The following is a 56964-nucleotide window of genomic DNA, read 5'->3' as shown; positions in this document are numbered from 1 at the left end:
ACCGACCGGCCGCCGCGCTCCGCCTGGTCGGCGCGGATCCGGCGCATCGCCTCGGTCAGCGCGGCGCCGTGGCCGCGCTCGGGCAGCTCCCACCGGCCCCGGACCACCTCGGGCTCGAGGTAGGGGATGCCGTAGATCGCGGTGCCGTCGTCGAGGAGCACCGGCCGGCCGACCGCCTCCGGGTCGGTGCGCAGGTGCACACCGGCGGCGTCCATCAGGTCGGCCCCGAAGCCCAGCCGCCGCGCGGAGTCGTGGTTGCCGCTGATCACGACGACACGGACCTTCTCGGCCGTCAGCCGCCCCAGCGCCTCGTTGCACAGCGCGACCGCGTCGACGGGCGGCAGCGCCCGGTCGTACAGGTCGCCGGAGACCAGCACGCAGTCGACCCGCTCGGAGCGCACCGTCTCGACGAGGTGGTCGATGAACGCCGCCTGCGCGCCGAGCATGTCCTCGCGGTGAAAGAACCGGCCGAGGTGCCAGTCGGACGTGTGCAGGAGCCGAGGCATGCCCGGCAAGCTAACAGGCCCCACCGACAACACCCACCGCACACGCCGCATGACACCACTTTGGTGACACAAGTCCGTTATGCGGCGATACGCAAGCGTCTGACCGATCCGGCAACGCGCGACCGGCCACGCCGGTCCGCCCTGCCACTGGTGCGCGCGTTCGAGCGGGACCACCGTCGCCGGCTCGCTCTCAGGCCCTCGGCGAACACGCTCGCCGAGGGCCTGAGGCTCTCGCTGGAGACCGCCGCCTAACCCCGAATTCGGGGAAGCGGCGGCCGGCCGTCGTTACGCGGCCTTCCTCATGTCGGACTTGGCGAGCAGTTGGGCTCGCTCCTCGGAGGTGGCGAGCCGCTCCCACTGCTCCGAGTTCTCCACGAGTCGGTGGGGCGGGACGATGGGGCGGTGGACGAGACGGTGTACGACTCGACGGAACTTTGGCATGGGGTATCCACTGGCACATCAGAATTGACCGAAGGGACCCCTATTATCGCACGTCACACGGGTTTTAGTCGTCACAGGGGGCCCGTGTCGGACGATCCTCTGCGAGGCGGTCAGCGCGGGTTGGGCGTGACCAGCCCGGTCTCGTAGGCGACCATCACGAGCTGGGCGCGGTCGCGGGCGGCGAGTTTGGCGAGCAGGTTCCCGATGTGCGTCTTCACCGTCGCCGGGCTGAGGTGCAGATGCTCGGCGATCTCGCCGTTGGACAGGCCGCGCGCGATCAGCGCGAGCACCTCGCGCTCCCGTCCGGTCAGGCCCTCCAGTTCGCGGGCGGGCTGCCGGGCGGGCAGCGGCCGCCGGGCGAACTCCGCGATGAGCCGCCGCGTCACGGCGGGCGCGAGCAGCGCGTCGCCGGAGGCGATGACCCGGATTCCCGCGAGCAGGTCGGCGGGAGGGGTGTTCTTCAGCAGGAAGCCGCTGGCCCCCGCGCGCAGCGCGGAGTGGACGTACTCGTCCAGGTCGAACGTCGTGAGGATGAGCACCCGGACGCCGGGCGGCCCGTCCGGGCCGCAGATCCGCCGGGTCGCCTCGATACCGTCCATCTCCGGCATGCGGACGTCCATCAGCACGACGTCCGGCCGCTCGCGAAAGGCGAACTCGACGGCCTCCGCGCCGGTTCCCGCCTCCCCGACCGCCGTCAGGTCCGCGGCGGTGTCGACGAGGACGCGGAAGCTGCCGCGCAGCAGGGCCTGGTCGTCGGCGACCAGGACGCGGACGGGCTCGGTCACGAATCCTCCGGAGCATGGCGGGACCGGTCATCGCCGACCGGGACAGGGGCGGTCACGAATCCTCCGGGGCGTGGCGGGGCAGGCGGGCCGACACCTCGAACCCGCCTTCGGGACGCGGCCCGGCCGTCAGCGTGCCGCCGTGCATGTGGGCGCGTTCCCGCATCCCGATGATGCCGTGTCCGGGCGTCCCGGGGAGCAGGCGGTCCCCCGGCCCGTCATCGGTCACCCGGATCCGCACCTCGTCCTTGTCGCCCTCCACCATGATCCGGCAGTGGGCCGGGGCCGCGTGCCGGACGACATTGGTCACCGCCTCCTGCACGATCCGGTACACCGAGCGGCCCATCCCTTCGGGCAGCCCGTCCACGCCGCGGACGGTCAGGTCGAGGCGGACGCCCGCCGTCGCGGCGCGTTCGCGGAGCTCGGGCAGCCCGGCGAGGCCGGGCGCGGGCCGTAGCTCGGGGGACGCCTCGTCGGAGCGGAGCATGCCGAGCATGTGGCGCATCTCGACGAGTGCGTCGCGGCTCGTGGTCTCGATGACGTCCAGGGCGTCGCGTACCTCCGCGTCCTCGTCCCCGGGCGTACGGGACCGCAGGACGTAGCCGGCGACCCCCGCCTTGACGCCGATCAGGCTGAGGGTGTGGGACACGACGTCGTGCAGCTCCCGCGCGATCCGCAGGCGCTCCTCGGTCACGGCGCGTTCGGCGAGCTGCACGGCCGCCCGCGCGGCGTACGCGCGGCGTTCGCGCACGGCCCGGCCGATCGTCCAGGCCCCGCCCAGCACCGGCGGACCAGTGAGGATCAGGTCGGTGATCCCGGCGTCGTCGCGGGTCCCGGCCATCGTCCCCACGAGCACGCCGAACACGCTGATCCCCGCGATGACCAGGGTCGGCTCCTTCGGATGCCGGGGCGCCTTCAGCGCCACCATGTACAGCGCGAACGCGGGGAGGAAAAGGGCGTTCCACCCGATCCCGAGGAACATCGCCGCCACAGACGCCGCGAACACGATCCCGAAGACGGGCAGCGGCCACAGGCGCCGTACCGCGACCGGCAGCCCAAGCGCCCCGGCGAGCAGGCAGGTCGCCCATGTCGGCAGGTCCACCGGTCGCGCGAGGGCCACGACGAGCAGGACCAGCGTCGATCCGGCTGCGGCCGCGGCGTCGAGGACGATCAGCCGACTGCGGCTGAGCCGCCGTGGGAAGACCGGAGGTGGATCGAGGTCGGGCACGGCCCGAACCGTACCGGCCCGTGCCCGCGCCCGCCTCCGACCGGGGGATGAGGGACCCCGGTCGGAGGCGGGCGCGCGCCGGGACACGGCCTACGCGCCACGGAGGAGGCCGTGATTCGGCCGCCGCTCCGAAGCGCCGGAGGGCCGCCGTACGGCAGCGTCGAGACCGTGATCGAAGTGCAGAACCTCACCAAGAGATATGGCGACACGGTCGCGGTCGACCGGCTGTCCTTCGCGGTCCGCCCGGGTCAGGTGACCGGCTTCCTCGGACCGAACGGCGCCGGGAAGTCCACCACGATGCGGATGATGCTGGGCCTCGATCGCCCGGCCGCGGGCCGGGTTCTCATCGACGGGCGGCCCTACGATCGGCTGACCGAACCGCTGCGGCGGGTCGGGGCGTTGCTCGAGGCCACGGCCGTGCACCGCGGCCGCCGGGCACAGGACCACCTGTGGTGGCTGGCGCGAAGCAACCGGATCCCGAAGACGCGGGTTCGGGAGGTGCTGGCGTTGGTCGGGCTGGAGAGCGTCGCCCGGAAGCGGACCAAGGGGTTCTCCCTCGGCATGTCCCAGCGACTCGGCATCGCCACGACGCTCCTCGGCGACCCGCCTGTGCTCCTCTTCGACGAACCGCTCAACGGGCTGGACCCCGAGGGCATCGTGTGGATCCGGAACCTGATGAAGAAGCTGGCCGCCGAGGGCAGAACGGTCTTCGTCTCGAGTCATCTCATGAGCGAGATGGCGCTGACCGCGGACCACCTTGTGGTGATCGGCCGCGGCCGGTTGCTCGCCGACACCACCGTGGCCCAGTTCGTCGCCGCCCACACCCGCTCGTTCGTACGGGTCCGGACACCCGAGCCGGAGCGAATGTGGAATGCGCTCGCCGCGGCCGGCATCACCGTGACGCAGGCCGCGGACGGCACGCTCGAGGCGGACGGCACCGAGGCCGCGACGATCGGTGAGATCGCCGCCGCCAGGGGATTGATCGTGCACGAGGTCGCGACGCAGACCGCCTCGCTGGAAGAGGCGTTCATGCGGCTCACCGGGGATGTCGTCGACTACCGGGCCGGATACGGGGCTGGAGGTCCGCAGCGATGAACACGGTTTCCGCGCGAGCGGCCCTCGGTGCCGAATTCATCAAGATCCGCACCGTTCGATCCACGGCCTGGACCCTCGCGCTGACCCTCATTCTCAGCGTGGGACTCGGCATCCTTTTCTGTCTGACCCTGCGCTACGGCTTCGACCGAATGGACCCGCGGGCACGCGCCAACTTCGACCCCGTCACGACCGGCTTCTACAGTCTGACGCTCGGCCAGATCTCGCTCGTCGTCTTCGGCGTACTGTGCGTCAGCACCGAGTACACGAGCGGCACGATCCGCGCCTCCCTGGCGGCGGTGCCGCACCGGGGCATGTTCTACGCCGCCAAGGTGCTGACCGCGACGATGGTGGCCTTGGCGTTCTCCCTGTTCACCGTCCTGCTGACGTTCTTCACGGCACAAGCCGCACTCGGCGCGCACGGCACCACTCTCAGCGAGCCGGGAGTACTGCGCGCGGTCGTGTTCGCGTGCGTCTATCTGACGCTGCTCTGCGCCTTCGCGATCGGCGTGGCCACCATGCTGCGGAGTACGGCACTCTCGCTGGGGATCATGATCCCGTTGCTCTTCCTCGATTCCCAAGGGCTCGGCAACATCCCGAAGGTCCGGACGGTCGCACAATTCCTTCCCGATCAAGTGGGGCAGGTGATGATGCAGGTGGTGAAGCCGGAGAAGTCGTTCATCTCGCATCGCCCCTTCGGGCCGTGGACCGCGCTGGGCATCCTCGTGATCTGGGCCACGGCCGCCTGTGTCGGTGGGTACCTTCTCCTACGCCGCCGCGACGCCTGACTTCAGAGGGGGGGCTGGACGTACCGTGACCGAGGCCACGGTGGACAGGAGCGGAACGGATGGAGAAGATACCAAGCAAGCACTCGGTCAAGGACCCTCCCGCCTCCGGAGGCACGGCATGCGTGAACACGATCGGCTCTACATCGGCGGCGAGTGGGTCGCGCCCGCCGGCACCGGCACCATCGACGTCGTCTCCCCCCACACCGAAGAGGTGATCGGCCGGGTCCCGGACGCGACCCCGGCGGACATGGACCGGGCCGTCGCGGCGGCGCGGGAGGCGTTCGACCACGGCCCCTGGCCGCGTATGGCGCCGGCCGAGCGCGCCGCCGTCGTCGCGCGCCTGACCGAGCTGTACGCCGAGCGCCTCGGCGACCTCTCCGAGCTGATCACCGCCGAGATGGGCTCCCCCATCACGTTCTCCCAGCTCGGTCAGACCGGACAGGCGCACGCCGTCTACGGCTACTTCGCCGAGTTCGGCAAGGGCTTCGCCTGGGAGGAGGAGCGGGCGGGCATGATGGGGCCGGTCACGGTCCGCCGCGAGCCGGTCGGGGTGGTCGCCGCGATCGTGCCGTGGAACGTCCCGCAGTTCATCATCGCGCTCAAGCTCGCTCCCGCGCTGATCGCCGGCTGCACCATCGTGATCAAGCCGGCGCCCGAGACGCCGCTGGACGGGTACGTCCTCGGCGAGCTGCTGAACGAGGCGGGCGTGCCCGAGGGCGTGGTCAGCATCGTCGCCGCCGGGCGGGAGACCGGGGAGCATCTCGTCCGCCACCCCGACGTCGACAAGGTCGCCTTCACCGGGTCGACGGCGGCCGGGCGCCGGATCGGCGCGATCTGCGGCGAACAGCTGAAGCGCTGCACGCTCGAGCTCGGCGGCAAGTCGGCGGCGATCATCCTCGACGACGCCGACCTCGCCGGGACGATGGGCTGGCTCAAGATGGCGTCGCTGATGAACAACGGTCAGGCGTGCGTCGCCCAGACCCGCATCCTCGCGTCCCGCACCCGCTACGACGAGGTCGTCGACGCGCTCGCCGAGGCCGTAGGCGGGATGAAGGTGGGCGACCCGGCCGACCCGGCGACCGAGATCGGCCCGCTCGTCGCCAAACGCCAGCAGGAACGGGTCGAGGGCTACATCCGGACCGGCCAGGAGGAGGGCGCCAAGGTCGCGCTCGGCGGTTCCGGGCGGCCGTACGACCGCGGCTGGTACGTCACGCCCACCGTCTTCGCGGGCGTCACCAACGACATGCGGATCGCTCGCGAGGAGATCTTCGGCCCCGTCCTGACGGTCATCCCGTACGAGGACGAGGCGGACGCGGTGCGGATCGCCAACGACAGCGAGTACGGCCTGGCGGGCACGGTCTGGACGGCCGACAACGACCGCGGGCTGGAGATCGCCCGGCAGGTCCGCACCGGCACGTACGGCGTCAACATGTACATGATCGAGGCGTCGTCCCCGTTCGGCGGCTACAAGGGCAGCGGCGTCGGCCGCGAGCTCGGCCCTGAGGGCCTGGCCGCCTACCTGGAGTACAAGTCCATCGCCCGCATGGGTTGACGAGGACATCGACGGCCCGCCGTGCGCGGTCCTCGCCCGGCGTGACCGGGCGAGGACCGTGCGCACCGCGCCGGAACCCGCGCTCACCCGAACGTGCCGCGCAGGAACGCGGTCAGTCGCGGGGCGACCTGCGGAGCGAAGGGCCGGTTGGGGTCCGGATAGTCGGTGGCGGGGTTCGGCGTGCCGGTCACGACCTTGAACACGTGGTCGGCGTCGGGGATCTCGGCCCGCTCGGCCCTGTGATCGCCGGCGAGACCGGCCATGAGGCGGCGGACCTCGGAGGCGTCGACCTGGACGTCCTTCGTCCCCCGCAGCACGAGGACCGGGAGGCCAGGTGCCAGGCGCCGTGCCAGGACGAATGGATCCTGCCGGTCGGCCTGGGCCAGGAAGGCCGTGTTCACCGGCGTGAACAGCGACGCCAACGCCGGATCCGCGAAATGGGACGGCGGCTTCCCGGTCGTCCTGATGGTGCCGATCACGGCCCGCAGATCGCGGATGTAGGCCGCCGCGGTCGCCGCCGGCAAGCGGCCCGCCGACTGCGCCGCACGGTACTGCTCGGTGAGCTGCCGAAATGGCGGTCGACGGCATAGGGCGTTCCTTCGAGAGTCGATGGAGGGATGAACTGAGTGCAGGACCGCCGTCGGCAAGCGTGACCGCGCGGCGGGACGGTCACCGGGCGAGTGCGCCGACGAGGGGGCCGACGGCGATCAGAACGAGAGTCGCCCCGAGCATCACCCACGACAGGGGCCGCGCCATGTTGAGCGTCCATCCGACGCCGAACCGCTTCGGCACGAACAGCGCCGGGTCGTCGCGGTTGTAGTAGACGAGCCCCCACCGGTAAAAGCGGTCGTCGTCCTGGTTGACCGGCGCCGGACGGCGGCCGGCGCCGGGGAGGCCGGTACGGGCGGGGCCGAGGCGGAGGCGGCTGCCGCCCTGGCCCGTGCGGACGACGACGGCCAGCATCACCGCCACGCCGAGCGCCGTCGCCGTGGGAACCCCCACCGCGACGACCGGCGCGGCTTCGACCAGGTGCCAGATCGGCAGGGCGACGAGGAGGAACGTCAGGTTCAGGCAGGCGCCCATAACCAGCATCGCGCGGGCCATCGCGGAGACGAACCGCCGATGCCGGGTCGCCGCCTGCGGGTCCTCGGCGTCGAGCCGGGCCCGGCTCCGCAGCACCGCCCACGCGAGCACCGCCACCAGCGCGGTCACGAGGACCTGGGTGACCACCGGGGCGAACACCGTCCCGATCGACTTGTCCGCGAAGTGGTCCGGGTGCCCGGACATCGTGACGTGCGTCGGCAGCCGATGGGGCATCCGCGGGTACTCGACGATTCCGATCACGGGCGTGGCGGCGGCGAGCAGGAGTGAGGGGACGGCCCAGCGCCATGGGTAGCGTTCGGGATCGGTCCGGAGCGAGGTGTCGACGACCGTCACCTGCCGCCGGCCGGCGAACCAGCCTTCGGAGGTCTTGGCCTCCCTGATCGCACGGTGGGCCGCCAGATACAGGACCAGCCCGACCGCGAGGAGGGCGCCGACGGCGATCGGTCCGGCCAGCGGGGCGCGCAGCAGGACGACGGCCACCGCCGCGGCGGCGGTGGCACCCGCTGTACCGACCCGGTAGCGGCGCCGCCAGGCGTCGATGACCGGCGCGTGCGCGCGGTCGAGCGGCACGCGGACCCCGAAGGGCAGGGTGGGCGGGACGAGCGACGGGATCAGCCAGTGCACGACCCCGATGAGAAGGACGGGAAAGAGCGTGACGCCGGTCATCGCTACCTCTCAGGCGTCGGCCGGACGGACGATCCGGCGGGGAATCCGTCGAGAATCCGCTGCACGCGGTGTGTGACGTCGCTCGGGTCGAGCCCCTTGGCGACCGCCTCGGCGAGGAGGGTGCGGGCCCGCTCCTCCCATTCGTCCGCCACGCCGGCCGGGGGCGGGCCGGTGAAGGCGTCGCGGATGACGACCGCCCCGGTGCGCCGGGCGAGGCGGATCAGCCCCTCGCGGCGCAGCAGGTCGTACGCCTTGTTGACGGTGTGCATGTTGATGCCCAGGTCCGCCGCGAGCTGCCGCGTCGCGGGCAGTGAGTCCCCGACGTGGAGGCGCCCGTCCGCGATCGCCTCCACGATGCGGTCGCGTAGCTGCTGGTAGAGCGGCACATCGCCGTCCACCTCGAGAGTCAAGATCACCGTGTCTCCAGCCAAGACTCTTTGTTCTAGAAAAACTATAACAAAGAACCGACGGCACAGGGACGAGGAGCCGTCAACGTTCCGATCGTGAGCCCGGCCCGCGGCCCTCAGGGACCCGCGCGCCCGCCCCGGCTACAGCACGTGCGGGCCCATCGGCCGGACCGCGAACCGCGTGCGGTAACGGTTCCGTCGCACGGCGACGACGATGATCGTGGCCACCCCGCCGAAGATGCCGACCATGAAGAACCCGATCGCCGACAGGATCCCGATGACGAACCGGGACGGCCGCGGGGCCTGGCCGACCGCGTACAGCCCGCCGACTCCGTCGCACGTCACCCGGTACTCGCCGGCGGCCGGAACGTGGACGAGCCTCACCACCCGCCAGCTCTCGCCGTTGCTCGACGTCGTGAACCGGTAACCCGGACTGGTGACGGACACGGTCTGGCCCGAGGCGGAGGCCACCCGGCAGTTCACACCGCTGTACGACTCTTCGGGCACGTAGATGGCGGCGTCCGGCTTCAGGGACACGGTGACGGTCTCACCGGCACCGAACCTCTTGTCGCGGGATCCCGCGCCGGTGGTGATGCCGAACACCAGCATCACCGCGCCGAGCGCGACGCCGAGGACGATGCAGAGCGCCGCGACGACGAACCACACCCGCCGTGGCCGCACCTCGGCCGGATCGATGACATTCGGGGTCCCCGGGTACATGGACTCGCTCCGATCGGGTCGACGGACCGCCATTACACCTGACGGTGGCGGAACGTCACAGGCTCCGGACAAACCCTCACCGAAGGGCGCGAAGGCACAGGACGACGATCGCCTCGACGCACTCCCCCGGCGTACGCCCGGCGGGCGGGTCCAGCACCGCGCCGTGCACCTGCGCGTCGATGGCCTGGACGAGCAGTAGCGCGGTCAGGGCCTCGTCCGGTCCGCCCACGCCCAGTCGGCGCAGGTGGAACTCCACCTCCGCGGCGAGGGTGAGCTGCAGTTCGCGGAGCCGGCGGGCGGCCTCCGGCGGCCGGGGCGCCTGGTCGTAGAGCAGCCGGTGCATGTGCGGGTCGATCTCGTGCAGGTCGGCGAGCGCGCCGACCATCGTGCGCACCGTCTCCTCCATCGGCGGAGCGGTCTCCCGGAGGCCGGCGAACACGGCCAGCAGGTGGTCGGCGAGCTGGTGGACGTGCCGCTCGCCGAGGGCGTACAGGAGGGCGTCCTTGTTCGGGAAGTACTGGTACAGCGAGCCGATGGACACCCCGGCCCGCTCGGCGATCTTGTTCGTGGTCGCTCCGGAGTAGCCGAGGCGCTCGAAAACCTGAGCAGCGGCGTCGAGGATCGCCGTGTAGGTCTCCTGGGACCGCAGCTGGCGCGGTCTTTTCCGTGGCGTCTGGATGAGGGGTCCAATGCGAGTTGTCAGATACTGAGGATTGCTCACATTCTAGAGGTCATGTTCACCTTTCCCGCCGACCCTCAGGCGACCTTCGACGAGCGCGCCCCGCAGTTCGCCGCGTGGGGCATCCCCCGCGACCTGATCGCGCGGGCACGCGCCGACATCCACGACATGTGGGGCACCGGGCCCGGCGGCTGGGTGCCCGTTTGGGCCTCCCACGCCGAGCGCGCCGAACGCGACGGCGCATGGCTGCGCGCCGCGCTGCTCTGGGGCGCCGCGCGCTTCCCCACGCTCGCCACCGAGGAGCGGCAGGCGGCGCTGGAGCGCCAGATCGCGGCCTACCGCCGGGTGCGGTTCCCGGTCCGTTTCGAGCGTCGGGTCCTCGAGGTCCCGTACGGTGACGGCGCCACCCCGGTCCCCGTCCACCTCTTCGAACGCAACCACGGCAGGCGGCGCGGCGTCCTGGTGCTGTCCGGCGGCGTCGACATGTGGAAGGTCGAGCTGCACCGGCTGGCCGTCGCGACCGCCCGCGCGACGGGGCTGCTCGTCGCCGCACTCGACATTCCCGGCACCGGCGAGTCCCGCCTCCCACTCGACCGGGACGGCGACCGCGTCCTCGCCGGGGTGGTCGCGGCGCTCCGCGAGACGTACGCGGCGCCGATCGGCTACCTCGGCCTGAGCTTCGGCGGGCACTGGGCCGCCAAGCTGGCCATGCTCGGCGACGTCGATGCCGCGGTCGACATCGGCGGCCCGACCGGACTCGCCGACGAACCCGTCGACGTTCTGAACCTCCCGTACGGCATGGCGGGCATCGTCGGGAACGCCATGGGCCTCGGCGCGCTGCCCGCCCCGGACGAGGTGCCGAAGCTGCTGGAGCGTTTCTCCCTGCGCCACCTCGCCGAGCGGCCCGGCACGACACCGCTGCTCGCCGCCAACGGCGCCCACGACCAGTACATCCCGCGCGGCGACACCACTGGCCTCGCCCGCCGGCCCCACACGACGGTGTGGATCGTCCGCGACGCCACGCACTGCGCGCCCGAGCGCTTTTGGCCGCTGGTCATCGGCGCCTGGGGCTGGCTGCTCGCCCGGCTGGCGCCGGAGCGCCCGGCCGTACGGCTCGCCGAGCCCCTCCTCGCGGCCCCGGTGCGCCGGCTGCTGGCGGCCTGAGTTCGCACCCGACGCTCCGACCGGCGGCCTGAACCGCGCACCGACCCCCGCCGATCTGAACCCGCAGCCGATGCGCGGGCCTCCGGCGACCTGAACCCACATCCCGCGCACCGCCAGCCGCCGACCTGGACCCACACCCGATGTGCCGGCCGGCCGAGCCCGCGGCGGATTCCCGCCCGGGCCCGCCGACCCGTACGATCCCGGTCATGACGATTCGGTGGGGAATCCTCGGGACCGGTGGCATCGCGCGGACGTTCACCGAGGACCTGCTCCTGCTCGGCCACAAGGTGGCGGCGGTCGGCTCGCGTGCCCCGCACACCGCCGAAGCGTTCGCCGACCGCTACGGGATCGCGAACGCGTACGGGTCGTACGCCGAGCTCGCGGCCGACGAGCAGGTCGACGTCGTGTACGTCGCGACGCCGCACAGCGGCCACTACGACGCGGCCCGGGTCTGCCTGGAGGCCGGACGCGGGGTGCTGGTGGAGAAGCCGTTCACCACCAATGCGGCGGACGCGGAGGCGCTCGTCGCCCTCGCGCGGGACCGCGGCCTGTTCGCCATGGAGGCGATGTGGACGCGGTTCAATCCGATCGTCACCCGGCTGCGCGCGCTGGTCGCCGAGGGCGCCATCGGCGAGCCGAAGGCGGTGTACGCCGACTTCTCCTTCGCCGCGGAGTACGACCCGGAGCACCGGCTCTGGGCGCCCGAGCTCGCCGGTGGCGCACTGCTCGACCTGGGCATCTACCCGGTGTCCTTCGCGTGGATGCTGCTCGGCGAGCCCGACAGCGTGCAGGCGGTCACGACGAGCGCCCCGACCGGCGTCGACGCCAACACCGGCATCCTGCTCGGCTACACCTCGGGCGCGTTGGCGTTGCTGCACTGCGGCCTGCTCACCGACTCACCGCAGACCGCGACGGTCGTCGGCACGACCGGCCGCGTCGAGGTCGCCGCACCGTTCTGGGCGACGTCGGCCATGACCCTGCACCGGCCGGGCGCGGAGCCGGAGACGTTCACCATCGACCTGCCCGGCCACGGCTACGGCTACCAGGCCGAGGAGGTCGCCCGCTGCCTCGAGGCCGGCCTCACCGAGTCACCCGTCATGCCCCTCGACGAGACCGTCGCCATCGTCCGCGCCCTCGACCAGATCGCCGCCAGCTTCACGCGCTGATGTGAGATCCGGGAATGAATTGGCATTTCCGCGTGATCATGAGCACTGAATGAGCAAATCCGGATTCAGTGAGCGGCGGAACCGGATCGTCTCGCGCGGCATCTGAGTGAGGTGATAGGACCGCGTACGCGGCCGGCAGCCATCGGCGTGCTGCTCTCGATAACGCTTGCCGGCTGCGGGACTCATGGATCCGCACGCGTTCCCGTCCCGACGGCGCAGCGGTTGCTCGGTGCCGCGCTCGTCGTCGATCCCGGCTCCGGTGACGTCGTGGCATTCGGCGGTCAAGAACGTACGGGCCGGCAGATCAAACCATCAGCGGCGATGTGGCGGTGGACCGGTCAGCAGTGGGAACGGGCTGCCGTGAGTCGGTCGGCACCGGCCCGGTCACAGACGCTGATGACCAGCGACCCGCACCGTCACCGGTTGCTGCTCTTCGGCGGCCAGACGCAAACCACGACTGCGCCGGAGTGCTCGACACCGTTGCGGCCGGGGCGGGCGTGCACCGGCACGGCGAGCCCGGTCCAGACGCTGTCGGACACCTGGGCGTTCAACAACAGGGTGTGGCGGCGGCTCGCCTCCGGCGGCGCCGTGCCCCAGTCCGGTCGGCTGCTGTCCTACGACCCGGACCTGGAGACGGTCGTACTGGTCGGCCAAACCCTCGTCAACACGCCCCGGGGTGTTCCCGGGACCTGGAGGTGGACGCCCCACCGCTGGACGCTGCTGTCGCCAACGGGCCCGACCACCGCAGACACCATGGGCTACGACCCGATCTCGCACCGGCTGCTCGCCTTCGGCGGACAGGAGCCATTCACACCAGGACCGGGCATGGGTGTAGCCAGCACTCCCGGATATGCCCGAACCTGGGCGTTCACCGGCAGGCGCTGGTCGGAGTTCCACCCGCTCACCCTGCCGGACCGCGCGCCCGGCGTGCTCACCGCGAGCCCGGACGGACACCGGTTGCTGCTCATCAATACCCACGGCCACGTCTGGACCTGGACAGGTCGCGACTGGCAGCCCCACCCCACACGTGGCGCCCCCACCGGCGGGAACCGGTCCTGGATCGGCGCCACCCCCAGCGCCGCGACCGACCTGGTCCGCCACCAGATCGTGCTCCTCATCGCGGGCGGCAACACCGACGACGAAACCTGGACCCTGCAGGGCGACCGCTGGACCCGCTACCCCACACCCTGACGAAGATCGACTGTTCGACCCGGGGTGTCCGGCGTGCGGGCCGCCGGTCCTGACCGCGGCTGTGCTCTGGGCTGCTTGAGGACGGTCAGCCGGTGGTGAGTGCGGTGTCGTCGAGGACGAAGGAGGTCTGCTTCAGCAGGCGGCCTGATCCGGCCACGGGGCGGTGGCCCGGTGACGTGTTCATCGGTCGCCCCGATCGCTAGCGCGGCATTCATCGACCGTCGCAACGATTGTCAGCGTCCCGTCCGCGCTTGTTGGGATTGTCTTTCGGTGCTGATCGCGGTGAGGATCTTCCGGGTCAGTGTGGCTGCGTGATAGGTAACGATGATCGCGATGGCGAGTGCGGCGGCCGGGTCGCGCCAGTACCAGCCTGCGGTGAGCCAGATGATCGTTCCGGCGATTGTGACCCCGGCGGCGGCCGCGGCGTCCGCGGCGGTGTCGAGAAGAACTGCTTTGAGGTTGAGGTCTTCCTTCTCATCGCCTGTGCCGTCGTCGTCTTGGTCGTCATCGTCTTGGTCGTCATCGTCTTGGTCGTCATCGTCGTCGAGGTCGCCGCCGAGGATGAGGGCGCCGGTCAGCATGGTGACGGCGGCGATGCCGCTGATGATCAGCACGGGCAGGCCGTGGACGTCGGGGACACCGCCGGCCAGGCGGGCGATCGCGGTGATGATGATGGCGATGTTGAGGATGAGCAGCCAGCCGGTGTTGATCAGGGCGGCGATGTTGGTGGCGTTGGGGTATCCGCGGGGGCGCCGGGGTGTGGCCGGTTTGCCGGCGAGGTGGAGGGCTAGCAGGGAGACGCCGATGGCGGAGGCGTCGGCGAGGTAGTCCACCCCGGTGGCCAGTACTCCGAGGGAGTGAGCGGCCAGCCCGATCACGACCAGGGCGGCGATCAGCAGCAGGTTGAGCAGCAACACGATCACCAGCCGGGGACGGCTTCGCTGTGGCACCGTCTCACTCCGCCTTGGTCGGGGTGGTGTCGGCGTGGAAGGCCAGTTGCTCGAAGCGGGCGAAGGCGGCCTTGCACTCCTCGACCGCGGCGCGGGCGGCGGCGCCGCCGGGGGCGTCGAAGTAGTCGCGGGCGATGATCGCCGCGAGCCATTTCTCGAAGCGTTGCAGGTCGACTTCGGATTCCTCGACCTCGGTGTAGGTGGCGCGGTCGCGAGACCGGATGCCGCAGGTGCTCCCAGGACCGCGTCTAGGACGCGCAGTCATCAGCGACGGTTTCCTGATCGACGGCCCGTGACCTGTCCTGATGAGGCCAACGTCTTCCCGGCGCATCAGGTCTTCCGGTAGAAGCTTGTCCGTTGATCGGGGGCAACGCAATCAAGGGTCAAGGAGATCCTGCATGAATCTGCGCGCATCCGTATCAGCGACAGGAGCGGTCCTGTTGTTCGCCGCCTTGGCGAGTACGCCTTCGGCCACCGCCAGCACCCAACCGGTCCACTTGGTCTCCTCTGGGGATCCGTTCGCGAAGTGCACCATCGGGGCGAGTGCGAAAGGCGTCAACTATCCCGCCGCCGAGGTGGAACCCTGGGTCGCGGTGGATCCGCAGCACCCCCACCGGGTGATCGGCGTGTTCCAGCAGGACCGCTGGTCCGATGGCGGCGCCAAGGGTCTGGTGGCCACGCACAGCAGCGACGGCAGGCACTTCACCGAAAGCCCGCTCCCGTTCAGCGCGTGTGCCCCGGGCGGTGCGAACTACCAGCGCGCCTCCGACGCCTGGGTCAGCTTCGGCCCCGATGGCGTCGCCTACGCCAGCGGCCTGACCTTCGACGCGACGACCCCGCGTAACGGCGTGGCCGCCGCCACCTCCTACGACGGCGGGAAGACCTGGAAGAATCTGTCCCAGCTCATCGCCGACACCGATCCGGCCATCGTCGACGACAAGAACTCCGTCACGGCCGACCCGGTTCACCCCGGCGTCGCGTACCAGGTCTGGGACCGAATCGACCAGGTCACCTCCGGTCCCGGCGCCCATTACGACGGCCCCTCCTACATCGCGATCACTCACGATCACGGGAAGACCTGGACCCCGGCGCACCCGTTCGTCGACACCGGCGTGATCCCCAACTCCCAGACCATCGGCAACGTCATCGTCGTGGATGCCCGAAAAGACGTCCTGTACGACTTCTTCGAGTGGCAGACCTACACCGACGTGAACGCCACCACACCCAGTGACCTGCATTTCGCGGTCGTGAAATCCACCGATCAGGGACGTACCTGGAGTAAGCCGATCAAGATCGCTGACGACAGTTCGATCGCCGAGGTCGATCCCAACGCCCCGGCCGATCCCAAGAAGGCACTGCGTGCCGGGGCCAACCTGGTGAGCGCGGCCATCGACCCGACGACCGGGGAACTGTACGCGACCTACGAAGGAACCGACTTCACCGCCGGGAAGTACAACGACGTCCAACTCGTGCACTCCACCGACGGTGGCGCGAAATGGTCAGCGCCCGTCCGGATCAACCAGGCCCCGAACGCCCCGGCGTTCACTCCGTCCATCGCGGTCGACCGCCGTGGCACGGTCGCCATCACCTACTACGACCTGCGCTACCTCCAGCCAGGAAACACCACCACCCTGCCCACCGCGATGTGGTACGCGACCTTCCCGCGTGGCGGCGAAAGGTTCCCCTCCGAACGTCGCGTCTCCCGGGTCTTCGACTGGCTGCAGGCCCCCTTCGCCGGCTGGGGCCACTTCCTCGGCGACTATGAGGGCATCGCCGTCAGCGGGGGCGAGTTCAGGCCGATCCTCATTGAGGCGAACAGCGCAGCCCCGGACAACAGCACCGACGCGTTCAGCGGACCCTTCACCTCCAACGTGATCTCCAACCGTCCGCAAACGGCGCAGGCCCTACCGCAGATCACATCCCCGCGGCACCTCAACGCCCATCGATTCCAGCACTGACAGAGATGATGTCGGTGAGCACCTCCCGGCGGGGCTCGGCGCCGGTGCCGCCGTTCCGACCGAATGCTCGCCGAGCCGCGGATCCTACCGCTGAACAACTCGCCGCCCTCGCCCTCGGCCTGTTCCTCATTACCGACAGGCTCCTCGCTGAACCGGACAACCCGAAGGGCCGCTTTCGGAAGAAGATCACGAGCAATGCAGGGAACGCACGGCCGGGCAGGCACGTCTAAGAGGCCGCAGCCCAGGCTGCGCGTCCGCGCCCCTTGAGAAACGCCGACCCGGAGGACAGTGCAGCATGCACCGGCCGAGCCCCACGCGAATGACGGCCGCGCTGTCCGTCCTCGACCGCGGCGGCCCCGGCCTACGCCGGGCCAGCCGGTCACGCCGCTAGGTCCGCCTGCCGTGGACGGCATCGCGCAGACCATCGCCGCGGCGGCAGGGCTGTTCGCCGGGACCAACATCGACGACATCATCGTGCTCGCGGTGCTGTTCCTGGCCGGCCGCGCGAGTGGGACACCCCGGCCATGGCAGATCTGGGCTGGGCAGACTGCCGGGTTCACCGTCTTGGTGGCCGTCTCGGTGCTCGCCGCGCTCGGCCTGTCCATCGTCCCCGGCGCGTGGGTGGGTCTGCTCGGCCTGCTCCCGCTGGCCTTGGGCGTGTGGGGCCTGACCAAGGCCGCGCGCGCCCACCAGTCCGGCGCGCAGGTCTCGGCGGCCCCGGCCGGCGGTCTGGTGTCGGTTGCGATTCTCACCATCGTCAACGGCGCCGACAACCTGGCCGTCTACCCGCCGGTCTTCCGCGCCATCGGCACCGGCCCCACCGCCGTCACCATCGTCGTGTTCTTCGCCGGCGTCGCCGCCTATTGCCTGATCGGCTCGGGACTCGGCTCCCACAAGAAGGCCATCGAGATGATCGAGCGGTGGGGACACTGGATCGTCCCCGCCGTGTTCGTCGTCATCGGCGTCATCATCCTGCTCGGATCCGGCGCCCTCACCGAAATCTTCTGAACGCGCCCCCTCTGTTGTCAGTTGACGCAAGGGATGCCGCCTCCGGCGACAGCGCCGCCTTGGGCTCCTTCGGTGGGGATGGCCGCGGGCCGGGTAGGAGCTGGATGGTTGTTGCCGGCCGGCATGCTGGGCATCGTTGCGTCTTTGCCGAGGTCGATCTCGATATGGCCGGCAGCGACCGTGGTGCCTGGGGCGGCCGTCACGCCGAAATAGCCGGCGATCTTGGTGGCTGCGGCCTGGGCGCCGGTTCCGTAACGGACGATGGTGTGGTTACGGGCCTTGATGCTGCGGACGTCGCCTTTGGTGTAGCCCAGGCCGGAGAGCCGGTCGGCGATGCGGGCGGCCAGGCCCGTCTTACCGCCCCCGTTGTGTACGTCCACGGTCAGGGGCACGGTGGGGGTTCCGGTAGTGCCGGTGCTCGCCGGTTTGGGCCTGTCAGGGGAGAACGCCGACCATACGATCGTCTTGACCTTGACCGGGTCGATGATGTTGACATCCTGGCCGTGGACGAGTCCGTAGCGTTCGATCGGCAGGGTGTGGAACTCGACGTTCCCACCGGTCAGGTTCTGTGCCTGCTGGGCGAAGCCGACGACGTCCCAGCCGGCGTCGAGGACGACGTCCTTCTTGGCGACGTTCAGGAGACTGCCCATCTTCCCCAGGTCGCCGAACACGCCCTCCTTGCGGAGCTGGTGGGTCGCCGATGACAGGAACGCCTGCTGGCGATGGGTGCGGTCCAGGTCGCCGTTGGTCAATCCGTGGCGCTGGCGGACGAATGCCAGAGCCTGGGATCCGTTCAGGTGCTGACGTCCGGCGGGGAAGTCCGCACCGGAGAAGGAATCGTTCACCGGGTGTTTCAGACAGACCTCCACGCCGCCGAGCGCGGTGGCCAGATCGTAGAAGCCCGCCAGGTTGATCTCGGCGAAGTGGTCGATCGGCACGCCGGTGAGCTTGCGTACCGTCGCGATGGTGGCCTTGCGGCCGGCCTCGCGTCCCTGGTGCTCCAGTGCGCTGCCGTGTACGCCCTGCTTGGACAGTGCGATCTCCCGGAAGTACTTGGTGACGCCGTAGGCTTCCTTGATCTTGCCTTGCTGCTGCGTGCCGATCGCGTCGGTGTAGGTGACGAAGTCGTCGCGCGGGATGGAGAACGCGGTGGCCCGGCTGCCGTCGTTCGGGACGTGGAGCAGGATCAGCGTGTTGGTGTTGTATCCGCCGACGCCGTTGTCAACGCCCCGTTTGCTCCCCGCGTGCAGCTGACTCAGGATGGCCTCGGGTAGATCGTTGCCGTTCTGGTCCTTGCGGCTGTCCAGCCCGATCAGCAGGATGTTGACCGCGCCGCCCTTGGACTTCGGGCCCTGGATCGCGTGGGAGGTTCCCAGGCCGTGCAGACGGCCGAGAACGAAATACCCCACCCCGCTGGCCACCAGCACGAGCACCGAGGCAATGCACGTCAAGGCGTAGCAGACGATCCCCACCGGGCCGAGACGGCGCCGGACCGTCCGCCGCCTGACCGCTCCATCGCGATACCCCTCGGCCGCCCGGGCACGGGCGGGCGACCGCCGTCGCGCCCCGGCGGCCGAGCGCGAGAGCCCCTTCTGGCCGTAACTCACATTCCCTCCCCGAAACACCTGCAGATCATGAGCAACCCGTTTCCCCGCCCTACGCCGATTCCCTGGGCCAGGACGGCCCGGGATGGGGTCGGCGGTCGTGTCACAACCGGCGATTCACCGACCGAACAATGACGATCACGATCACCAGCAGGGTCGCCGCCACCATCGCCACGAAGCCCTTGGCGACCCAGGCCGCAGCAGCGCCCGCCAGCCGTGACGCGGAGCCGGCCGCGCCGTGATCGGCGATGACACCCGCGGCCACCGCCATGACGGCGAACACCAACGGCGGCATCGGGATGACCAGCCACACCCGCCGGGAACTGATCAACATTCCGGCCAGCACAGCACCGACGACCACGCTGACGTCCAGGATCAGACCTGGACCGCCGCGGGCCAGGCCATCGACGAGAGCTCCGATGGCCGCAACCGCGACCAGGACGCCGATGCCGCCCAGACCCGTCAGCTGCATGCGGCCTGCCGGCGATCGCCCGCCCTGACGATCCGCGACCGAACGCCGCCCCGCTTCATCCGCCAACGCCGGCCGCCGTATCGCCGTAGGGGCGGGACGGCGCGGCAGGCCGCCAAGTCGCGAAAGTGCGATCTACGCCGGCGGTCCGCAGGGCCGACGTGGTCCTTTGGCCTTCGACATGCCACGAAACGAACCCGCCGCACCCGTGCGCACCGATCTGCACAGGGCGAACAGGTAGATAGCCGCTCATGCCGACAGCGTCCTTCCTAGGGCCGCGGGCTCGATCCTCCCCGTGTTGGACGGCGCTCGCCCGCTGAGTGTTCTGTCTATGCCGACACTTGTACAAGTCAGCAACTGTTGGGAGCATACGGCACGAGCCCGCAGTCTCGGATCATCGTCGGCCGACGAGTGTGAGTGCACCCGCACCGCGATCACGCAACGACGACCGGCGGACGGGGTGCGGGTTCCCCGGGCCCCTCAGCGCTCGGGATCCGGCAGGCACCGAACGGCAGCACGAAGACCAGGGAGATGATCGGCCAGTGCCAGGGTGCGAGTTCGCCCATCGGCGTGCTCCTCAACCGCAACGGCGGCCGGCTCACCGCCCGCGCCGTCGATCAACCGACGGGCTTGCCCGGTGACAACCGGCCGTTCGGCCCGGCCGGGTCGACACATGTCCTCGTCCGCAGTCGCCGGCCTGGCCGGAGTAGGTTCAACCGCCCCAGCGACTTTCGCACACTCAAGCAACCGTGCAAACTTTCCCCGGTGTTTCGTCGTCCCACGTTTCAGGGTGCGGCCAATGACCCGGTCCAGGGGGATATGTGAGTACTGCCAGTCAGACGACCGATGTACCGCAACACCCGGTCACGGTCTCCGATGAGAAGGTCGGGTTCAACAGTGCCATCGCGGCCGCGCTGACATGGTGTGTGGGTTCGATGCCCGCCCTGTACGTCGTGCTGATCATCGTCACTGGGTGGATGGCCCTGGCGACCTGGGGCCCGCTGCACCGGGTCGACCCCTACCCGTTCGGGTTCCTGCTGTTCCTGAACAACGTGGTACAGCTCGTCCTCTGCTCGGTGATCTTGGTCGGTCAGCGTGTGCTGGGTATGGCCGCCGACCGCCGGGCGGTACAGACGTATGAGAACGCCGAAGCGATCTTCGAGAGGGTCGCGGACCTGCAGGCACACCTGGACCGGCAGGACCGCGCGCTCAGCCGTGGGGTCAGCCTGCTGGAGTCGAGTCCGCATCCGTGGATCGACCGGCACCGAGTGCAGCCGCCGCCCCAGGCCATCGACCAAGCCGTGGGCATCAATGGCCGAATCGCCGCCTGGCTGACGCAACGGCTGGGCAGTATGTGGGCCTTCTACATTTCCGCCGGAACACAGGTGATCTGGATCGCTCTGGACGTGCTCGGTATCCAGCGGTTCGATCCGTACCCGTTCGCCTTCATGGCGTTCTTGTCCACCCTGGCCCAGCTCATCTTCATGGTGGTCATCATGGTCGGCCAAGACGTCCTGAGCCGGGCCGCCGACCGCCGTTCCGAGCAGACCTTCCTCGACGCGGAAGCCATCCTGCACGAATGCCGCCGGATGAAGGCGCGCCTGACGGCCCAAGACCGCGTCATCGACAGCCTCGCCGACTACACCACCGCCCAGGTCACCGAGCACCTGGCGCAGACCATCCATAAAAGCCGGCTGCAGTCCGCCACCGACACCGGTGAGGCGCCGGCCGGCCGGCCCGCGTTGCATCCCTGGAACGAATTGCTGGAGGAGATCAAGGAGGCCAACCGGCTCCAGGCACGGCAGATCGGTGAGCGGCTGGCCGCGATCGGTTACCTGATGGTCCCGGCCGTCGACCCGGCGCTGGCCATCGCCTTCGACGAGGAAGAGGCAGAGTCGCTGGCCCAGCTGGAGCACCAGCAATGGCTGGGCGAGCAAAGGAGGCAGAGGCCGGCGGACCCGCCCGAGCCAGACGATGGCACGCGTCCCGACCTGGTGCCCTGGGAACGGCTTTCGGACGAGGCGCGGGCACAGGCCGTGGATGAGGCACGGCGCATTCCGGTCCTGCTGGCCGATGTGGGCTTCCAGGTCCTCCGGAACGGCAAGGGCACTTCCGACGGCCCGGGCGAACTGGACTTCACCCCCGAGGAATGGGCCACCCTGGAGCAGGCACTCATGGCCTCAGGTGTGCTGGTGTCGCTCGCCGAAGGCGTCGTCGACTCCGAGGAGATCTTCGCGCTGGTCACGATGCTGCGGGAGGCCAGCATCACTCATCCGAGGCGATTCATCCGCGAGCTGGCAGCGGCGTCCGACTTCGACACCAGGCTACAAGCGGGCACCGTGTATGCCGACTACGAGGGGCCTGCGTTGCAGGCCATCCGCTCGGCCAGCACCATCGTCGCCCGGACGGCACCCGCGGAACTGGACGACTTCCGTGCGTTCCTGGTGGAGATCGCTACTACGGTCGCCGACGCGAACAACGAAGGTGGCTTCTTCGGCCTGGGCGCCCGGCCCCGCACGCCCAACGAGGCCGCAGCGATCGAAGCCGTCAAAGAGGCGACAGAACTCGATCCTTCGGGTCAGGGCCGGCCCGGATCCACGTGGACCTCGGCGTCCTGTGAGAGTTCTTCGTAGCGGACGCGATTGCCGTTATCCGTTCCCGGCGACGCCGAGGGCCGTTGAGCCTTCGCCTCGCGCACTGGCCGGGATCTCAGGTGGCTTCGGGGTCATAGGGCGGACGTTCGCCGTAGGAAAGAAGAGGTTCGGCGCTGGGTGGATCATCTCCAAGAGCATCGTCAAGGTCGTCAAGCAGATGCCTTTGGACGAAACGGCGCGGGTTGAGATCGGAAAGGTCCAGGTCGGCGTATTCGGGCCCGAGCCCGGCCTTGATCTCGCTCGTGGCGTCGGTGGCCATCCGGCGGAGTTGCCGCAGGGTCTGCGCGGCTTGGCGGGTGACGCGCGGCAGCTGGTCCGGGCCGAAGATGATTATTGCCAGTACCAGAAGCAGCGCGACTTTTTCGAACCCGAGGTCGAACACGGTCGGGACCCTTTCTCCGTGAACCAACGCCTCGACACTGACCGCATCGGCGCCGTGTGGTGGCGCGAGCACCCGACCGGATCGCGACTACCAGGGCGGTCCGTGGTCAGCGTGTCAGTCTCCTTGACGCGCCGCGTCGGGGGTCTTCAGTTCCTGCGGCCTCGGGGCCTGCTGCTCCAGGCCGGCGGCCTCCTGCCGAAGGCGCGCAGCCTCCTCACGCATCTGCTGGACGGACATCGTCACTTCAGCCGAGTCGTCGCCATCGGTCATCAAGCCTTTGGTCTCGGATTTGAAGATTCGCATCGATCGCCCGAGCGAACGCGCGGCCTGTGGCAGCTTGGCTGATCCGAACAAGACGACGAACACCGCGATGACGATCAACCAATGCCATACCGAGAATTCACCCATCGCCCTCTCCTCGATCGGCGCCGACTCCTCGCCGTCCGCGAGGCCTCCAACCATCTTTATCTTATAGTTGCACAATCGTACAAGCATCATCCGGATGGCTCAGCCTCGGGCCGACCCCGGAGGGCCGGCCACGCGCGGTAGATCACGGCCACGGTCGGCACGGCGACCGCTGCTCCGGGAATCCCGCCGAGTACGGCACCCACCGTGATCGCGATGATGATCGCGAGGGGATGCAGGCGCACCCACCGGCCGACCACGAGCGGCTGCAGGACGTGTCCCTCGAGCTGCTGTTCGACGATCAGGATGCCGAGGAAGATGAGGGCCGCGATGCCGCCCTTCGCACTCAGGACGACGAGCACCGCGAGGGCCCCGGCGACGATGATGCCGACGATCGGGATGAAACTGCCGAAGAAGACGACCACGGCGAGCGGTGCGATCAGCGGCACCCCCATGATCATCAAAGTGACGGCGATGACGATCGAGTGGATGGCGGCGACCATCACGGTGCCGTGAACGTACTGCGACAGTGTCTGCCAGGCTGCGCGCCCGGCCTGGTCGGTGCGTTCGCGATAGCGACCGAACCCGCTGATCAGCCAGTTCCAGATGCCTGCGCCGTCTTTGAGGAGGAAGAAGGTCACGAACAGCAGGAAGATCAAAGCTGCGATCATCTCGCCGGCGACCGTGGCCCCGGTGAAGGCCGCGTTGGCCACCTTGCCGCGTTCCTGCTGCAGTTGCTTGAGCATGCTGTCCGCAGCCGATTCCAGCTGTGAGTTCTTCAGGTGCAGTGGCCCGTTGACGAGCCAGTGCTGCACGTCATTGACCGTGTGCCTCACCTGGTTGATCAGGTGGGGGAACTCATCGTTGGCCTGGATGCCGACGAAGGTGCCTACTCCGCCGAGCACGCCGAGGGCGAGAAGCATGGTCAGCCAGGTGGCGGCCAGCGGCGGCATCCGTCTCCGGAGGCGGGCCGTGATCGGGTTGAGCAGAGCGCACAGGAACAGCGCGATGGCGAACGGCAGGACCACCAGGCGCAGCGTGTCGAGGATTCGCATCAGGCCGTACACGACGACGCCGATGACGATCAGCCGCCAGCACCATGCGGCCGCGGAGGCCAACGCGGACGGCACCTTCGGCGCCTCACTGCTCACATCGTCCCCTTCAAATGGCGGGCGTACAGCCTGGCAACGTTCGTACTGGTCAGGTGAACAAGCGATCGTCTCCGCACGGGCGTCAAGGTCCAGGAGCGCTTCCGCGAACCCGCTCAGCCGCGGGGGCCGCGGCCGTACCGCTTGGACAGGATGGGATCGGTCTCCCACCAGGGCCGCATCATCTCCGGGCCCGGATCCGGCTCACCGGCCGGTCGAGCGGCATGTTGCGCGGCGAGTTCGGCGTCGAGGCGCCGGTCGATCTCGACTTGTTCCCGCCGGTCCTGGCGGAACATCCGCACGCCGAGCGCTGCGAGGAAGGGCAGACCGGCGATGTCGCCCAGTACCCACAGCGCGCCGCCGCCCCAGAGCTGGTCCTGCCGTGGCGACGGGCCCCACGCACGGTGCAGGCCGACGTAGTACGACTCTGCGATCAACCGGTGCCCGAACATCAAGATGATCCCAAGCGCGCCGTCGAAGATCACCTCGGCGAACGTGATGAACATGCTGACGAGATGGGGGTACTCGCGGCCGACGGGGTCGAGTTGCAGGCGCGGCCAGAAGTACAGCAGTCCGAAGGCGACCAATGTGACGGGGAGGAGCGCGTTTAGCACGCCGCTGCGGAGGGTCGACTCGTACCAGGGCGTGAAGTAGAGCAGCCAGGGCGGGGCGATGAGCATCATGGTGGAGACGGCAGGGAACATCAACGCCCGGGACACACGGCCGCGCAGCGCCGTGCGCAGCCGTTCCCGCCGCCGTGGCGGCAGCGCCTCGACCAGCAGTGTCACCGGTGCACCCAGCGCGAGGAAGAGCGGTACCACGGTGAGTTCCAGCGCCACCTGCGCCGCGCGGGCGGTGAAAAGGACCCGCTCGTACGCACCGATGAACGAGCAGACGCAGATCGCCCACAGGGCCAGGCCGCTCAGGAACCACATCGTCCGGCCGATGGGCCATTCTCCGACGCGACGCACACGCCGTACCCCCATCAGGTACGCCGCTGCGGCCGCAACGATCAAGGTCACGCTCAGTGGCGCGAAGATCCACGTCGTGAACACACGAGCCCAGGTCAAAGGCTCAACGGCCATCTCCTTCTCCATTGCCGAGGCGCGCCGGGCCGGCCCAGGTCGAGATTGGGCGCGATACGGCGGCGCGAAAGTTGTAGATTTGCGCAAGCGTACAGCCATCTGGTCGGCGGCTCGTCGCCGGGTGAGGGTTTCACCGATGATGTGTGCTGTACAGTTGCGCAAATCTTCAAGCATCGCGATTCAAATGCGATAACGCATTCCCCGAGCCGCATCCTCCAGCGTCGATGACCAGGAAGGCCCCGTCGCTTGCCCCGGAGAATCCTTGCCGTCGCCGCAATACTGATCTCGGCGCTCATGCTCGCGCCCTCGGCCGAGGCGGACACCACCAGACCATCGAATGTCGTCATGATCGGCGTTCCAGGGCTGCGGTGGGCCGACCTGTCACCGACCGGGAGCCCGGTGCTGTGGAGGATGGCCCACGAGGGCTCGATGGCGTCGCTGTCGGTCCGTACGGTCGGAGCGTGGACCTGCCCGATCGATGGCTGGCTGACGCTGTCGGCCGGAACACGCGCGGCCTATCCGCGGATCCCTTGTGGGCAGAACCCTGGCGATCCGGTACGCCGGGGTGACATCTGGTACGCGCCGATGGCCGCCAATGCCCGGCAGATCAACCTGAAGTCGTATTTCCGCGCGGCCGCCGGCTCCCTGGGTGACGCGGTGCACCGAGCCGGGGCCGGCATCGCCGCGATCGGCCCGGGCGGCGCGCTGGCTGCCGCCGACTCGACCGGCGGGCTCGACGCGTACGCACCCGCTCCCGAGACCTTCCACGATTGGGACCGTTACCGGGTCACCATCGTCGACCTGGAAGATGTGGTGCGGCCCTACCTTGGAGCCGGGGTGAGCCCGCACCGGCCCGCCCGTGTCGGCGTGGCGCAGCGGGCCGCGGCGGTCCGCCAAGCGGACGCCGAGATCGGCCGGGTGCTCGCGGCCGTTCCTCCGGGCGGCAACGTGGTCGTCGCCGGTCTGTCCGATGAGTCCGATGCCCCGCACCTGCGCGCCGTTATCGCGCGTGGACCCGCGTTCGCTCCCGGGCATTACCTCCGGTCGGCCTCGACCCGGCGCGATGGTTTGACGATCCTGCCCGACCTCACCGCCACGGTGTTGACGGCGGCGGGGCTGAGTGTCCCGGCTCAGGTGGTGGGTGATCCGTGGAGCCACGGCGGGGCCTATGGCGAGGTGAGCGGTGCGGCCGAGGCGATGCGCGGATACGACCGTGCGGCGCAGGTCGTACGAGGGACGGTGTCCGGATTCTTCGTCGCGTTCGTCGTCTGCCAGTTGCTGGTGTACGCGCTGGCCGCGGTCGGGCTTCGCGGGTCGGGCGGCGACCGGCGGCGCCGGGTGCTGACTTTCGCCCGTACGCTGGCGCTCGCCGGCGCGGCGGTCCCGGCCTCGACCTATCTGGTCAACCTGGTGCCCTGGTGGAGGGCGTCCCGGCCGGAGCCGTTGCTGTTCGCCGGCGTCCTCGCCGGTGCCGCGGCGCTGACGGCCATCGCGCTCGGCGGGCCGTGGCGCCGTGAGGTCATGACGCCCGGCACGATCGTGGCCGGGATCACCGCCCTGGTCGCCGGGGTCGATCTGCTGCGGGGCAGCCCGCTGCAGATGAACAGCCTGATGGGGTACTCGCCGCTGGTCGGTGGGCGCTACTACGGGCTCGGCAACATCGCGTTCGCGACATTCGCCACCGGCACCCTGTTCTTCGCCGCGGGGATCGCGCATCTGCTGTTGCGCCGCGATCGGCGCGGCTGGGCGGCGGTGGCGGTCATCGCACTCGGCGCCGCCGCGGACGTGCTGTCCGGGTCCCCAGGCCTTGGCGCCAAATTCGGCGGCACGGTCGCGCTGGTGCCCGGTACGGCGGTGACCGCGCTCATCGTGGCCGGAAAGCGGGTCACGCCGCTGCGGGTGCTCGGCTTCGCACTCCTCGGCGTGGCCACCATCGCCACCATCTGCTGGCTGGACTACCTGCGACCGGCCGGGCAGCGCACCCATCTCGGCAGGTTCGCGGGGCAGGTCATGTCCGGCGACGCCCTGCCCGTGATCGCCCGTAAGCTGCACGCGATGCTCCACACCGTGGGCAACATCCCGCTGACCTTGCTGACCGCCGCCGGGGTGCTGTTCCTCTTCGTCGTGCTCCTGCGTACGAACGGCCGTGGAGGAGGCGGGCCGCTGACGGCCGCCTACGAGCGCGCGCCGGCGCTGCGGGCAGGACTCACCGGCACTCTGGTCACCTCGATGAGCGGCTTTGCGATCGAGGACTCCGGGATCGCCGTGCCGGCGATCGCGCTCACTCTGGCCGTGCCGCTCGCGTTCGCCGCCAGCGCCCGTGCCCTGGCCGACCGCCCCGCCGACGGTCCGGGGACCGGAGCACGCGACAAGACCGATGACGCGATTCAGCTGCTGTGAACTTTTGCGACGTCGTGCGAGCCGAGTGACGTGGCCTTGTTCCATCGGGCCTTGGCCGCGCTGATCAGCACGCAGTAGAGCACCAGGACCAGGAGCAGCAGCAGGACGCAGGCCGCGGGCAGGGCGGCCATCTGCAGCACGGGTGCGAGGGGAGAGTAAGGAAGCGCCACGGCGATCGCCGTGAGGGCGAGAGTACCCAGCAGTACGGGCAGCGCGGCGTGGTCGCGGAGCGACGGCAGCCGGGGGCTGCGCAGCAGGTGGACCGCCGCGGCCTGGGTGAGCAGGTTCTCGACGAACCACCCGGTGTGGAACAGCGCCTGGGCAGCCGGTGTGGGATGGCTGCCGGTGGTGTGCAGCAGGATCGCGAAGGCGGTCAGGTCGGCGAGCGTGTTCATCGGCCCGAGCAGCAGAACGAACCGGGTGAGCCGGGCCGGCTCGAAGCTGCGCGGGCGCCGCAGCGTACGCGGGTCGACATGGTCGAAGGCGAGTGGAAGCAGGCACAGGTCGAAGCAGAGGTTCTGCACCAGGATCTGCATCGGCAGCATCGGCAGGAACGGCAGGATGACACTGGCCGCCAGCATCGACAGCACGTTGCCGAAGTTCGAGGAGATGGCGATCTCCAAATACTTCGTGATGTTCGCGAACGTGCGCCGCCCGTCGGTGACCGCCTCCGCCACGGCATCGAGGTTCTCCCTCAGCAGCACGACGTCGGCGGACTCGCGCGCGATGTCGACGGCGCTCTCGACGGTGATCCCGACGTCCGCGTCGCGTAGTGCCATCGCGTCGTTGACGCCGTCGCCGAGGAACCCCACTGTGTGGCCGGCTGCCCGGAGCGCACGGACGATATGGGCCTTCTGCTCCGGGTCGACGCGCGCGAACACCGTGGTCTGCCCGGCGAGCTCGCGCAACTCGGCGTCATCGCAGCCGGCGATGTCCTCGCCGAGCACGATGCGGCCCGGATCGATACCCGCGTCGCGGCAGATCCGCGCCGCGACCAGCGGGTGGTCTCCGGTGAGGACCTTCACGGTGACGCCACGGTCAGCCAACGCCGCGATGGCCGCCGCAGCGGAGGGGCGTGGCTGGTCACGGAAGCCGACGAACCCCACCAGAGTCAGGTCCTGCTCATCCGAGGGGCGGTAACCACCGATTCGTACCGGCTGGTCGGCCACGGCCACGGCGAGCACCCGGACACCGTCAGCGGCGTGCCGGTCGGTGAGCTCACGCAGCCGGTCGCGGTCCGCATCGGTCAGCGGCGTGTCGCCGTGCCGGGTCCGCAACCGGGTACAGCACTCCAGGACCTGCTCGAGCGCGCCCTTGGTGATCAGTGTCTCGGTGCCCAGCCCGGTCCGTACGACGACGCTGCCGCGCCGACGGGCGGGATCGAAGGGGATCACATCGACCCCGGTCCAGCCGTCGAGGGGGACATCCCGTTGCTCGGCGTGGGTCAGCAGTGCCTCGTCGAGTTCGTTGACGAGGATCGCTTCGTCGTCCTGAGCCGCCCACGCGCTGTTGATGGCCGCCCAGCGCAGCACCTCCGGATCCGGGTGGCCCTCGGCGTCGAGATGGCAGTCGACCGTGATCCGGTCGTGGGTGAGGGTGCCGGTCTTGTCCACGCACAGCACGTCGACCGCACCGAGGTTGTGCAGCGCCGGCGGCCGTTTGATGATCACCTTCCGGCGGGCGCTCACCTTGGCGCCCCTCGCCAGCGCTGTACTGACCATCACCGGCAGCATCTCCGGCGTCAAACCGACCGCGACGGAGATCGCGAACCACAGCGCCGCGAACCGCAGACCGTGCACGGCCGAATTCACCACGAACACCAGCGGCGCGCACACGAGCATCAAACCGATCAGCGCGCGTGACACGCCCTTCACACCGCGGTCGAACGCGGTCTCGGCGCGCCGCGCCGGCAGCCGGGCATGCATCACGCCGAAGTAGGTCGACGCGCCGGTCGCGACCACGACAGCCGTTCCGGTGCCGGTGGCGACCGTGCTGCCCATGAAACACAGCCAGGGGCAGTCGAAGGCGCCCAGATCACCCGCCGGTCCGGGACCTGACGTGGCCGCCTGGTCAGTGGCGATGTGCTTGGCGGCCGGCAGGGATTCGCCGGTCAGCACGGCCTGGTCTACCGACAGCCCCGCCGATCGCAGCAGTCGAATGTCGGCCGGGACCATGTCGCCGGGCGCCAGGTTCACGACGTCACCGGGGACGAGCTGGTCGATCGGGATTTCCCGCACCATCGGTGACGCCTGTGCCCGGGCACGGCGGACCACGGTGGCCGTGGTGCTCACCATCGCCCGCAGGGTGGCCGCGACCCGGTCGAAGCGATGTTCCTGGCGGACCTGCAACCAGCAGCTGACCAGCACCATCACGCTGATCACCGCCGTCGCGCCGAACGCGCCCAAGACGGCGGACACGCCGCCGAGGGCCAGCAGGATCAGCACGAACGGATTCGTCGCCGCACGCAGCAACCGGGCAGCCCGCCCCGGTGCGCCGGAACCGGCGATGACGTTCTCGCCGTGGCGTACCAGGCGGGCCTGGGCCTGCTCCTCTGTCAGGCCCCGCGGCCCGCTCTCCAGCCGGCGGAGTACCTGCAACACCGGCATCGAGGCGTATTCCGCCAGCCGGCCGCGCACCTGCGGCAGGCACGGCCGGTCCGCCCCGCCAGGCGCGGGTGCGCCGGCGGCGGTGAACGGATCAGGCGCCCACGCCACGACGGCGCCTTGAAACCGCGGACTCATCCCGCATCCGGTCGACCATCTGCCGCACGATCGTCACGATGTGCGGATCATCGACCAGGTAGACCTGGTGACGCCCCTCCCGGCGTGACCGGACCAACCCGGCGAGCTTCAATTTCGCCAGATGATGGCTGACCGTCGGGACGGTACCGCCCACCTCCGCGGCGATGGTGCCGACATCGCGGTCGCCGTGCGAAAGCACCCACACGATGTGCAGCCGCATGGTCGCGGACAGCAACCCGAACGTGCCTGCCATGTCCTGAAGCAACTCAGGTGACAGGCACGCCCGCGCCCCGGCACTGGTGTCCGCCACCGCTCACCTCCACACGTTGTCGGCATTACCGATCCGTTGCGGCCGGCCCGCGGAGGAGACCAACGCAAGGAACGCCCAGGCTAGGAAGGCGCGTCCTTCCACGCCCCAGGCGAACAGTTGTCGCACTGCACAAGTATGAAATGTTACAGCGGATGCCCGTCGGTGTGTCCGCGTCCGAATGCGATCCGGCTGCCACCGGCAGGCGCGTTGGTCACCGTGAAGACCTTGGAGGTGATCAGCCGTTCGGTTTGATCCATAGCTGCAACGCCAGGCCGAGGCCGATCAGGACCACCAGCCAGCGCAGCAGAGTGGCCGGGAGGCGGCGTGCGATGCGGGGGCCGAGCGTGGAGCCGACGAACATGCCCAGTCCCAGAGGCGCCACGGCCGTCCAGTCGACGGGGCCGAAAACGGCGAAGGCGGCGGCGGAGATGAGCGCTGCGCCACCGATGAGCATGTTCTTCAGGGCGTTCGCGGTGGCCAGACTGGGCTCGGAGGTGATCAGGAGGAGGGCGAGGATCATCACGCCGGACCCTGCGCCGAAGTAGCCGCCGTACACCGACATCGCGATCAGTCCCAGCGGAAGGACCACACCGCTCGCCCCTGAAGGATTGCCGCGCCGGTGCCGGGCGGCGAGCCGAGGCTGGGCGAGCAGGGCCAGCGAGCCGGTGGCCACCAGGAACGGTACGACGCGGGCGAAGACGCCCGGTGGGGTGAACAGCAGCAGCAGAGAGCCCGCCGCCCCGCCCAGGGCCGACAGCGGTACCCACCGGCGCAGCCATGGTCCCTGGCCGACCAGCTCAGGCCGCGAGGCGAGGGCCGATCCGGGCCAGCAGGCGACGACCGCGACGATGTTGGCCACGTTCGCCGCCAGGGCGGGCAGACCCGCCGCGAGAAGGGCGGGATATGAGATCAACGAGGTGATGCCGCCCGCGGTGCCGACCACCCCGGCGAGCAGCCCTGCCGCGCCCAGCAGCGCGATGCCGCCGAAGCCGGTCATGACCGGACCGCCTGGACTGCGGATGTGTGCTTGACGGCCGTGACGGGGTTCATGGAAGGGCCTCCCTGTGGTCCGGCCCAGCCGAAAGGTGGGCAGGGTGATGGAAGCCCCTCAGGGTTTTTATCCCGTCAGGTGTAGGCCGAGAGCCTCGGCCCCGGCGCCGCTCGGTCCAGTCCGACGGCACCCTGGTTGTGGTGGTCGAGGCGGGGCCGTCGCGGAACCCTAGACGCAACCGCGAACTGTCTGGATTTTATCAGCGGCAGAGCCGCTCAGCGGGTGTTTGATCACACACAGCCCGCGTCGAACCGGCTCACTGTCGCGCCTGGCGGATGGCGTGTTCGGGGCGGTGGGTGGTGGTGCCGCCGTCGATGACGATGGTCTGGCCGGTGATGCAGCGGGCCTCGTCGGAGGCGAGGAAGGCGACCAGGGCCGCGACGTCCGCGGGCTCGGCGGCCTGGGGCAGGACGCGCTCGGCGGCCTTCTCGGCGAGGCGTTCGGGCGTCATCACGGCGCGGGCGACGTCGGTCAGGACGAGGCCGGGGGCGACGGCGTTGCAGCGGACGCCGCGCGCGCCGTACATGGTCGCGACGTAGCGGGTGAGCGAGGTCAGGGCGGCCTTGGCGGAGCCGTACGCCGCGTGGTCGGTGTCGCCGAGCAGACCCGACACCGACGACGTGTTGACGATCGCGCCGCCGTCGCGCATCGCCGGCACGGCGTACTTGCAGCCCAGCATGGCCCCGCGCAGGCTGACCGCGAGGGTGCGGTCCCACACCTCGACGTCCATGTGGGTGAGGTCGAGGTCGCGGCCGTAGACCTCGCGGCCGAGGGCCGCGGCGTTGTTGTGCAGTACGTCCAGGCGCCCGAACTCCCGTACGGTGCCGGCGACCATCCGCCGTACGGCCTCCTCGTCGCTGACGTCGGCGGCCAGCGGCAGGGCCGTGGCGCCGGTCCGCTGCAGGAGTTCCGCCGTCTCGCGCGCGGTGTCGTACCGGATGTCGGCGACCGCGACGCGCGCGCCCTCGGCCGCGAGGCGTACGGCGACGGCGCGGCCGATGCCCGACCCGCCGCCCGTGATGAGCGCGACGCGGCCGGTGAACCTCGCCGCGTTCACCACTCGACGAGGAGGCGCGGCAGCCCGCGGCCGACCAGGCTCTTGCGGTAGCCGATCTCCTGGCCGGGGGCGAGGCGCAGGCCGGGCAGCCGGGCGGTGAGGCGCTCGAGGGCGATGTGGAGTTCGAGGCGGGCGAGGGCCGCGCCGACGCAGTGGTGGATGCCGTAGCCGAACACCATGTGGTCGCGGGCGTTGGCGCGGTGGACGTCGAACCGCTCGGGGTCGGGGAACACCGTCTCGTCGTGGCCCGCGGAGTCGGCGTGCAGGAACACCTCCGCGTCCGCCGGGACGGTGACACCGTGCAGGGTGACGTCCTCGGTGGTGCGGCGGAAGCTGCCGAGGCTGGCGCCGTCGATGCGGAGCGTCTCCTCGATCATGTTGGGGATGAGCTCCGGGTCGGCGACGACCACCTCCCAGGAGTCGCGGTCCCGTTGCATCCGGTGGACGGCGTTGCAGAAGCCGTTCGGCACGGTGTCGTTGCCGCCGAGCAGCAGCGCGCTGATGGTCTCGACGACCTCGCGGTGCGACAGGCCGTCCGGGCCGGTGTCGATGAGTCCCGCCATGAGCCCGGCGAAGTCGTCACGGGGCTCCGCGCGGCGTTCGGTGACGAGCCGGTCGACGTAGTCGAGGTACTTCAGGAAGTCCTGCGCCAGCTCCCGCTGGCGGGCGGGCGGCTGCGGAGAGAGGAACAGCTGGAACCAGGAGTACACCCACTGCTTGACCTGGTCCTCGTCCTCGGGCGGCACGCCGATGAACGCCGCCGTCAGCCGGGCGGACGGCGGATGCGCGAGGTCGGCGACCAGGTCGGCGTGCCCCTGCGGCTCGACGGCGTCCAGGACCGCGTCGACCTGCGTCGCGAACGCGTCGCCGAGGCCGGCGACGGCGCGCGGGGTGAACGCCCGGGAGATCGCCCGGCGGATCCGCGTGTGCTGCGGCGGGTCGACGTTCGCGGCGAAGTTGTCGAGGAAGGACCGGTGCTCGCCGAGCGACTCCTTGACCTGGTCGGTGAGCGTACGGGAGATGGTGAGCGAGCCGATGGAGGAGAACCTCCGGTGGTCGCGGTACGCGTCGCGCACGTCGTCGTACCGGGTGATGACCCACATGCGCAGGTGCTCGCTCCAGAACACCGGCCGCTCGTGCCGCAGGCGGGTCAGGAACGGGTACGGGTCGGCGACGTGCCAGTCGGCGGTGACGTCGAAATCGGTCGCCGTCTCGGGCGTGCTCATGAACCGCCTCCCAGGATGCGCCGGGGGTTGTCGACCAGCATCTGGTGGATCTGCTCCTCGGTGACGCCGCGCTCGCGCAGGGCGGGCAGCACGTCGCGGGAGATGTGCAGCAGGTGGTAGTTCGGGTGCCGCCGCCGTACGACGTCGGGGTCGAAGCGGTCGTTGAAGCAGTACGAGTCGTGGGACAGCACCATGCGCCCCGCGTGCCCGCGCTCGCACAGCGCGGCGACGGTCGCGACCCGGTCCTCGAACGAGGTGAACTCGATGCCGAACCGGTCCATGCCGAGGTACGAGCCGTTCGCGATGAGCTCTTCGAGGTAGGCCAGGTCCGTGGAGTCGCCGGCGTGGCCGATGACCACGCGGTCCAGGCTCACGCCCTCGGCCGCGAGGAGCTTCTGCTGGTCGAGCCCGTTGCGGGTGGCCGACTCGCTGTGGGTGGTGATCGGCACGCCCGTCTCGCGGTGCGCCTCGGCGACCGCGCGCATGACCCGCTCCACGCCGGGCGTGATCCCCTGCCGTCCGGTGGCGCACTTGAGCATGCCCGCCCGCACGCCGGTACGGCCGATGCCGTCGGTGATGTCGCGCACGAAGAACTCGGCCAGCCGGTCCGGCCCGCCGAACAGCGTGCCCGGCCCGCGGTTGCCGAAGTACGGCGGCAGGGCGTCGTAGGTGTACAGGCCGGTCGCGGCGACGATGTGGACGTCGGTCTGCTCGGCCACCCGCCGCACGGCCGGAACGTACCGGCCGAGGCCGACCACGGTGAGGTCGACGATCGTGTCGATTCCGGCGGCCTTCAGCTCGTTCAGTTTTCCGGCGGCCTCGCGGGCGCGTTCCTCCAGGTCCCAGCCCTCGGGGACGTCCGGCCAGTTCCAGAGGATCTCCGGGCTCAGCCCGAAGATGTGCTCGTGCATGAGCGTCGCCCCCGGGTCGGCGACCGGGCCGCGCACCGTCTGCACCGGGCTCACGGAACCTCCACCGGGACGAGGGGGAACTTCGGGTGGTCGAACGGCCGGTTGACCTCCAGGCCGAGCCCGTCGGTCTGGCCGTACGGCGTCCCGGTGTACAGCGCGGCGGCGTCGAAGTAGGTCGCGGTGAACGACAGGCGGGGGGCGTCGCGGCGGTTCTGCGGCGCGCCATGGATGGTCAGGGCGCTGTGCACGGTGGCGTCGCCGGGCGCGAGGTCGAGCGGTGGGGACAGCTCCAGGTCCCGTAGCCAGGGGTGCCGGGTGAGCGCGTCGTCGCCCTCCCGGACGAAGCTGCGTCCCAGGGTGCCGTACCGGTGCGACCCGGTGAAGAACCGCAGGGATCCCATGTCGGCGGGCACGTCGGCCAGCGCCAGCCACACCGTGAGCATCGCGGACGTGTCCATCGGCATCCAGGGGAAGTCCTGGTGGTAGACGGTCTGCCCGTGCTCCCCCGGCTCCTTGACGAGAAGGTTGGTGATCTGGAGGCGGACCCGCTCCACGCCGGTCAGCAGGCGTACCGCGCCGCGGGCGAGGGCCGGTGATGTCGCCAGCGCGCCGAAGTCCTCGTCGTGCTCGGCGATGTCGCGGTCCTGGCCGAACGCCTGGTCGACGAAGCCGGTGCCCGGTGTCCCGCGGCGGGCCGCGAGCCGGTCGAGCGCCCGCCGACGAAGCCGTTCGACGAAGTCCCGGGCGACCAGGCCGGGCAGCCGCACCCAGCCGTTCTCGCGGAAGAAGCGGGCCTCTTCCTCGGTCACATCCCGTACGGGTGCAGCCATCGCCACCGCCTCGAGTCGCCGCCGAAGCCGACGCCACCGGGTGACCGCCGGACGGCGACCACTCGGGTCGACAGGCGCCGGAACGTCGTCCTGCCGCGACCATAGACGCTCTCGCTATGACGAGCAAGCGCTTGGTAAGCTACTGTGGTGAAGCGACCTTTCCGTTTCGGCGCCGTCATCCGCGACGCGGACTCGGCCGCCGCCTGGGCCGCCAAGGCCCGCAGGCTGGAAGACTCCGGCTTCGACGTCCTGCTCGTCCCCGACCACCTCGTCGGCCCCCGGTTCGCCCCGATCGCCGCGCTGACCGCCGCCGCGTGCGCGACCACCCGGCTGCGGGTCGGCACGATGGTGTTCGCCAACGACTTCCGGCACCCGGCCGTCCTGGCCAAGGAGGCGGCAACGCTGGACCTGCTGTCCGACGGCCGGCTCGAACTCGGCCTGGGCACCGGGTGGATGGCCCGGGACTACGAGAGCGCCGGCCTGCCGCTCGACCCTCCCGGCGCCCGCATCACGCGCCTGGCCGAGGCGATCCACGTGCTGAAGGGCCTCTGGCAGGGCGGCCCGTTCTCGTTCGGCGGCGAGCACTACACGATCGGCGGGCTCGAGCAGCTGCCGCTCCCCGTCCAGCGTCCGCACCCGCCACTGGTCCTGGGCGGCGGCGGACCCCGGATGCTGCGCCTGGCCGCCCGCGAGGCCGACGTCGTCAACCTCACCATGCGCGTACGGGCGGACGGCTCCGGCCCCGAAATCGCCGACGGCGGCCCGGACGCCTTCCGCCGGAAGGTCGAGATCGTCCGGGACGCCGCGGGCTCGCGGTTCGACGCGATCGAGCTCGGGACGTCCGTGCTGCGGATCGGCCTGGGGCGGGAGCCCGAAGCGTGGAGCGCCGCGAACCCCTCCGCCCAGGCCGGAACCCCCCAGGTGCTCGCCGGGGAGCTCACCGCCGTCTGCGACGCCCTCCACCGGTGGCGCGACGACCTCGGCCTCTCCTACTACGTCCTGCACAACGAGGCGGACCTCGACGCGTTCACCCCCGTCGTGGGCCGCCTCGCGGGCGGCTAACGGGCGAGGCGGGAGCCGGGGTACGGGGACAGGAGGGTCTCGCGCCAGGTGCCGTCGAGGAATTCGCGGGCGCGCTTGCGCCAGGCGAGCAGGCGTTCGTCGGCGTCGATCTCGTCGTCCAGCCCGAGCGCGGCGTCGTACGAGCGCTGCAGTGCGAGGTGGGAGTCGAGGTCGGTCGCCCAGACGGTGACGACCTCCGTGTCGCAGAGCAGCACCTCGTACAGGCCGACGGGGCGGTGGCCGTGGTCGGCGAGCAGGGGGACGCGCTCCTCCCGGACCGCCGCCAGGTAGTCGAGGGCCGCGCCGGGGCGGACGCGGGCGCTCTCCAGGACGAAGAACTCCGCTCCCGTCGCGTCGGCGAGCGCGGGGCTGCCGGGCGCGGCGCCCAGCGGCCGGGAGAACGCGGTGAAGCGCAGGTCGTCGATGGCGGACAGGAAGAGGTTCTCCTTGACGCCGGTGTAGATCTCCAGCATCTGCCGCCAGCCGCCGTCCCAGCCGCCGTGGCAGTCCCACAGGGTCACGACCTTGAACTGCGGGTGCCCGGTGATGCCGACCGCGTAGAAGGCGCCGACCAGGTCGATGTCGTGGGAGCGGATCGACTCGCCCTTGGTGAGCACGTGCCGCCCGGATTCGAGTGCCTCGTCCTCCTTCTTGTAGGCGGTGAGCCACTTGAGGTACTCCAGCGGCCTCCGCGAGTTCATCGGGTGGAATTCGACCTCTTCGAGCAGACAGATGCCTCGTCGCACGCGCCGCTCCCATCATCGTCACAAGCGCTTGCTTGGGACCCTAGAGAACGGACCCGGGGCGGGCAACCCCGCGACCTCGCCGAATCCGCGCTGCGTGCGCCCGTACACACGGCGTCAGAGCCTGGAACGTTACGATCGCCGCGTGCCGACCGTCGTCCCCCGCCTTCGGAGCCCCCTCCGCGGCCGCCTCATCATCTGCGGTGACACACCGCTCGCCTACCGGCTCGCCGACGAGTTGTCGACGCGTTACCTCCAGGACGTCACGGTCATCGTGCCGTCCAAGAGACGCAACCACGGACCCAAGATCACGGAGCTGCCGCGCGTGCGGGTGCACGAGGCGGCGGAGCTGGACGACGAGACGTTCCGGGCCGTGCACGTCGAGTCTGCGCGCGCCGTCGCCCTCGTCAGCAACAGCGAGGTCGGCAACATCCACGCCGCGCTGCGCGTTCAGGAGCTCAATCCCGACATCCGGCTGGTCATCCGGATGTCGAACACCGGGCTGGGCAACCGCATCCGCACGCTGTTCAACGACTGCGCCGTGCTGTCGGACGGCGCGGTCGCCGCGCCGTCGTTCGTGGCCGCCGCCCTCGGCGACCTGCCGCCCAGTCACGTCCGCGTGGCGGGCCGCACCCTCTACGTCGCCCACCGCAGCGACCGCGTCCGCAACGTCGTCTGCGGACTCGCCGACACCCGCCGCCCGGACGGGCTCCCCCGCCTGCTGCCGGTGGACCAGGGCCGGGCCAACCTGGTGCTCGCGGTCGCCGACGGCGCGCGGACGTCCCTCGCCGGCCCTCCCATCGACTACCGGCCGGAGACGACGTTCGCCCGGACCATGCGGTTGATCCTCAACCGCCGGCTCCTCCAGGTGGTCGTAGCGCTCCTCGCGCTGATCGTCGTGGGCAGCGCCGCGCTCAGCCTCGGAGACGGGCACGGCTTCACCTACTCGCTGTACCTCGTCCTGCTCGACATCGCCGGAGCGGCCAACCCTGATCCGACGCTCAGCGCGCCCGCCAAGGTGACCCAGGTGATCGTCACGCTCGCCAGCCTGGCGCTGGTGCCCGCGATCACCGCCGCGGCCGTCGACGCGCTGGTCCGGGCCCGGCTCGCCGGGCCGCTCGAACGGCTACGCGATCCGATCAGCGGGCACGTCGTGGTGGTCGGCCTCGGCGAGGTCGGTCTCCGGGTGGTCTCACAGCTCCACGACCTCGGCGTCCGGGTGGTCTGCGTCGAGCGGAACGAGGACGCCGTCGGGGTGCCGCTCGCCCGCCGCCTGGGGCTGCCGATCATCTTCGGCGACGCCACCCGGGAGGAGACCCTGCGGACGGCGTGGGTCGGCACCTGCCGTTCCGTCGTCACCGTCACCAGCGACGACATCACCAACCTCGAGGCCGGGCTGAGCTCCCGGGCGCTGCGCGACAACGTTCGGGTGGTGCTCCGGCTGTTCGACGACGACCTGGCGGGTCGCGTCCACCGCAACTTCAAGATCCCGGTGTCGCGCAGCGTGTCCTTCCTCGCCGCCCCGGCCTTCGCCGCGGCCATGATGGAACGCCAGGTCATCGGGACGATCCCGGTCGGCCGCAGCGTGATGCTGATCGCCGACATGCCGATCGGCGCAGGTTCCGAGCTCGACGGACGGCCGCTGCGTGAGGCGAACCTCCCCGGAGAGGCCCGGGTGCTGGCGCTCGGACGCCGCGGCCGGCCCCGCTTCGACTGGGACCTGCAAGACGGCTACCTGCTGATCCCGGGTGACCGGCTGGTCGTGCTGGCGACCCGGTCCGGCATCGGCCACATCCGCACCCGGACGACCGGCACGTCCGATTCGCACGGGTCCCCGCCGCCGCGCTGACCGTCCGGCCGCAGCGGTCAGCGGTCAGCGGTCAGCCTCGTACGGTCTCGCCGGTACGCCCAGAGACCGGCCCGAAACCTCGTACGGCTCCGCACGGCCGTGGCGGTCAGCGGGCGATGTACTCCTCGCGGCCGTCCGTCCGGTGGGCCGCGACCTGTGAGGATCCGGTCAGGGTCCCGCTGCTCAGCTGGACGCGGTTCGACGCCACCTTGCTCTTGTCACCGGACGCGCCGATGGGGACGATCAGGTACGGGTGGCCGCCGACCAGGCCCGCGAGCACGGATGCCTCTTTCGCCTCGATCGTGCCGCTGGAGAGCCGGAAGGTCCCGTTGAGCCGGGCCAGGATCGCGTACGGGACGCCGTGGGCGACGTAGTAGCCGCCCGCGTCCAGGTCGCCTTCGGACGCGCTCATCGGGATGAGCAGCAGCGGGCGCGCCTTGTCGTGGTAGGCGCTGACCAGCGGGTTCAGCCGTGGAATCAGGTCGGTGTTCAACTTACTGAGGATGTCCTGGATGGACCGGCGAAGCGCGTCCGACGGCGGCTCGGCTTGCGGGGTGACGCCCGCGAGCAGCAGGTCGACGGGCGTCTGGCGGGTCCGGGTGATCTCCGGCTTCCAGCCCTTGCGCGTCTCGTCCAGGAGCAGGCCTGCGATCCCGCCGAGCGAGGTGCTCTCCCCGTCGAGGGTCACCTGCCCGGGATCGAGCGCCTGGTCCAGCGGCCGGAACTGGGACCTCTTGCGGATCTCCGCCTGGTCGCCCCGCGCGGCTCCCGACGCCATCGCCGTGGCGACCGCGTCGAAGTAGCCGGCCGCCCCCTCGCCGATGTCGAGCGCGGTGGCCCGCTTGGCCTCGTCCGGGAACTCCTTCTGCCACTTCGACCGCCAGTACGCCGCCCCGGCGAGCCACCGGTTCCGCTGCCTGGAATCGCGGTAGGCCGCGACCAGGTCGTTGTAGAGCATGGCGCGATACAGCCGGGGCGTTACGGCGAGCGGGTACTCCGTGCCGCGCTGCTCGCTGCCCTTCTTCAAGACCTTCCACTTCTGCTCCGTGGCGTGGTAAAGCTCGTCCGTCGCAGCGGAGAAGAGTGTCGTGGACAGGCTCTGCCCCGCTATCTCGGCGTCCGACCGGTACGACGGGTCGGCGACGTTCATGACGACGGCCGGGTGCCCGTCCCAGGTGACGTAGGACGAGCCGCTGTGCGGGATGGCGATCTTCTTCTTCGCCAGCTCCCCCGGGCTCAGGTCCGTCACGCCGTCCACGCTGATCAGCCGCGCCCGGCCGCGGTCGCCGAGGATGATCCGCCGGTCCTTGAGCACGGTCCCGGGCCAGATCTGCGGGGCGTCCGGCCACACCCGGGCGACGGCCTCCTGCACCTCGACCGCGACGGGTTTCAGGGCCGTCTGGGAGGAGGTCACCCCAGGCCGCGAGTGGGAGTCGTCGGAACAGCCGGCGGCGCCGAGCGCCACCACCGCGACGACCCCCGCCCAGCGGCACCTGGGAGACGGCCGGCGTGACCGGCCTGGAGGCGAGCTCCTACGGCCTGAACGCCCGGACCCAGCACCGACGAACCCAGTGAACACCGCACGTACCCCCGCGACCGATCTCGGACATGGGCCGGGGGGAGAGGCTTGCCCATCCTGACGCGGGCGATCATTCCCCGTACATCGGCGGCTTAACGTTGCACGTCGGCAACGCTTTTCAGCCCGTTGAGGAAGCCGACGCCCCGCCCGACACCGACGGGTCAACGTCACACGTCGGCAACGCTTCTCAGGCCGTTGAGGAAGCCGACGCCCCGCCCGACACCGACGGGTCAACGTCACACATCGGCAACGCTTCTCAGGCCGTTGAGGAAGCCGACGCCCCGCCCGACACCGACGGGTCAACGTCACACATCGGCAACGCTTCTCAGGCCGTTGAGGAAGCCGACGCCCCGCCCGACACCGACGGGTCAACGTCACACATCGGCAACGCTCTTCAGGCCGTTGAGGAAGGCGACGCTCCGCCGGACGTCGTCGACCGGGCCGCCGCCAGCGGCCGGCTCGGCACCCAGGATCGTGTCCTGCTCGAGGACGTACCAGCCGTCGTACCCGGCCCGGTCGAGCGCCGCCACGATCCCGGCCGTGTCGACGTCGCCCGCGCCGAGCGGACGGTAGAGCCCGTCGCGTACGGCCTCGGTGTAGGTGGTCTCCCCCGCGCGGACGCGGTCGGCGGCGCTCGCGTCGACGTCCTTGAGATGCACGTGCGCGATGCGCTCCGCCGCCGCCCGTGCCAGTTCGAGGGGATCGGTGCCGCCGATGAGCAGGTGGCCGGTGTCCAGGCAGAGCGGGACCTCCGAGCCGGCCAGGACCCGGTCGACCTCGTCCAGCCGTTCGACGATCGTGCCGACGTGCGGGTGCAGGACGGTACGGCGCCCGCCCTCGGCGGCGTACACGGCGATCCGGTCGAGGTTGGCCAGCAGCGTCGTCCAGTTCTCGGCGGCCAGCACGGGACGCTCGTCGTACCCGTCCTGGCCGGTCGCGGCCGCCAGGACGAGCATCCGCGCGTCGCCGAACCCGCGCAGCGCCCGCTCGACCTCCGGCAGCGGGTCGTACGCGGGCTCGTGCAGGACCACGGGCACGAACCCGCCGACCGGCGCCAGCCCGTACGACGCCAGCAGCGCCTCGCGCTCGGCGGGATCGGCCGGCAGGAACCCGTCCGGGCCGAACTCGGTGGCGACCAGGCCCGTGTCGCGCATCTCGGCCAGCACCCGGTCCGGGGCCATCTGGTGGCCCCATCCCGGTACCTCGCACACGCCCCAGGAGATGGGCGCCCCCGCGATCCTCATCGCCGGACCTCCTCGATCGTCACGGTGCGCCGCTCCCGGCGGGACCGGTCGCACGCCTCGGCCACGTAGAACCCCTCTAGTGCCTCCTCCGGCGGGCACGGGCTGTCGGCCTGTCCCGCGACGACCCGGACGAAGGCCGCGAGTTCGGCCTCGTACGCCGGCCCGAAGCGTTCCAGGAAGCCCTGGCACGGCTGGGCGCCGAGCGCTCCGGCCGCCGAGCCGCCGTCGACCGCGGTCAGCGGCGTCTGCTCGCCGAAGCCCGCGGCGAGGCTGTCCTTGGACCCCAGCGCTTCGAAGCGGACGTCGTAGCCGGCCCCGTTGTAGCGGGTCTCGGAGATGATGGCGAGGGTGCCGTCGTCGAGGGTGAGGAGGGCGGCGCAGGTGTCCACGTCGCCGCTCTCGGCGAAGTAGTCCTCCCCCTTGTTCGCTCCGGACGCCGTCACCTCGACGACCTGCCGCCCGGTGACGAACCGGACGGCGTCGATGTCGTGCACCGCGCAGTCGCGGAAGATTCCGCCGGAGACCCGGACGTAGGCGGCGGGCGGCGGGGCGGGGTCGAGCGTGCAGGACCGTACGGTGTGGAGCCGGCCGAGGCGGCCCGCGGCGATGGCCTCCCGGAGCGCGACGTGGCCGGCGTCGAACCGTCGCTGGAACCCGACGTGGACGGGGGTTCCGGTGGCACGTACCGCCTGAACGACTTGGAGCGTTCCAACGCTGTCGTCGGCAAGGGGCTTCTCACAGAAGGTCGGCAGGCCCGCCCGCGCGGCACGGGTCACAAGCTCCGCGTGCGCGTCCGTCGCGGCGGCGACCACCAGGCCGTCCAGCCCGGCGTCGAAGAGCGCGTCGACCGAGTCGGCGACGAGCCCTCCGTACTCCTCGGCGATCCGGTGCGCCCGACCGGCGTCCGGATCGGCCACCACGAAGGATTCGACGGAGGGCAGCGCGCGAAGGGTCTCAGCATGCCGGGCACCGATGCGGCCTGCCCCGGCGAGCCCGATTCTCATAGAGTCCTCCCGGTGGGCGGTGTCGTGTTGGACGCTCGCGAAGCCGACGAAGCGGTACGGCACCCAAGGCCTTGAGGGCCTGGTAGCGCCGTTGGAACGCTCCATAATCAGGACGCGGTTGTCATGACATTAAGAGGTAATACCAACCTAGGCCGCACCGCAAGACCCGTCCATCACGTGACCGGTCTCGGGCATACGCGCCCCCACCGGTGGCGGCCGCGAACGACCGCCACTACACGCCGGCGCGCCGCACCGCCCCTCCGGTGCGAACCGCCCCGCGGCGCCGCTCGAGGATCACCTCGCCCTCCGCCGGTCCGCCGCGCCGATGCACGGCGGCGCCGCGGACTCCTACTGGTCGATGACCGCGCGCAGGAACTCCTGCGTACGGGGATGCTCCGGATCGGTGAAGATCTTCTCCGGAGTCCCCTCCTCGACGATCTGCCCCTTGTCGAACACGAGCACCCGGTCGGAGACGTCACGGGCGAACCGCATCTCGTGCGTGACGCACAGCATCGTGATGTCCGTCGTCTCGGCGATCTGCCGCAGGACGTCGAGGACCTCGCCGACCAGCTCCGGGTCCAGCGCCGAGGTCACCTCGTCGAGCAGCAGCACCTTCGGCCGCATGGCGAGCGCGCGGGCGATGGCGACGCGCTGCTGCTGCCCGCCCGACAGCTGCGACGGATGGGCCTCGGCCTTGTCCGCCAGGCCGACCATCTCCAGCAGCTCGCCGGCCCGTTCGGTGGCCTCGCGTTTCGGCATCTTGAGAACGTGCATCGGCGCCTCGGTCACGTTGCGCAGCACCGACATGTTCGGGAACAGGTTGAACTGCTGGAACACCATGCCGATCTCGGAACGGAGACGGCGCAGGTGCTTCTCGTCGGCGGGCACCAGCCGGCCGCCGCGCTGCATGTGCGACAGCGAGTCTCCGTTGAGCCAGATGACGCCGTCGTCGACCCGCTCCAGGGTCATGAGCAGGCGCAGGATCGTCGTCTTGCCCGACCCGCTCGGGCCGATGAGCGTGACCCGCTCGCCGGGGTCGACGGCGAAGTTCAGCTCGCGGAGGACGACGTTGTCGCCGAACCGCTTCACGACCTTCTCGAAGCGGATGCCGCGCGTGTTGTTCTGCGGCAGCGCCGCCTCGGGGGTTGAGTCAGTTGTTGCCATAGCGCCTCTCCAGGCGTCGGGTGAGGATGGATGCCAGGACGCTGACGACCACGAAGAGCAGTCCCGCGATCGTGATCGGCTCCAGGTAGCGGAAGTAGTGGGTCCCGACGGAGTACGCCGCGCCGAGCATCTCCGGCACCGTGATCGCCAGCAGCAGGGGCGAGTCCTTGAACATGGCGATCACGTAGTTGCCCAGGGTCGGGATGACCTTGCGGATCGCCTGGGGCAGCACGACGCCGAACCACACACGGTGGCGTGGCAGGTTCAGCGCGGTGGCCGCCTCCCACTGGCCCTTGGGCACGTCGTCGATCCCCGCGCGGTACACCTCGGAGGTGTACGTCGAGTAGTGCAGGCCCAGCCCGATGACGCCGGTGACGAACGCGCTGAACTTCACTCCGGCGCCCGGCAGCACGTAGAAGAGGAAGAACAGCTGCACGAGCAGCGGCGTGCTGCGCACGAACTCCACGATCCACCGGACGATCTGGCCCACGACCGGCCCGCCCGAACGCCGCAGCATCGCCCAGACCAGGCCGAGGACCAGCGCGAGCACGTAGGCCAGAAGCGTGGCCTCGACGGTGACGCGCAGCCCTTTCAGCAGGTCGGGCAGGATCTTGCCGGCGAAGTTCCAGTCCCAGATCATTGGAGGCCCACCCCCCCGTTTCCGGTCGCGATCGGAACCGCCGCCATGGCCTTCCGCTGCGGGCGGCGGCCGAGCATGCGGGCGGTCCGCCGCTCCAGGTAGCGGACGAGCAGCTGGAGGATCTGCGCGATCACGAAGTACAGCACCAGGACGGCCGCGAACGCCCATGCCGTCTGGCCGGTGGCCGCGCGCAGCTGCTGGGCCCGGAAGGTGAGGTCCGCGATCGAGATCAGCGACACCACCGCCGTCGCCTTGAGCAGCTCGATCAGCAGGTTCCCGAACGGCGGCAGCATCAGCGCGACCGCCTGCGGCAGGATGACCCGGCGGACCCGCTGGTACGGCGGCATGTTCAGCGCGACCGTCGCCTCGTACTGCGCGGTGGGCACCGCCCTGACGGCGCCGCGCACGACCTCCGCACCGTACGCGCCGTAGTTGAGCGACAGGGCGATCACGCCCGCGACCATGGGCTGGAACCGGAACCCGACCAGGGGCAGCGCGTAGAACAGCCAGAACATCAGGACGAGCGTGGCAGAGCCGCGGAAGAACTCGACGTACACCCGGGCGATCGCCCGGGCCACCGGGCCGCCCACGGCACCGGTGACCCCGAAGACCATGGCGAGCACGAGCGCGACCACCGCGCTGTACACGGTGAGCTGCACCGTGATCCAGGCGCCCCTGAGCAGGAGCGGGTAGGCGTGCAGGATCTGCGACACCAGATCAGCCCTTGCAGAGTTCGGCGGCGGTGTGCGACCCCGGCAGCTCGGCCTTGCTGAACCCGAACGGCTGGATGATGCCCAGCAGTCGGCCGTTCTGCTTCAGTTCGGTGAGCTTGCCGTTGAACGCGGAGAGCAGGTCGCTGTCCGCCTTGCGGAACGCGAACGCGCCGGCGCCGTACTGCGGCTTGCCGCCGATCTGCGGAATGAACGATGGAGTGACCTCGTACGGCGCGCCCTGATGCTTCTTCAGCGTGTCGACGAGGGAGATCCGGGTGAGCGCGATCGCGTCGATCCGGCCGGCCTTGAGCCCTTCGAACGCGCTCGGCTGGTCGGCGAACGTCTTGACGTTGTCCTTCTTCACCCCGAGCTTCGTGGCGTAGTCGCCTTCGACGGCACCGGTGAGCACGCCCAGCTTGACGTTCTTCTTCGCGGCGTCCTCGAAGCGCTGGATCCCCTTGGGGTTGCCCTTGGGCACCATGAACCCGGTCGTCGCGATGTAGTCCGGGTCGGCGAAGGCGACCTGCGCGCATCGCTCCGGCGTGACGAACATCCCCGCGGCGATGACATCGAAGCGGCGGGCCTGCAGTCCGCCGATGAGGCCGGCGAAGTCGAGCTGGACGCCCTTGACCTCGTTGATGCCGAGCTCCTTGAAGACGACCCGGGCCAGTTCGGGGGCCTCTCCGGTCAGCTTGCCGCTCGTGTCGGTGTAGCCGTAGGGCGACTCGTTCGCGAAGCCGACCTGGATGTAGCCCTGCTGCTTGGCACGTGCCAGGGTGCCACCGCCCGAGCGTTCCTTGGTCGGGTCGGTGGTGGAGCAGGCGGCCGCGAGGGGGACGGCGCCCGCGAGCAGCGCGGCACTGCGGATGAAGTCGCGTCGTGATGAGGTCATGGGGGGCATCTCCAGTATTTGGGGCTGCAGCGGCCGCCGGGCGTCGCCGGCGGCCGCTGTGGGGGGAGGATTTCCGGTTATGCGCCGACCGGTGTGAAGTCGCGGGCGGCGATGAACTCGGGGCGTCGCGACGGAGCCGCGAACGGCTCCTCGCAGGTGTTCTCCACGCTGTTGAACACGATGAAGACGTTCGAGCGGGGGAATGGGGTGATGTTGCCGTTCGACCCGTGCATGCAGTTGCAGTCGAACATCGTCGCGGAACCGGCGGGCCCGGTGAACAGTTCGATGCCGTGCTTGTCAGCGAGGATCGACAGGCTGTCGGGGTCGGGGGTGCCGATCTCCTGGCCGCGCAGCGACTCCTTGTAGTGGTCCGCGGGCGTCTCCCCCAGGCAGGACACGAAGGTCTTGTGCGAGCCCGGCATGATCATCAAGCCGCCGTTGTGGACGAAGTTCTCCGTCAGCGCGATCGAGATGCTGACGGCGCGCATCCGGGCCATGCCGTCCTCGGCGTGCCAGGTCTCGAAGTCCGAGTGCCAGTAGAAGTCCTTGCCTTTGAAACCCGGCTTGTAGTTCACCCGGCTCTGGTGCACGTACACGTCCGACCCGAGGATCTGCCGGGCGCGGCCGACCACGCGGGGGTCCGTGACGAGCTCGGCGAACACATCGCTGACCTTGTGCACCTCGAAGATCGACCGGATCTCGTCGGACCCGCGCTCGGTGACCGTCCGGTCGTCGCGCAGGACGGCCTCATCGTCCGCGAGCCGCCGCAGCTCCGCGCGGTAACGCTCGACCTCCTCCGGGGCGAGGAGCTCGTCGATGGTCAGGAAGCCGTCGGCCTCGTACCCGACCAGGGTCTCCTGGTCGATCGGGCCGTCGGCGTTCCCGTAGACGACCGGGTCGGTGCGGTAGAGCAGGGCCGGCTCGCTGGCGCGGCGGGTGGGGTACTGGTCGTTCGGGCCGGGAGTGGGGCAGGCATGCTCTGTCATCGCTTGCTTTCCAATCGTGCCGTGGTCCGGGGGTCGGGATGGAAGACGGCGGCTCCGTCGTTCCGGAACATCGACGGCTCAGGTCTCTTCGCTGATCAGCGGATAGACGCCGTTCTCGTCGTGCACCTCTCTGCCCGTTACCGGAGGGTTGAAGACACAGACGGTGCGCAGGTCCGTGTGGGCGCGGACGATGTGGTGCTCGTGCCCGTCGAGGAGGTACATGGTCCCGGGCTCGAGCCGGTACTTGTCACCGGTCTCCTCGTTGACGAGCTCGCCCTCACCGCCGATGCAGTAGACCGCCTCGATATGGTTCGCGTACCACATCCGGGTCTCGGTGCCGGCGTACAGGACGGTCTCGTGCAGCGAGAATCCGACCTTCTCCTTCGCCAGGACGAGCCGCCGGCTACGCCAGGTCGGCGCCTCGACGTCGCGCTCGGTTCCGGTGATCTCCTCGAGCGTGCGCACGATCATTGGACCGCTCCTTCCGGTGGCCTTGCGGGGGGGATCGGGGGTGGATCGGGGGTGGCTCAGACGAGGACCGCGTCGACCGAGTCGGCGAGGATCTGCAGGCCTTCGGAGAGTTCGGCGGGGGTCGTGGTGAGGGGCGGCAGCAGCTTCGCGACCTCGTCCTCTGGGCCGGAGGTCTCCATCAGCAGACCGCGGTCGAACGCCGCGCGGCACACGGCCGGGGCCTTCTCCGGTTCGGCGAAGGCGATCCCCTGGGCCATGCCGCGCCCGCGGGTGCCGGTGATCCGCTCCGGGTGGACCGCCGCGATGCCCTGGAGCGCCCCTTCGATCTGGTCGCGCTTGGCGAGGGTCTCCTTCTCCATGCCCTCGTCGGTCCAGAAGTCCATCGCGGCGGCGGCGGTGACGAAGGCCGGTCCCGGCCCGCGGAAGGTGCCGTTGTGCTCGCCCGGCTCCCACACGTCGAGTTCCGGCCGGAGCAGGGTGACGGCGAACGGCAGGCCGTACCCGCTGAGCGACTTCGACAGGCACACGATGTCGGGGACGATCCCGGCGTCCTCGAAACTGAAGAACGGCCCGGTCCGGCCGCAGCCCATCTGAATGTCGTCGACGATGAGCAGGATGTCCTGCCGCCGGCACAGGTCCGCGAGTCCGCGGAGCCATTCCGGGCTGGCCGCGTTGAGCCCTCCCTCGCCCTGCACGGTTTCGACGATGACGGCCGCGGGCGTGTCCAGGCCGCTTCCGCTGTCGCCCAGCAGACGCTCGAAGAAAAGGAAGTCGGGAGTCCGCCCGTCGAGATAGTTGTCGAACGGCATGCGAACGGCGTGGTTCAAGGGGATGCCGGCCCCGCTGCGCTTCATCGAGTTGCCGGTGACCGCGAGCGCCCCGAGCGACATGCCGTGGAAGGCGTTGGTGAAGCTGACGATCGTCTCCCGGCCGGTGTACTTGCGGGCCAGCTTCAGCGCCGCCTCGACGGCGTTGGTGCCCGCCGGTCCGGGAAACTGGACCTTGTAGTCGAGGCCGCGCGGCGCGAGGATCACCTCCTGGAACGTCTCCAGGAAGTCACGTTTGGCGACCGTGTGCATGTCCAGGCTGTGCACGAGGTTGTCATCGGCCAGATAGGTGATGAGCCGTTCTTTGAGCAGCGGGTTGTTGTGCCCGTAATTGAGGGTTCCGGCACCGGCGAAGAAATCGAGGAAGGCGCGGCCGTTCTCGTCGTACAAGTGGCTGCCGGACGCTTTCTGGAAGACCGTCGGCCATCCCCGGCAGTAGCTTCGGACCTCTGACTCGAGGGACTCGAACACGTTCATGCGGTTTCTCACCCGTCTCCTGGTGGATTCAGCTGTTGAGCGGCCCGATTCGGTACAACACCTCGGGGTCGTGATCGCCGGGGAACAGGTCCGCGTTCAAGAGAGGCGTCCGCCGCAGCGCGACACCGCGTGCACGGGCGAACGATGCGAACAGCCGGTCCGACGCCGTGTTGCCCGGCGTCACCGTCGCCTCGACGAACCGTGGTCCGCCGTCGGCCAGGTGGTCGAGCATCCGGCGCGCCAGCCCGCGTCCCCGCCAGTCGGCGTCCACCGCGACCTGCCAGACGAACAGCGTCCCGGGGTCCTCGGGCCGGGAGAACCCGGTGATGAAGCCGCAGACCTCGTCCTCGGCACGGGCCACGACCGAGGTCGCGGCGAAGTCCCGGCACCAGAGCACATAGCTGTAGGGGGAATTGAGGTCGAGGGTCCCGGAGTCGCGGGCGACACGCCACAGGTGCCGACCGTCTTCCAGACGCGGCGGACCGAATCCGATGTCGACGACGGGGGCGCGAGGCGTCGGCTGCCTGCGAACTTGTTCTGACGACATGGGTTACGAACCTAGCGAAGCGGTGACCGTGGGTTGTTCCGAGATCACGAGGTGCATGTTTGGCGAAGTGGAGGCCGGGTACAAATGGCTTTTTTCTGATCTCCGATATCGGGCCGACGGGCCGATCCGCCCGGAGCAGGGCCCGATATCAGCAGCCTGACCAGTGCGGACACGCGGCACCCGAGCGGGGCCCGCAATCACCCCCAGTCGGACAGACCATCACTCCAAGTGATCGCCACGTCGCGGCGAAGGACGCCCCGATCGACGTCTGCTATGTGATGTACTTCACACATTTATCGGCCATCCGAGTAGTCTCATCGAACGTCAGCGTGACCGAAGTCTCCCACCAAGCGCTAGTTTGAACATCATGCGCGTCCTCGTGACAGGTGGGTCGGGATTCGTCGGCTCGTACGCCATCCGCGCCCTGCTCGCGGCCGGTCATCAGGTACGGGCGATGGTGCGCGATCCCGGCCGGGCGGCCACGGTCCTCAGCGCGATCGGCGTGGAGGCCGAGGCCGTGGAGATGTACCCCGGCGACATGCTCGACGAGGAAGCCGTCGCCCACGCCCTCGACGGGTGCGACGCCGTCGTGCACGCCGCCGCGGCGCTCGGCGTCACCGACGCCCGTACGGACGTCATGGAGGTCAACGTCGCCGGCACGCGGACCGTGGTCGGCGGCGCGGTCGCCCGGGGCCTCGATCCGGTGATCCACGTGTCCACCATCGCGGTGTTCGTGCCGCCCGCGGGACCGGTGATCCGGGCGGACGACCCGCTGGCGCGCCCACGGACCGACTACGGCCGGTCTAAGGTCGCGGCCGAACGCTATGTGCGCGGCCTGCAGGACGACGGCGCGCCCGTCACGATCTTCTACCCGGGCGGCGTGATCGGCCCCCGGCAGCCGCGCCTGGACGCGATGATGGAGGGCCTGGCCGGCGCGCTCAACCTGGTCTGGCCGCTGCCGCGCGGCGGCGTGTCGCTCATCGACGTCCGCGACCTCGCGGAGGCGCTGACCCGCGCGGTCGCCCCCGGCCACGGACCACGGCGGTACACCCTCGGCGGGCACTACCTGACCTGGCCTGAGCTGGCCGACCGATGCGACACGCTCACCGGCGTACGCTGCCGTCGGATCGCCGTCCCCGCAGGGCTCATGCTGGCGCTCGGCTCGCTCCTCGACGCCGCCAAGCGCGTACGCCCCTTCGACTACCCGCTGACCCGGGACGCCGCGGAGTTCATCGTCACGCTCGTGCCCTCCGACGACACCCCAGCCGTCGACGCGCTCGGACTCACCCTCCGGCCGGTCGGGGAGAGCCTGACGGACGCCCTGCGCTGGCTCGCCGCGGCCGGGCACCTCTCCCCCGCCCGGGCCGGCCGCCTGGCCACCGGCCCGGAGCTGGATCATGAACCCCCGGCCGGCACTCCGAGTGCCTCGGACAGAAAGGCAGGACCCGTCATGCCACGAAGCAGGATGAAGGCCATGGTCACCGCGCCGATCGCACGGATGGCCGGATCCGCGTGGTTCGCGAAGGTCGGGCCGAAGGTGGTGCCGCCGCTGGACCGCGCCGTGCACCGGCTGTCCGGCGGCCGCTTCCTCATGGGGCAGTACGTCGTGCCGACCCTCCTTCTGACGGCCGTCGGGCACCGCAGCGGCCTGCCCCGCCAGACGCCGCTGGCCTCCCTGCCCGAAGCGGACGGCTCCTTCTTGGTGGTCGGCAGCAACTTCGGGCGTGAGAACCACCCCGCGTGGACGACCAACCTCCTGAACCGGCCCGAGGCGGAGGTCAGCTACCGAGGCCGTACGATCCCGGTCACCGCGCGGCTGCTGGAGGGCGCCGAGCGCGCCGAGGTCTGGCCACGATTGCTCAAGACCTGGCCGACGTACGACAGGTACGTCGAGCGGTCAGGACGCGAGCTGCGAGTCTTCCGCCTCAGTCCGCGGGGCGCTGAAACCAGCGAGCCGCAGGACTGAAACCCGCGAGCCGCGAGGCTGAGACCCGCGAGACGAACGGCGCCCCTCCGGAGATCCGGAGGGGCGCCGTTCGCGTTCTTTCGGTCTGGGCCGGTCAGGCGGCCACGGTCTCCCGGGTCGTCGCCGGCTCCAGCGCCAGCTCGAGGACGTCCCGGACGTCACTGACCGGGTGGACGGTCAGCTGCTCCAGGACCTCGGCCGGCACGTCGTCCAGATCCGGCTCGTTGCGCTTCGGGATGATCACCGTTGTGACCCCCGCCCGGTGCGCGGCGAGCAGCTTCTGCTTGACCCCGCCGATGGGCAGGACCCGCCCGGTCAGCGACACCTCACCGGTCATCGCCACGTCCGTACGGACCAGCCGCCCGGACAGCAGCGAGGCGAGCGCCGTCGTCATCGTGATGCCCGCACTCGGCCCGTCCTTGGGCACGGCCCCGGCCGGGACGTGGACGTGCACGCCGCGGTCCTTCAGGTCGCCGACGGGCAGCTCCAGCTCCGCGCCGCGCGACCGCAGGTACGACAGCGCGATCCGCGCCGACTCCTTCATGACGTCGCCCAGCTGGCCGGTCAGGGTGACGCCGGTCTCGCCGGTCTCCTTGTCGGCCAGCGACGCCTCGATGTAGAGCACGTCGCCGCCCGCACCGGTGACCGCCAGCCCGGTCGCCACACCCGGCACCGCCGTACGCCGCTCGGACTCGTTCAGCGACGTCTCCGGGGTGAAGCGCGGACGGCCGAGGTAGTCGCGCAGGTCGTCGGCGCCGACCGTCACCGGCAGCGTCCTCTCCTCCAGCGCGACCTTAGCCGCGACCTTGCGCAGGACCCGGGCGATCCCCCGCTCCAGGCTCCGTACGCCCGCCTCCCGCGTGTACTCGGCGGCGAGCAGCCGCAGCGCGTCGTCACCGATCGCCACCTCGTCGGCGGTCAGGCCCGCCTTGTCGAGCTGACGCCGCAGCAGGTGGTCGCGCGCGATCGCGACCTTCTCATCCTCGGTGTAGCCGTCGAGGGAGACGAGCTCCATGCGGTCCAGCAGCGGTCCGGGGATGGTCTCCAGCGCGTTCGCCGTGGCGAGGAACACCACGTCCGACAGGTCGAGCTCGACCTCCAGGTAGTGGTCCCGGAACGTGTGGTTCTGCGCCGGGTCCAGCACCTCCAGCAGCGCCGCCGTCGGGTCGCCGCGGTAGTCCGCGCCGACCTTGTCGATCTCGTCGAGCAGCACGACCGGATTCATCGTGCCCGCCTCGCGGATCGCCCGGACGATGCGGCCGGGCAGCGCGCCGACGTAAGTCCGCCGGTGACCGCGGATCTCGGCCTCGTCCCGGACGCCGCCGAGCGCGACGCGGACGAACTTCCGGTCCATCGCCCGCGCCACCGACTCGCCCAGGGACGTCTTGCCGACACCGGGCGGGCCGACGAGCGCCAGGACCGCGCCGGACCGCCGACCTCCGATCACGCCGAGACCGCGATCCTCGCGCCGCTTGCGCACGGCGAGGTACTCCACGATCCGCTCCTTGACGTCGTCGAGCCCCGTGTGGTCCTCGTCGAGGATCTGCCGGGCGCCCGCGATGTCGTAGGCGTCCTCGGTCCGCTCATTCCAGGGAATGTCCAGGACCGTGTCCAGCCAGGTACGGATCCAGCCGCCCTCCGGCGACTGGTCGGAGGTCCGCTCGAGCTTGTCGACCTCCTTCAGGGCCGCCTCGCGGACCTTCTCCGGCAGGTCGGCCGCCTCGACGCGGGCCCGGTAGTCCTCCTCCTCGGAGGACGGGTCGCCGTTGAGCTCGTTCAGCTCCTTGCGGATCGCGGCGAGCTGCTGGCGGAGCAGGAACTCCTTCTGCTGCTTCTCCACGCCCTCCTCGACGTCCTTACGGATCGTCTCGGCGACGTCCAGCTCCGCGAGGTGCTCCCGGGTCCAGCCGATCGCGAGCTCGAGACGCTCGGTCACGTCGGCGGTCTCCAGGATGCGCACCTTCTGCTCGGCGCTGAGGTACGAGGCGTAGCCCGCCCGGTCGGCCATCACCGACGGGTCCTCGATCTGCTGGATCATGTCGACGACCTGCCAGGCGCCGCGCTTCTCCAGCACCCCGACGACGAGGGCCTTGTACTCCTTGGCCAGTTCCTCGGCCCGGGGTCCGACACCGGTGTCCTCGACCTCGGTCCCCTCGACCCACAGGGCCGCGCCGGGACCGGTCGTCCCGGAACCGATGCGGACGCGGGCGACACCGCGGACGACGGCGCCGGGTCCGCCGCCGGGCAGCCTGCCGGTCTGCTCGACGACGCCGAGCGTGCCGACGGCCGCGTACTTGCCGTTCAGCCGGGGCACCAGCAGCACCCGCGGCTTGTCCTCCGACCGGATGCCAGGGCCCCGGGAGACGGCGGTCGCGCGCGCGGCGTCGATCGCCGCCCGCACGTCGCTCTCCGACAGGTCGAGCGGCACGACCATCGCGGGCAGTACGACCTCGTCGTCGAGCGGCAGCACCGGCAGGGTGACGATCTTGCTCATCAGTCCTCCAAAGCTTGAGTCACCCACACTCAAGAAAGAAGAGCCCCGATAAATTTCCGCAGGCCCGTTCGCCGTCAGCGATCACGCCCTGGGTGTCCCGTCCGCGATTACATGGCGTGGTTCGGACCTAGTTGGCACCTCGGTGGCGGTGTTCAGGCTTACCTGGCGCGTCGTACCGGCGAGTAAGCGTGGTGAAGGCACAGAATGCTCCGACATGGCGGTGTTGAGAGCGGCACCTGGTGGTGTGGCCGACTCTGCCGATGGGTTAAAGGTCGGCTATGTGACCGAGGACGGAGCGTCGGTCCGGGTCCCGGTGACGGAGGCGTGGGGGCTGGCGCTGGAGATGGCGCAGCCGGCTCGCCGGTTCACCTCCTACAAGGGGCAGCGGAATCTTCCGGGCCGCTGGTGGTCGGCGACGGATGGCCGCCGCGTCGGATATGAGTCGTGGCTGGAACGCGATCACCTGATGCTCCTGGACTTCGACCCTGCCGTGATGGGGATCGCGTCGCGGCCGTTCTGGCTCTCCTGGGTCACCGAGGAGCGGAAGAGGCGGTCGCATGCTCCGGATTACTTCGCGCGGAAGGCGGACGGATCCGGTGTGGTCATCGACTGCCGTCCGGCGGAACGGAGGAAGCCGCGCGGCATGGCTGCGTTCGAGGCGACCCGGACGGCGTGTGAGACGGTCGGGTGGGAGTACCGGCTGGTGGGTGGCCCGGATCCGACCACGACGGCCAATGTGCGGTGGCTGGCCGGCTATCGCCATCCTCCTCAGCCTCCAGTGAACGCTATTCTGCCGGCGGCACGCCGCGGTTATCGTCCCAGGCATGAGTGATCTCGGTCGCTAGCCTCTCCTGGCTAGCCGCCCACGACGCCAATAGGGCTAGACCGTCCGCGGTCGCCGTGCCAGCGGGCGCGGTGTAGACGTTCAGGAGCAGGCCGGGTTCGGCAGGCATCTCCATCGACTCGACGTCCAGGTCGAGCTGGCCCACTACCGGATGGTGCACTCGCTTGCGTCCGGACCGGTGGAGCCGAACGTCCTGAGATGCCCACCGCTGCCGAAATAGTTCACTGCGTGTTGATAGTTCACCGACTAGGGCGATCAGCTCCTCGTCGTGCGGATTGCGGCCGGCTTCCATGCGTAGCTTCGCGGCCACATCGCAGGCGATTCGGTCATAGTCGACGAAGAACGTTTTTGCCGCTTCGGGATCTAGATACACGAACCGCGCGGTGTTCGCCGGCCGTCGCGTGTCGGCCAGCACCGGTGAATACAGCGCGCGGGCAAGTTGATTCATGGCCAGGACGTCATAACGGCCGTTGCAAATCCAAGCCGGCGCATCGGTGATGGCGTCGAGCACCTGCTGAAGCGCCGGACGCACCGTCACGGCGGGTCGCCGGCGGCGTGGACCGCTGGGTGCCCTGGACTGCCGCGCAAGGTGGAATAGGTGATCGCGCTCGGCCTCGTCAAGTTGCAAGGCAGAGGCCAACGCGTCGAGCACCCCGTCGGAGGCGCCGGTGAGGCTGCCGCGCTCCATACGCACGTAGTAGTCGACCGATACCCCTGCTAGTAGAGCTACCTCTTCGCGACGCAGACCTTTGACCCGGCGGTTGCCGCCGTAGGCGGGCAGTCCGGCCCGCTCGGGCGCGATCCGCGCGCGACGCGAGCTCAGGAATTCCTTGATCTCAGTGCGCAGATCGATCGTGGCCACGCCTTCACCATAGGCCCTGTCCGCAGGCGAAGGGAGGTTCTGCTGGTACCCCGACGGCTACGCACCCCCTCACACGCGGCATGCGCAGCGTCGTAGCAGGAAAAGGCCCGCGTCGACACCTAGATACCCGAAGCAGTCGTTGCAATGCCACCGTCGACCGGGATAACGGCGCCCGTCAGGTAGGACCCGGCCCGACTGGCGAGGAACACGGCGATGCCCGCCATGTCCTCGTCGCGGCCAAGCCGGCGTAGAGGGTCCGACCCCGCGATCGCGTAGTTGATCACGCCTTCGAGCTGGGCGTGGTGTTTGCCGTGGCCGTCTGCGGGGCGACCGCGGCGCGGGTGCCGGCCAGCCATTCGGCGGCCAGCATGGTGCTGCGGGTACCCCGACGACTGCGTTGAGACCCGACTTGGAGGTGTTCACGGGGGCCCGTCGGCCGCTGGCAAAGCCTCGCGCCGACGCCTAGGTACCTGATGCGGTCGTGGCGATGCCGCCGTCGATCGGGATGATGGTGCCCGTGAGGTAAGCTCCGGCCCGGCTAGCGAGGAACACGGCGATACCTGCCATGTCGTCGTCGCGGCCGAGCCGGCGCAGAGGGGCCTTCGCCGCGATCGTGTCGCCGATGGCATCGAGCGTGGACGCCATCATCTGCGACGGGAACGGTCCTGGGGCTACCGCGTTCACCGTGACGTGCTGTGGGCCCAGTTCTCTGGCAAGCACTCTGGTGAGTTGATGGAGTGCCGCTTTGCTGCTGGCGTACGAGTAGTTGGGCGACTCGGCGACATGGATGGCGGCGATACTGCCGATGTTAATGATCCGCGCGGGATCATCGGCGGTGCCCGCCCTGCGAAGTGCGGGGAGCAGCGCCTGCACCAGCCAGAACGGCGACTTGAGGTTGAGGTCGATCACTGCGTCCCAGGCCTCG

Annotated in this window: 54 protein-coding genes and 1 pseudogene (1 of these 55 only partly in view); 14 read left to right on the top strand and 41 right to left on the bottom strand. The window is 70.1% G+C overall.

Annotated elements, in window-relative coordinates; all coding sequences use genetic code 11:
* From AB0I04_RS00275 to AB0I04_RS00260, 4 genes are all read right to left on the bottom strand, one after another.
* Nucleotides 1–506 carry the 5' end (the start) of an exonuclease SbcCD subunit D gene (locus tag AB0I04_RS00275; RefSeq protein ID WP_360876488.1) on the bottom strand. Its footprint begins 628 nt before the window's first position, so 506 of the gene's 1134 nt are visible here — the first part of the coding sequence; it begins with the start codon at nucleotides 504–506; the stop codon falls past the left edge of the window.
* Between the two features lie 285 nt (nucleotides 507–791).
* Nucleotides 792–947: a hypothetical protein gene (locus tag AB0I04_RS00270; protein ID WP_360876486.1), complete on the bottom strand. Its 156-nt coding sequence runs from the start codon at nucleotides 945–947 to the stop codon at nucleotides 792–794.
* A gap of 110 nt (nucleotides 948–1057) precedes the next feature.
* Entirely contained in the window at nucleotides 1058–1732 is a 675-nt protein-coding gene (locus AB0I04_RS00265; RefSeq protein ID WP_360876483.1) for a response regulator transcription factor, read from the bottom strand.
* A 52-nt stretch (nucleotides 1733–1784) separates the two neighbouring features.
* Nucleotides 1785–2957: a sensor histidine kinase gene (locus AB0I04_RS00260; RefSeq protein ID WP_360876480.1), complete on the bottom strand. Its 1173-nt coding sequence runs from the start codon at nucleotides 2955–2957 to the stop codon at nucleotides 1785–1787.
* Between the two features lie 168 nt (nucleotides 2958–3125).
* Between AB0I04_RS00260 and AB0I04_RS00255 the strand changes: the two genes are divergently transcribed.
* The 3 genes from AB0I04_RS00255 (at nucleotide 3126) to AB0I04_RS00245 (ending at nucleotide 6389) form a co-directional block, all read left to right on the top strand.
* Nucleotides 3126–4052 carry an ATP-binding cassette domain-containing protein gene (locus AB0I04_RS00255; protein WP_360876477.1) on the top strand — a complete coding sequence of 309 codons (927 nt, stop codon included), beginning with the start codon at nucleotides 3126–3128 and terminating at the stop codon, nucleotides 4050–4052.
* Entirely contained in the window at nucleotides 4049–4837 is a 789-nt protein-coding gene (locus AB0I04_RS00250) for an ABC transporter permease subunit (protein WP_360876474.1), read from the top strand. The genes AB0I04_RS00255 and AB0I04_RS00250 overlap by 4 nt, the downstream gene beginning before the upstream one ends.
* Before the next feature lie 118 nt (nucleotides 4838–4955).
* Nucleotides 4956–6389 (top strand): aldehyde dehydrogenase, encoded by a 1434-nt coding sequence (locus AB0I04_RS00245; RefSeq protein ID WP_360876471.1) that lies wholly within the window; start codon nucleotides 4956–4958, stop codon nucleotides 6387–6389.
* Between the two features lie 83 nt (nucleotides 6390–6472).
* Here AB0I04_RS00245 and AB0I04_RS00240 read toward each other — a convergent pair whose 3' ends face one another.
* From AB0I04_RS00240 to AB0I04_RS00220, 5 genes are all read right to left on the bottom strand, one after another.
* Nucleotides 6473–6913 carry a hypothetical protein gene (locus AB0I04_RS00240; RefSeq protein WP_360876469.1) on the bottom strand — a complete coding sequence of 147 codons (441 nt, stop codon included), beginning with the start codon at nucleotides 6911–6913 and terminating at the stop codon, nucleotides 6473–6475.
* Nucleotides 6914–7058: 145 nt separating this feature from the next.
* Nucleotides 7059–8159, bottom strand: a complete 1101-nt coding sequence (locus tag AB0I04_RS00235; protein WP_360876466.1) for a DUF5808 domain-containing protein — start codon at nucleotides 8157–8159, stop codon at nucleotides 7059–7061.
* A 2-nt stretch (nucleotides 8160–8161) separates the two neighbouring features.
* The gene (locus AB0I04_RS00230) at nucleotides 8162–8575 is read right to left on the bottom strand and encodes a GntR family transcriptional regulator (RefSeq protein WP_360876464.1); all 414 of its coding nucleotides are present in this window, start codon (nucleotides 8573–8575) and stop codon (nucleotides 8162–8164) included.
* 132 nt (nucleotides 8576–8707) lie between these two features.
* On the bottom strand, nucleotides 8708–9286 hold the full coding sequence (locus tag AB0I04_RS00225) for a hypothetical protein (RefSeq protein WP_360876461.1): 579 nt from the start codon (nucleotides 9284–9286) through the stop codon (nucleotides 8708–8710).
* 76 nt (nucleotides 9287–9362) lie between these two features.
* The gene (locus AB0I04_RS00220; RefSeq protein ID WP_360876458.1) at nucleotides 9363–10007 is read right to left on the bottom strand and encodes a TetR/AcrR family transcriptional regulator; all 645 of its coding nucleotides are present in this window, start codon (nucleotides 10005–10007) and stop codon (nucleotides 9363–9365) included.
* A gap of 12 nt (nucleotides 10008–10019) precedes the next feature.
* Here AB0I04_RS00220 and AB0I04_RS00215 point away from each other — a divergent pair, with 12 nt between their 5' ends.
* From AB0I04_RS00215 to AB0I04_RS00205, 3 genes are all read left to right on the top strand, one after another.
* Entirely contained in the window at nucleotides 10020–11129 is a 1110-nt protein-coding gene (locus AB0I04_RS00215; RefSeq protein ID WP_360876455.1) for an alpha/beta hydrolase, read from the top strand.
* A 206-nt stretch (nucleotides 11130–11335) separates the two neighbouring features.
* On the top strand, nucleotides 11336–12295 hold the full coding sequence (locus tag AB0I04_RS00210; RefSeq protein WP_360876452.1) for a Gfo/Idh/MocA family oxidoreductase: 960 nt from the start codon (nucleotides 11336–11338) through the stop codon (nucleotides 12293–12295).
* A gap of 222 nt (nucleotides 12296–12517) precedes the next feature.
* Nucleotides 12518–13486 carry a hypothetical protein gene (locus AB0I04_RS00205; protein WP_360876450.1) on the top strand — a complete coding sequence of 323 codons (969 nt, stop codon included), beginning with the start codon at nucleotides 12518–12520 and terminating at the stop codon, nucleotides 13484–13486.
* 233 nt (nucleotides 13487–13719) lie between these two features.
* Here AB0I04_RS00205 and AB0I04_RS00200 read toward each other — a convergent pair whose 3' ends face one another.
* A complete protein-coding gene (locus AB0I04_RS00200) occupies nucleotides 13720–14436 on the bottom strand; it encodes a cation diffusion facilitator family transporter (protein WP_360876447.1) in 717 nt (238 codons plus the stop codon).
* A gap of 4 nt (nucleotides 14437–14440) precedes the next feature.
* On the bottom strand, nucleotides 14441–14701 hold the full coding sequence (locus tag AB0I04_RS00195) for a Chromate resistance protein ChrB (protein ID WP_360876444.1): 261 nt from the start codon (nucleotides 14699–14701) through the stop codon (nucleotides 14441–14443).
* A 133-nt stretch (nucleotides 14702–14834) separates the two neighbouring features.
* Here AB0I04_RS00195 and AB0I04_RS00190 point away from each other — a divergent pair, with 133 nt between their 5' ends.
* Both AB0I04_RS00190 and AB0I04_RS00185 read left to right on the top strand, forming a co-directional pair.
* Nucleotides 14835–16394 (top strand): hypothetical protein, encoded by a 1560-nt coding sequence (locus tag AB0I04_RS00190; protein WP_360876441.1) that lies wholly within the window; start codon nucleotides 14835–14837, stop codon nucleotides 16392–16394.
* Nucleotides 16395–16796: 402 nt separating this feature from the next.
* Nucleotides 16797–17402 (top strand): cadmium resistance transporter, encoded by a 606-nt coding sequence (locus AB0I04_RS00185; RefSeq protein WP_360876438.1) that lies wholly within the window; start codon nucleotides 16797–16799, stop codon nucleotides 17400–17402.
* Between the two features lie 17 nt (nucleotides 17403–17419).
* On the opposite strand, the gene AB0I04_RS00180 is transcribed toward AB0I04_RS00185, so the two are convergent.
* The 3 genes from AB0I04_RS00180 to AB0I04_RS00170 all read right to left on the bottom strand — a co-directional run bounded on the left by AB0I04_RS00180 (nucleotide 17420) and on the right by AB0I04_RS00170 (nucleotide 20041).
* Entirely contained in the window at nucleotides 17420–19009 is a 1590-nt protein-coding gene (locus AB0I04_RS00180; protein ID WP_360876435.1) for an LCP family protein, read from the bottom strand.
* 100 nt (nucleotides 19010–19109) lie between these two features.
* Nucleotides 19110–19478, bottom strand: coding sequence for a DUF6542 domain-containing protein (locus AB0I04_RS00175; RefSeq protein WP_360876432.1), 369 nt, complete (start codon nucleotides 19476–19478; stop codon nucleotides 19110–19112).
* 431 nt (nucleotides 19479–19909) lie between these two features.
* Complete coding sequence (locus AB0I04_RS00170; RefSeq protein WP_360876430.1) at nucleotides 19910–20041, bottom strand: hypothetical protein; 132 nt, start codon at nucleotides 20039–20041, stop codon at nucleotides 19910–19912.
* Nucleotides 20042–20296: 255 nt separating this feature from the next.
* Between AB0I04_RS00170 and AB0I04_RS00165 the strand changes: the two genes are divergently transcribed.
* Nucleotides 20297–22108, top strand: a complete 1812-nt coding sequence (locus AB0I04_RS00165) for a DUF1003 domain-containing protein (RefSeq protein WP_360876427.1) — start codon at nucleotides 20297–20299, stop codon at nucleotides 22106–22108.
* A 76-nt stretch (nucleotides 22109–22184) separates the two neighbouring features.
* On the opposite strand, the gene AB0I04_RS00160 is transcribed toward AB0I04_RS00165, so the two are convergent.
* From AB0I04_RS00160 to AB0I04_RS00145, 4 genes are all read right to left on the bottom strand, one after another.
* The gene (locus tag AB0I04_RS00160; RefSeq protein ID WP_360876424.1) at nucleotides 22185–22511 is read right to left on the bottom strand and encodes a sec-independent translocase; all 327 of its coding nucleotides are present in this window, start codon (nucleotides 22509–22511) and stop codon (nucleotides 22185–22187) included.
* A gap of 114 nt (nucleotides 22512–22625) precedes the next feature.
* Nucleotides 22626–22919: a Sec-independent protein translocase subunit TatA gene (tatA, locus tag AB0I04_RS00155; protein WP_360876421.1), complete on the bottom strand. Its 294-nt coding sequence runs from the start codon at nucleotides 22917–22919 to the stop codon at nucleotides 22626–22628.
* Between the two features lie 86 nt (nucleotides 22920–23005).
* Nucleotides 23006–24067, bottom strand: a complete 1062-nt coding sequence (locus AB0I04_RS00150) for an AI-2E family transporter (RefSeq protein ID WP_360876418.1) — start codon at nucleotides 24065–24067, stop codon at nucleotides 23006–23008.
* A 113-nt stretch (nucleotides 24068–24180) separates the two neighbouring features.
* Entirely contained in the window at nucleotides 24181–25149 is a 969-nt protein-coding gene (locus tag AB0I04_RS00145; RefSeq protein WP_360876416.1) for a cytochrome c oxidase assembly protein, read from the bottom strand.
* 345 nt (nucleotides 25150–25494) lie between these two features.
* Between AB0I04_RS00145 and AB0I04_RS00140 the strand changes: the two genes are divergently transcribed.
* The gene (locus tag AB0I04_RS00140) at nucleotides 25495–27549 is read left to right on the top strand and encodes a hypothetical protein (RefSeq protein WP_360876413.1); all 2055 of its coding nucleotides are present in this window, start codon (nucleotides 25495–25497) and stop codon (nucleotides 27547–27549) included.
* Here AB0I04_RS00140 and mgtA read toward each other — a convergent pair.
* From mgtA to AB0I04_RS00105, 7 genes are all read right to left on the bottom strand, one after another.
* Complete coding sequence (gene mgtA / locus AB0I04_RS00135) at nucleotides 27537–30263, bottom strand: magnesium-translocating P-type ATPase (protein WP_360876410.1); 2727 nt, start codon at nucleotides 30261–30263, stop codon at nucleotides 27537–27539. The two genes, AB0I04_RS00140 and mgtA, sit on opposite strands and share 13 nt — an antisense overlap.
* Nucleotides 30247–30600, bottom strand: a complete 354-nt coding sequence (locus AB0I04_RS00130; RefSeq protein WP_360876407.1) for a metalloregulator ArsR/SmtB family transcription factor — start codon at nucleotides 30598–30600, stop codon at nucleotides 30247–30249. The genes mgtA and AB0I04_RS00130 overlap by 17 nt, the downstream gene beginning before the upstream one ends.
* A gap of 235 nt (nucleotides 30601–30835) precedes the next feature.
* Nucleotides 30836–31597, bottom strand: coding sequence for a sulfite exporter TauE/SafE family protein (locus tag AB0I04_RS00125; RefSeq protein ID WP_360876405.1), 762 nt, complete (start codon nucleotides 31595–31597; stop codon nucleotides 30836–30838).
* Between the two features lie 310 nt (nucleotides 31598–31907).
* Nucleotides 31908–32708, bottom strand: a complete 801-nt coding sequence (locus AB0I04_RS00120) for an SDR family oxidoreductase (protein WP_360876402.1) — start codon at nucleotides 32706–32708, stop codon at nucleotides 31908–31910.
* Nucleotides 32705–33934 carry a cytochrome P450 gene (locus AB0I04_RS00115; RefSeq protein ID WP_360876399.1) on the bottom strand — a complete coding sequence of 410 codons (1230 nt, stop codon included), beginning with the start codon at nucleotides 33932–33934 and terminating at the stop codon, nucleotides 32705–32707. Before AB0I04_RS00115 ends, AB0I04_RS00120 begins: the two co-directional genes overlap by 4 nt.
* Nucleotides 33931–34899 carry a phosphotriesterase-related protein gene (locus tag AB0I04_RS00110; RefSeq protein ID WP_360876396.1) on the bottom strand — a complete coding sequence of 323 codons (969 nt, stop codon included), beginning with the start codon at nucleotides 34897–34899 and terminating at the stop codon, nucleotides 33931–33933. The genes AB0I04_RS00115 and AB0I04_RS00110 overlap by 4 nt, the downstream gene beginning before the upstream one ends.
* Entirely contained in the window at nucleotides 34896–35675 is a 780-nt protein-coding gene (locus tag AB0I04_RS00105; RefSeq protein ID WP_360876393.1) for a phytanoyl-CoA dioxygenase family protein, read from the bottom strand. The genes AB0I04_RS00110 and AB0I04_RS00105 overlap by 4 nt, the downstream gene beginning before the upstream one ends.
* A gap of 147 nt (nucleotides 35676–35822) precedes the next feature.
* On the opposite strand from AB0I04_RS00105, the gene AB0I04_RS00100 reads away from it, so the two are divergent.
* On the top strand, nucleotides 35823–36737 hold the full coding sequence (locus AB0I04_RS00100) for a TIGR03621 family F420-dependent LLM class oxidoreductase (protein WP_360876390.1): 915 nt from the start codon (nucleotides 35823–35825) through the stop codon (nucleotides 36735–36737).
* Here the strand turns inward: AB0I04_RS00100 and AB0I04_RS00095 are convergent.
* Nucleotides 36734–37483 carry a hypothetical protein gene (locus AB0I04_RS00095; protein WP_360876387.1) on the bottom strand — a complete coding sequence of 250 codons (750 nt, stop codon included), beginning with the start codon at nucleotides 37481–37483 and terminating at the stop codon, nucleotides 36734–36736. The genes AB0I04_RS00100 and AB0I04_RS00095 overlap by 4 nt on opposite strands.
* 142 nt (nucleotides 37484–37625) lie before the next feature.
* Between AB0I04_RS00095 and AB0I04_RS00090 the strand changes: the two genes are divergently transcribed.
* Complete coding sequence (locus AB0I04_RS00090) at nucleotides 37626–39329, top strand: NAD-binding protein (protein ID WP_360876384.1); 1704 nt, start codon at nucleotides 37626–37628, stop codon at nucleotides 39327–39329.
* Between the two features lie 106 nt (nucleotides 39330–39435).
* Here the strand turns inward: AB0I04_RS00090 and AB0I04_RS00085 are convergent, their stop codons facing one another.
* The 11 genes from AB0I04_RS00085 to ectA all read right to left on the bottom strand — a co-directional run bounded on the left by AB0I04_RS00085 (nucleotide 39436) and on the right by ectA (nucleotide 49873).
* The gene (locus AB0I04_RS00085) at nucleotides 39436–40797 is read right to left on the bottom strand and encodes a hypothetical protein (RefSeq protein WP_360876381.1); all 1362 of its coding nucleotides are present in this window, start codon (nucleotides 40795–40797) and stop codon (nucleotides 39436–39438) included.
* Nucleotides 40798–41282: 485 nt separating this feature from the next.
* On the bottom strand, nucleotides 41283–42152 hold the full coding sequence (locus AB0I04_RS00080) for a TIM barrel protein (protein ID WP_360876378.1): 870 nt from the start codon (nucleotides 42150–42152) through the stop codon (nucleotides 41283–41285).
* The gene (locus tag AB0I04_RS00075; RefSeq protein ID WP_360876375.1) at nucleotides 42149–43156 is read right to left on the bottom strand and encodes a Gfo/Idh/MocA family oxidoreductase; all 1008 of its coding nucleotides are present in this window, start codon (nucleotides 43154–43156) and stop codon (nucleotides 42149–42151) included. Before AB0I04_RS00075 ends, AB0I04_RS00080 begins: the two co-directional genes overlap by 4 nt.
* 348 nt (nucleotides 43157–43504) lie before the next feature.
* Nucleotides 43505–44320: an ectoine/hydroxyectoine ABC transporter ATP-binding protein EhuA gene (gene ehuA / locus AB0I04_RS00070; protein WP_360876373.1), complete on the bottom strand. Its 816-nt coding sequence runs from the start codon at nucleotides 44318–44320 to the stop codon at nucleotides 43505–43507.
* A complete protein-coding gene (ehuD, locus tag AB0I04_RS00065; RefSeq protein WP_360876370.1) occupies nucleotides 44307–44960 on the bottom strand; it encodes an ectoine/hydroxyectoine ABC transporter permease subunit EhuD in 654 nt (217 codons plus the stop codon). The genes ehuA and ehuD overlap by 14 nt, the downstream gene beginning before the upstream one ends.
* A complete protein-coding gene (gene ehuC, locus AB0I04_RS00060; protein WP_360876367.1) occupies nucleotides 44957–45673 on the bottom strand; it encodes an ectoine/hydroxyectoine ABC transporter permease subunit EhuC in 717 nt (238 codons plus the stop codon). The genes ehuD and ehuC overlap by 4 nt, the downstream gene beginning before the upstream one ends.
* A 4-nt stretch (nucleotides 45674–45677) precedes the next feature.
* Complete coding sequence (ehuB, locus tag AB0I04_RS00055) at nucleotides 45678–46565, bottom strand: ectoine/hydroxyectoine ABC transporter substrate-binding protein EhuB (protein WP_360876364.1); 888 nt, start codon at nucleotides 46563–46565, stop codon at nucleotides 45678–45680.
* A 77-nt stretch (nucleotides 46566–46642) separates the two neighbouring features.
* Nucleotides 46643–47551, bottom strand: coding sequence for an ectoine hydroxylase (thpD, locus tag AB0I04_RS00050; protein WP_360876361.1), 909 nt, complete (start codon nucleotides 47549–47551; stop codon nucleotides 46643–46645).
* Nucleotides 47552–47629: 78 nt separating this feature from the next.
* Nucleotides 47630–48022 carry an ectoine synthase gene (locus AB0I04_RS00045; RefSeq protein WP_360876358.1) on the bottom strand — a complete coding sequence of 131 codons (393 nt, stop codon included), beginning with the start codon at nucleotides 48020–48022 and terminating at the stop codon, nucleotides 47630–47632.
* Nucleotides 48023–48078: 56 nt separating this feature from the next.
* Nucleotides 48079–49326 (bottom strand): diaminobutyrate--2-oxoglutarate transaminase, encoded by a 1248-nt coding sequence (gene ectB / locus AB0I04_RS00040; protein WP_360876355.1) that lies wholly within the window; start codon nucleotides 49324–49326, stop codon nucleotides 48079–48081.
* Between the two features lie 28 nt (nucleotides 49327–49354).
* On the bottom strand, nucleotides 49355–49873 hold the full coding sequence (gene ectA, locus AB0I04_RS00035) for a diaminobutyrate acetyltransferase (protein WP_360876352.1): 519 nt from the start codon (nucleotides 49871–49873) through the stop codon (nucleotides 49355–49357).
* Nucleotides 49874–50240: 367 nt separating this feature from the next.
* Between ectA and AB0I04_RS00030 the strand changes: the two genes are divergently transcribed.
* The gene (locus tag AB0I04_RS00030) at nucleotides 50241–51839 is read left to right on the top strand and encodes a nitroreductase family deazaflavin-dependent oxidoreductase (RefSeq protein WP_360876349.1); all 1599 of its coding nucleotides are present in this window, start codon (nucleotides 50241–50243) and stop codon (nucleotides 51837–51839) included.
* 94 nt (nucleotides 51840–51933) lie between these two features.
* On the opposite strand, the gene lon is transcribed toward AB0I04_RS00030, so the two are convergent.
* The gene (gene lon, locus AB0I04_RS00025) at nucleotides 51934–54333 is read right to left on the bottom strand and encodes an endopeptidase La (protein WP_360876346.1); all 2400 of its coding nucleotides are present in this window, start codon (nucleotides 54331–54333) and stop codon (nucleotides 51934–51936) included.
* A gap of 214 nt (nucleotides 54334–54547) precedes the next feature.
* Between lon and AB0I04_RS00020 the strand changes: the two genes are divergently transcribed.
* A complete protein-coding gene (locus tag AB0I04_RS00020) occupies nucleotides 54548–55165 on the top strand; it encodes a TnsA-like heteromeric transposase endonuclease subunit (protein WP_360876343.1) in 618 nt (205 codons plus the stop codon).
* On the opposite strand, the gene AB0I04_RS00015 is transcribed toward AB0I04_RS00020, so the two are convergent.
* The 3 genes and pseudogenes from AB0I04_RS00015 to AB0I04_RS00005 form a co-directional block, all read right to left on the bottom strand.
* Entirely contained in the window at nucleotides 55119–56039 is a 921-nt protein-coding gene (locus tag AB0I04_RS00015) for a helix-turn-helix transcriptional regulator (protein WP_360876340.1), read from the bottom strand. The genes AB0I04_RS00020 and AB0I04_RS00015 overlap by 47 nt on opposite strands.
* Before the next feature lie 119 nt (nucleotides 56040–56158).
* Nucleotides 56159–56308, bottom strand: a pseudogene (locus tag AB0I04_RS00010) (SDR family oxidoreductase); the annotation flags it as partial.
* A gap of 193 nt (nucleotides 56309–56501) precedes the next feature.
* Nucleotides 56502–56964 (bottom strand): SDR family oxidoreductase (locus tag AB0I04_RS00005; RefSeq protein ID WP_360876337.1); only part of this gene is annotated, 463 nt, incomplete at its 5' end.

This window comes from Actinoallomurus sp. NPDC050550, from assembly GCF_040655075.1.
Classification (GTDB): Bacteria; Actinomycetota; Actinomycetes; order Streptosporangiales; family Streptosporangiaceae; genus Actinoallomurus.
The sequence above is the reverse complement of the archived record's forward strand: the minus strand, read 5'-3'. Positions and strand labels throughout refer to the sequence as shown.

Coding starts and splice junctions, on each gene's coding strand:
- AB0I04_RS00270 (WP_360876486.1), bottom strand. CDS start 947: ATGCCAAAGTTCCGTCGAGTCGTACACCGTCTCGTCCACCGCCCCATC.
- AB0I04_RS00250 (WP_360876474.1), top strand. CDS start 4,049: ATGAACACGGTTTCCGCGCGAGCGGCCCTCGGTGCCGAATTCATCAAG.
- AB0I04_RS00245 (WP_360876471.1), top strand. CDS start 4,956: ATGCGTGAACACGATCGGCTCTACATCGGCGGCGAGTGGGTCGCGCCC.
- AB0I04_RS00235 (WP_360876466.1), bottom strand. CDS start 8,159: ATGACCGGCGTCACGCTCTTTCCCGTCCTTCTCATCGGGGTCGTGCAC.
- AB0I04_RS00225 (WP_360876461.1), bottom strand. CDS start 9,286: ATGTACCCGGGGACCCCGAATGTCATCGATCCGGCCGAGGTGCGGCCA.
- AB0I04_RS00215 (WP_360876455.1), top strand. CDS start 10,020: ATGTTCACCTTTCCCGCCGACCCTCAGGCGACCTTCGACGAGCGCGCC.
- AB0I04_RS00210 (WP_360876452.1), top strand. CDS start 11,336: ATGACGATTCGGTGGGGAATCCTCGGGACCGGTGGCATCGCGCGGACG.
- AB0I04_RS00195 (WP_360876444.1), bottom strand. CDS start 14,701: ATGACTGCGCGTCCTAGACGCGGTCCTGGGAGCACCTGCGGCATCCGG.
- AB0I04_RS00190 (WP_360876441.1), top strand. CDS start 14,835: ATGAATCTGCGCGCATCCGTATCAGCGACAGGAGCGGTCCTGTTGTTC.
- AB0I04_RS00175 (WP_360876432.1), bottom strand. CDS start 19,478: ATGCAGCTGACGGGTCTGGGCGGCATCGGCGTCCTGGTCGCGGTTGCG.
- AB0I04_RS00170 (WP_360876430.1), bottom strand. CDS start 20,041: ATGGGCGAACTCGCACCCTGGCACTGGCCGATCATCTCCCTGGTCTTC.
- tatA (WP_360876421.1), bottom strand. CDS start 22,919: ATGGGTGAATTCTCGGTATGGCATTGGTTGATCGTCATCGCGGTGTTC.
- AB0I04_RS00145 (WP_360876416.1), bottom strand. CDS start 25,149: ATGGCCGTTGAGCCTTTGACCTGGGCTCGTGTGTTCACGACGTGGATC.
- AB0I04_RS00140 (WP_360876413.1), top strand. CDS start 25,495: ATGATCGGCGTTCCAGGGCTGCGGTGGGCCGACCTGTCACCGACCGGG.
- AB0I04_RS00125 (WP_360876405.1), bottom strand. CDS start 31,597: ATGACCGGCTTCGGCGGCATCGCGCTGCTGGGCGCGGCAGGGCTGCTC.
- AB0I04_RS00115 (WP_360876399.1), bottom strand. CDS start 33,934: ATGAGCACGCCCGAGACGGCGACCGATTTCGACGTCACCGCCGACTGG.
- AB0I04_RS00105 (WP_360876393.1), bottom strand. CDS start 35,675: ATGGCTGCACCCGTACGGGATGTGACCGAGGAAGAGGCCCGCTTCTTC.
- AB0I04_RS00080 (WP_360876378.1), bottom strand. CDS start 42,152: ATGAGGATCGCGGGGGCGCCCATCTCCTGGGGCGTGTGCGAGGTACCG.
- AB0I04_RS00075 (WP_360876375.1), bottom strand. CDS start 43,156: ATGAGAATCGGGCTCGCCGGGGCAGGCCGCATCGGTGCCCGGCATGCT.
- ehuA (WP_360876373.1), bottom strand. CDS start 44,320: ATGGCAACAACTGACTCAACCCCCGAGGCGGCGCTGCCGCAGAACAAC.
- ehuD (WP_360876370.1), bottom strand. CDS start 44,960: ATGATCTGGGACTGGAACTTCGCCGGCAAGATCCTGCCCGACCTGCTG.
- ehuB (WP_360876364.1), bottom strand. CDS start 46,565: ATGACCTCATCACGACGCGACTTCATCCGCAGTGCCGCGCTGCTCGCG.
- thpD (WP_360876361.1), bottom strand. CDS start 47,551: ATGACAGAGCATGCCTGCCCCACTCCCGGCCCGAACGACCAGTACCCC.
- AB0I04_RS00045 (WP_360876358.1), bottom strand. CDS start 48,022: ATGATCGTGCGCACGCTCGAGGAGATCACCGGAACCGAGCGCGACGTC.
- ectB (WP_360876355.1), bottom strand. CDS start 49,326: ATGAACGTGTTCGAGTCCCTCGAGTCAGAGGTCCGAAGCTACTGCCGG.
- ectA (WP_360876352.1), bottom strand. CDS start 49,873: ATGTCGTCAGAACAAGTTCGCAGGCAGCCGACGCCTCGCGCCCCCGTC.
- AB0I04_RS00030 (WP_360876349.1), top strand. CDS start 50,241: ATGCGCGTCCTCGTGACAGGTGGGTCGGGATTCGTCGGCTCGTACGCC.
- lon (WP_360876346.1), bottom strand. CDS start 54,333: ATGAGCAAGATCGTCACCCTGCCGGTGCTGCCGCTCGACGACGAGGTC.
- AB0I04_RS00020 (WP_360876343.1), top strand. CDS start 54,548: ATGGCGGTGTTGAGAGCGGCACCTGGTGGTGTGGCCGACTCTGCCGAT.